The following is a 55,841-nucleotide window of genomic DNA, read 5'->3' on the forward strand; positions in this document are numbered from 1 at the left end:
AGCAAGCCCAGCCCCGCAACAGGGCGGTCAGAACCGCGCGCGGCGCACGCCGACCCATTTACTGTGCCCCCGGCGCACGGCGAAGCCGCGCTGAGTTGCTGTCGGGGATCTTGAAACTGTCGAGGTCAGCCGCTGCCGGCGCGCCAGGACTTCAGTCGAGGAATCCCGTGCCGGTCCAGGAAGCACTGGAAGGCGGTCGGCGGCCGAGGTGAGGGAACTTCCTCGGTCACTGGCCGGCCGCTGAGGCGTTCGATGTTCACGGCGATGGCCGTGAGCACGTGTTGCAGGTGGGTCTTCGGCTGCCCTCGGTAGCGGCGGTGGCGCATGCCGTGTCCGTGGGCGAACCCGTTGACGGTGCCCTCCACCCCGGAGCGGACCGCATACCGGGCCCGCCGGCCGGGCTTCTGCTGTTCGGTGCGGACGCGGACTTGCAGGTCGCGGAGCTCACGCGGAGAAAGCCCACGTTGCGGGCACCTTCGCGGGCGGTGGTGCACCGGGCGCGGACCGGGCAGGGCCGGCACTGGTCCTTGGCGAACTTCGCCACGATCAGCGGAGCCGCGGTGGGCGAGGAGGTCGGGCAGCCGGTCGAAGTCGATGTGGCAGTCGTCCCGGCCGAAGCCTTCGTTCCTGCGGTGCCGGCGGATGGGGTTGCCCGGCAGCGGCCCGCTGACGGTGACCCGGTGTTCGCGCTCGGCTCGTTCCAGGTGGACCAGGGAGGTGTGGCCGCCGTCGACGAGGTGCTCGGCGGGCAGCAGGCCGCGGCGCGCCAGGCGGGTGTGGATGTCGGGCAGGGCCTGGGCGTCGTTCGTGGTGGCCGGGGTGGTGGCCACGTCCGTGATCACGTTCGCGCCGTCAGTCGCGCAGGTCTCGGTGAGATGGACGACCGCATCGCAATAGGTAACCCGGGGTGGGGTCGGAACTGGTGGACGGGATCGAGTGCCGGATGGTGATCCGGTCGGCGCCGATGCGGACTTCCCTGACCACCGCGCGCAGGACGCGCTGGCGTTCGAGGACCGACGCGGTCCGGGCGTTCTCGCGCAGCCGGGCGAGGAACCCCTCCAGGTTGTCGGCGAGCCTCAGGTAGGCCTGCTGGTCGACGAGCTGGGCGGCCAGGGCCTCCAGCTGGCCCTGCAGGTTCTGTCGCTGCGCGCGCAGCGCGGGCATCCGCTCGCGCAGCTCGTCCCGCGTGATCAGGTCCTCCTGGTAGGCACCGATCAGGCGGTTGATGGCCGCGTCGACGGTGGCGACCTGCCGGTGCAGCCGCTCCTGGTGAGCTCGGACCGGGTCGGCGTCGCGCATCTGCGCAAGCCGGCGGTCCAGCTCGGCGCGCACCAGCGCCGGGTCGGCGAGCAGGGCGACCACGTGGTCCCAGACCAGTTGGTCCAGCTCGTCGGCGCGCAAGGGGCGGCTGGGGCAGATCCGGACGCCGCCGGGCAGTTCCCAGCCGTTGGTGTCCGAGCAGCGGTAGTAGTGGTACTTCTTCGGGCCGGGTCCCTGCGAGGTCCGGGTGTAGGCGTACCCGCACAGGTCGCACACCAGCAGTCCCTGCAGAAGCGCGGGCTCCTTGGTGCGGCGCGGGGAGAACTTCGCGTTCTGCGCCAGCCGCCGCTCCACCAGGGCGAAGACCTCCTCGCTGACCAGCGCGGGGACCGGGATCTCGATCCAGTCCTGCCGTGGCCGGGCAATCACCCCAGCCTGAGCCGGCACGGCGCGTCCGGCCCGCCGCGAGGTGCGGTTGGGGCGCGGCGGAGCGGGCGCGGTCTGCGTCTTGCCGAAGCAGGCCCGGCTCATGTAGGCGGGGTTGCGCAGCATGCGGCCCAGCGTGCCGGCGTCCCACCGCGTCCTGCCCTGCGGCGAGGGGACCTTCTCGGCCGACAGCTCCCGGGCCAGGGCCCGCATCGAGATCCCCCCGGCCGCGTACCGGTGGAAGATCCGCGCCACCACGCCGGCCTCGGCCTGGTCGACCGCGTAGGCGGCCGCTCCGTGCTCCGCCTGGGACAGGTACCGGTAGCCATAGGGCGCCCGGCCCAGCACGCTGGCCTGCCCGGCCCGGGCCCGGTGCAGCTTGCCGCGGCGGGTGCGCTCGGCGATCTGAGCCCGTTCGTACTCGGCGATCACGCCCTGGACCTGCACCAGCAGGGCCTGCTCCGGGGTGGCGGCCTCGGGGTTGCGGATGAAGACCACCTCGGTTCCATTCGCGGTGAACTCCTCGACCAGCAGCACCTGGTGAACGTAGGAGCGGGCCAGCCGGTCCGGGGCCAGGCACAGCACCCGGTCAACCAGCCGCTGGGCGCTCAGGTCCCGCAGCCGCTCCAGCGCCGGCCGCACCAGGGTCGAGCCCGACCATCCGTCGTCCGTGAAGACCCACTCCTCGGGGATCTCCCACCCCTGTCCGCGCGCGTGCTCGCGCAGGCAGGCGACCTGGCTGTCGATCGTCTCGTGCTGTTTTGGCCGCGCCGAGGACACGCGGGCGTACAGCGCTGCAGGAATCATGGCCATCACCTCGCTGGCCTGGGCGAATAGCGCGTCCCCGCACGGGGACCAGGATCTGGTAGGCCGCGGCGAGCTCCACCGCGCCCAGCCGATCAAAGACGAACTCGACCGCGACCTGTGGACGGTCCATCGGTGCCCCCAGCCGGTGGCGGACTCACCGCACCCGGCCCGATGCCGGCGGGACACCGTCGAGGCCACCACCCGCCCTGCGACCATAGCGCCGGGCAGGCCAGCCGTCTGCGACCCGCCGTGACCGGGTGCGCAGCCCGGCAGTCACGCCCACGACGATCTGGAACTCGAAGTTACCTTTTACGTTGTAGGCGTCTGGGCGACGTATCCCTTCCAGCGGGTGGTCTGTCCCCGGCGGTCATAGCGGGCCGTCAGGTCGCAGGGGGAGACGCCCACCACGGACGAGGGCGGCAGTCCGCCGTCGTCATCGGTCCTCCAGCGCAGATGGCCCGCCGCATCGCGGTAGCAGTTCTGCACCATGACCTGCCGCAGGGCCTGGGCCCGGGGGCCGAACGCGCGGCCTGCTCCGTGCCGGTAGAGGTGCTCCAGCAGCCGGACGGCGTCGCCGCCGGTGGTGTTGATCCTGGTCTTGGGCCGGGTGGGGTTCTTGCCCAGACGGACCGGACGGCCGTAGCGGCGTCCCCACTCCTCGTCGACCAGGCTGGCCAGCAGGTGCGAAGCGATGCGGGCCGCTTCTTCCAGCGCGGCACGGACGGCCTCGGTGACCAGTTCCAGCCGGGTCAGGTCGCGCACCGCGGCCAGGACGTGGGTGGAGTCGGTGCGCTGCGTGGTGCGTTCGCGCACGAGTCCGGCCTCCTTCAGGCGCGCGAGCGCCAGATCGAGAAGGCGGTCGGCGCGGTCATCCTGGGCGAGGCGCTCGCGGAAATCGGCCGGCACGCTGTGGTGGAAGCCGGGATTGTCCAGCTCCATGGCCAGGGCGTAGGTGAAATCGATGCGGCAGCGGACCGCTTCCGCCGCCTGCCGGTCCGACAGGTTCAGCAGGAACTGCAGGACGCAGACGGTGGCCGGCTGGGCGGGCGAGAGGCCGGGGCGTCCGTCGCGCGGGTACCAGCCCGCGAAGTCCTCGTCGTGCCACAGCCCGTCCAGCCGGTCTCTCACCCACATCGCCGTCGTACCGCCCGGATTGCTCGCCCGCGCGACCTGCGCAGTCAGAGCCGGGACTTGCTCGCCGGAACGGGAACGGAGGGACAACGGACACCTCGACAACCGCATCGATCATCGAAACAGCTCCGAGCATGCCCGTTGATCACGCTGGCGCACCGGGAAACTCCAAGATCCCCAACAGAGTCAAGCTCAGATGCTGGGCACCTGCGCCCCTGTGGTCGCCCTCTCGCTTGTCGTCGGGCTGCTGGTTGTTGCGTTTGTCCGAGAGCACGGAGCTACCTGTCGAGTTCGGAGTAGAGAGGTTGTGCCGCGGCGGCATTCGCCCACGGCAGACGAGAAAGATCCTCAAAAGACTGGAACCCCCTCCGGGGCTATGTCAACGTAAAACACCCTGGAAGCGCGCGGCCGATGAACGGCCCGGCGGGTAAAACAACGAGGAGTCTCTTCTGTCGACGCACACACTCCGTTCTGCTCGGTTTACCGCTCCTGTAATTTTGTGTTGGGTGCGCTCATTGTGTGGATTGCTCGTGTGTGAGTCGATTGGGCGCGGGTTCCTTGCGGAAATGCTGACTGGCAGCGTGAGGGGCGATTGAGCGAGTTGCTCGGGTAAGTCGCGGCGCAACATAGACCACGATCGCCGGTTAGCCAAACCGGTGATCGTGACGACCATTGAGGATGTTCGCGGCGGCTGTGCTTGGCGGTGGAGCCGTTCGAACAAGCTGCCCTCAAGCCGGCGCTCTTACAGATGCGTAATTGACGATGCGTGTCCGTCACTCATGACGGAGCGCTGCAAGTCGTGCGCTGCTGTACGGATGCCCGGCAACTCCGCAAGACCTGAGGAAACGTCAATGGCTCGTCCCCCTGCGCTCAAACTTGCCGAGGTCCTGGCGGAGATCCGTATGAGCCCATCGGCTTTCTATCGCTTGCGTGCTCGCGGTCAGGCACCCCGAATGATCAAGCTACCTAATGGCGAACTACGCTGTCGCCGCGCTGACCTAGATGCGTGGTGGGAGGCGTGTGAAAGGGATACGCCTGAATGGCGATGAGTTACAAGGTCCGGTTCTGGGACATCCGCGAGCGGCCCGATCGCCGCAAGGGATTCGAAGTCCGCTGGACGGTCAACGGCCGTGAGAAGTCAGAGTCGTTTCTCACCAAGGGGCTCGCAGAGAGCCGACGCGCCAAGCTGATGACCGCCGCCCGCGACGGTGAGCCCTTCGACACTCAGACCGGTCTGCCGGCTTCCGAAATCCGGGCTCTGAAGCAGCGGACCACTTGGTACGTTCTGGCCCGGGAGTACATCGAGCAACGGTGGGACCGAACACCCGGGAACACACGCCGTACGCTGGCAGACGCCTTGGCCACCATCGCCCCAGCCTTCGTTGCACCAGGGGCCCTCTACGGCGCACCCCGCGTGCTGCGGCGGGCGCTGTACTCGTGGGCCTTCAACAAGAACGCCTGGAAGGAAGATCCGTCAGAAGAGTGGCAGGCCGCACTGGACTGGCTGGAGCGCCACTCACTGCCTGTCAGCGAGTTGGAGGACCCCGACGTACTGCGGCGAGGGCTCGACGCGCTGTGTCGGAAGGTCGACGGAACGGCCGCTGCCGCGAAGACCGTGAAACGAAAGAAGGCCGCGGTCAACGAGGTGTTCAATGCAGCTGTCGAACGCGGATACTTCGCACAGAACCCGCTGAACGGTCTTCGCTGGACGGCGCCAGAAGTCGCTGACGAAGTGGACCCCGACTGCGTGCCGAACCCGGCTCAGGTCGTCCGGCTGCTCGCCGCAGTCAAGGCCCTACCCGGTCGTGGCCCTCACCTGTATGCGTTCTTCGGCTGCATGTATTACGCCGCCATGCGCCCAGCTGAAGTCATCCACCTGCAGAAATCCCAGTGCCGTCTGCCGACGAGCGGCTGGGGCCTTCTGAACCTGAAGGGCGGTGTCGTGACGGCAGGTAAGGGGTGGACGGATGACGGCGCTGTGCACGAGATCCACCCCCTGAAACGGCGGGCAGCCAAGGCCACACGGCCCGTGCCGATCCCCCCAGTGCTCGTCCGCATGTTGCGCGAACACATCCGGCGCTTTGGAGTTGCACCCGATGGGCGCCTGTTCCGCAACGCAGCGGGGAACTACATTGAGGCCTCGGCGTACGGCATCACTTGGGGGCGAGCGCGTGAGGCTGCTCTCACCCTTGACGAGCACGCCCTTGTGCTGGCGAAGCGCCCCTACGACCTGCGCCACGCCGGCATCTCGTTCTGGCTGGCCTCCGGCGTCGACCCCGCAGAGTGCGCACGCCGAGCCGGGCAGAGCATCCAGGTCCTCTTCCGCTACTACGCCAAGTTCCTGGCCGAAGCACGCAACCACGCCAACAGCTTGATCGAGGAGTCCATGCGGCGGTGGGAGGAGCCGACGGACGATGCGGAGGGTGCGTTGGAGGACACCCTGGCCCGGAAATGCCCCGGAACTGCTGGTCGAAGCCGGGACACCGGTGGGAGATATCGGGAGTAAGGCAGCATTTCGACCCGCTGCTCAGGTGTGCGCCGAGAAGGGCGCCTGACGGCATCCGCCCTGGTCAGGCGCCCTTTTTCTGTGTCTAGAAGAAGCCGAGCTTCTTCGGCGAGTACGACACCAGGAGGTTCTTCGTCTGCTGGTAGTGGTCCAACATCATCCTGTGGGTCTCGCGGCCGATTCCGGACTGCTTGTAGCCCCCGAAGGCGCTGTGCGCCGGGTACTGGTGGTAGCAGTTCGTCCAGACGCGGCCCGCCTGGATCGCGCGGCCGGCGCGGTAGGCGGTGTTCATGTCCCGGGTCCATACGCCGGCGCCGAGGCCGTACAGCGTGTCGTTGGCGATCTCGATGGCGTCGTCGAAGTCGTCGAAGGACGTCACCGAGACGACCGGGCCGAAGATCTCCTCCTGGAAGATCCGCATCCGGTTGTCGCCCTCGAAGATGGTCGGCTGGACGTAGTAGCCGCCCTTCAACTCGCCTTCGTGTTCGATGCGTTCGCCGCCGGTCAGGACCCGCGCGCCCTCCTGTCGGCCGATGTCCAGGTAGGAGAGGATCTTCTCCAACTGGTCGTTGGAGGCCTGGGCGCCGATCATCGTGTCGGTGTCCAGGGGGTGGCCGGGCGTGATGAGTTCGGTGCGGGCGACGGCGGCCTGGACGAACTCGGCGTAGTGGCCGCGCTGGATCAGCGCCCGGGACGGGCAGGTGCACACCTCGCCCTGGTTGAGCGCGAACATCGTGAAGCCCTCGAGCGCCTTGTCGCGGAAGTCGTCCTGCGCCGCCGAGACGTCGTCGAAGAAGATGTTCGGCGACTTGCCGCCGAGCTCCAGCGTGACCGGCTTGATGTTCTCCGAGGCGTACTGCATGATCAGCCGCCCCGTCGTCGTCTCGCCGGTGAACGCCACCTTCGCCACCCGCGGGCTGGAGGCGAGCGGCTTGCCCGCCTCCACGCCGAAGCCGTTGACGATGTTCACCACGCCGGGCGGCAGCAGGTCGGCGATCAGGCTCATCCAGTAGTGGATGGAAGTCGGGGTCTGCTCGGCCGGCTTGAGGACGACCGCGTTGCCCGCGGCCAGCGCGGGCGCCAGCTTCCAGGCCGCCATCAGGATCGGGAAGTTCCACGGGATGATCTGCGCGACCACGCCGAGTGGCTCGTGGAAGTGGTACGCCACCGTGTCGTCGTCGATCTCGCCGAGCGAACCCTCCTGCGCCCGGATCGCGCCCGCGAAGTAGCGGAAGTGGTCGATGGCCAGCGGGATGTCGGCGGCCAGCGTCTCGCGGACCGGCTTGCCGTTCTCCCAGCTCTCGGCGACCGCCAGGGGTTCGAGATACGCCTCCATACGGTCGGCGATCCTCAGCAGGATGCCGGCGCGTTCGCCCACCGACGTCCGGCCCCAGCCCGGGGCGGCCGCGTGCGCCGCGTCCAGCGCCCGCTCGACGTCCTCCGCGGTTCCGCGCGCCACCTCCGTGAACGGCTGTCCGTTCACCGGCGACGGGTTCTCGAAGTACTGCCCGCGGGCCGGTGGCACGTACTCGCCGCCGATGAAGTGGTCGTAGCGCGCCTGGTAGGAGACGATCGCGCCCTCGGTGCCGGGCGCCGCGTAACGGGTCATCCTGGTCTGCCTCCCTCAGCAGCGCTGCCCGCCGTTGGGCAGCTCTCCGCGCGAGGCTAGGGACGCGGACGTTGCAACGACGTTGCGCCGGAGCGGGTACGTTCGGCGCGCCGGACCGCCGAGCCGTCAGCGGGGTGCCGGGCGGGACCATCCGGGTGGCGCCGCCAGCTCCGCCTCGAGTGCGGCGAGCCGGGCCCGGGCCGTCGCACTCGGCCGTACGGCGACGAGGGCCCGCCACACCTCCAGGTCGTCCTCGCCCCACGGTGCGCGCGCCCAGTCGGCCAGCAGGTCGGGGTCGCGGCGGGCGATCAGCGCGCCGCGCAGCCCGTCGGTGATGCGCTGCCGCAGCCGCACCACCGCCGGGGCCTGCGAGGCGGGCAGCAGCGGGCCGGCGTAGGCGGACGCGGCCGCCGCTACCGTCCCCGTCTCCAGCCGCCGTTCCACCACCGCCACGTCCGACCCCACCGGAACGGCGAGCCGGTACGGGCGCGAGGCGAGCAGACCCGGACCGAGCACCCGGCGCAGCCGGGCCAGCTCGGCCCGCAGCGTCACCGGTGTGACCGACTCGTCCTCGTACAGCGCGCACAGCAGCTCGTCCCCGGTCAGGCCCTCCGGGTGACGGGCCAGCAGCACCATGATCTCGCTGTGTCGGCGGCTCAGCCGTATGCCGCGACCGCCCACCACAAGCCGCGCCTCGTCGCGGCCCAGCGCGACCAGCTCGGGAGCGCCGGTGGCGGCCCCGGGCGGGCTGAGCAGCGCCAGCTGGGACTCGGCGGCCCGTGCCACCGCCTGCACGAAGCCGAGGCTGTGCGGGTGCGCGAGCCCGTCCCCGCCGGTGATGTCCACGGCGCCGAGGACCTGCCCGGTGCGCGGATCGTGCACCGGGGCCGCCGCGCAGGTCCAGGGCTGGACGCGCCGGATGAAGTGTTCGGCCGCGAACACCTGCACCGGCCGGTCGACGGCGACCGCGGTGCCCGGCGCGTTCGTCCCGACGGCGGACTCCGCCCAGCGTGCGCCGGGCACGAAGTTCATCCGGTCGGCCTTCCGCCGCGTCGCCGGATGGCCCTCCACCCACAGCAGCCTGCCGTGCGCGTCGCACACCGCGAGCAGGTGCTCCCCGTCGGAGGCGAACGAGCCCAGCAGCTCCCGGAACAGCGGCATCACGGGAGCCAGCGGGTGCTCCGCCCGATAGGCGCCGAGGTCACCGTCCGCGATCTCCACACGCGCGGCGCTGTCCGGCCCGACACCGGCCCGCGCGGAACGCCGCCACGAGTCGGCCACCACCGGGCGCACCGGACACGGCACCGTGCCCACCTCGGTGAACGTCTCGTGCGCCCGGCGCAGCGCCCGAACGCGCTCGGCAGGATCTGTCCCCGGCTCCAGGGCCACCCACGGATCGGTCAACTCGGCCTCCCCGGACGACGATGCGGCTGGTGCCATCGTCACCCTCGGTGTGCGCCCGGACAACCTCTTCGACCGGGCTCGCCGTCAGGCGAAGTTGACCAGTCTGATGTAGCGCACCCAGTCCCAGTACGGCCCGGGATCGGTGTGGTCGGTGCCCGGCACCTCGTGGTGCCCGATGATGTGCGCGCCGTCCTTGGGGATGCCGTATCTGTCGCAGACCGCAGCGGTGAGTCTGGCCGACTGCTCGTACAGGGCGTTGGTGAAGTAGGCGGGCTTGTCCACCCAGCCCTCGTGCTCGATGCCGATGCTGCGGGTGTTGTAGTCCCAGTTCCCCGCGTGCCAGGCGATGTCCGACTCGTGTACGCACTGCGCGACGTGTCCGTCGGCGGACCGGACGACGTAGTGGGCGGACACCTTCTTCTGCGGGTTCTGGAAGATGGCCAGGGTGTCGGTGTACGTCTCCTGTGTGACGTGGATGATCACCCGGTCGAGCGTGTAGGTCGTAGGCCGGTTGGACGCCGTGTAGTTGGAGCCGCTCGCCGGCTGCCACTCGGCGGGAGGGTGGTCGACGGCCTGCGTGCGCGCGCCGGCCCGCGGGGTGGGGAGTAAGGCGTGGGGAACGGCGGCGAGGGCGGCACTCTTGAGCAGCCGTCGTCTGCTGGGGAGGGGGCGGGCCAGGTCCATGGCGGTGACCTTTCTGTGGGGGAGTCGGGCGGTTCTGTGGGGAGGGGCGCCGGGTGGTGAGGGAGGCTTGTGAGGGTGTCGGCGGGGCCTGCGGGGACGTTCGCCGGCGAGCGGCACGCACTCGGCGCCGTCGGCGTCTCGCACAGCCGTGCGTGCGGTTTTCGGTGAGTCTCACGCACGGGCAGCCGCTCCTCACGGAGCCGGCCACGCACGTGTCGTCGGCGTCGTACAGGTTGGCGGACGGGGCTCGACGGCCCTTTGTTCCGTCGCTTCCCGTGGCATGCGCGTCCCTCGTCCACCGGAAACACTTGCCGTCGACCGGTACGACGGCAGCGCCTCGCGTGAATCACGGTATGAGGCTTGCGGGTTGGGCAGAAGAGTGCGACGGGAATCGGTGGACGGCCGAGGCATTGTGGAAAACTCGGCCACTCGAACGGGTGAAACGGGCCTGGAATCAGACGCGTTCGGCCACCGCCGCGGGGTTGTCGAGGACGTCTCGCACCACCGCGTGCGCGGCACCCAGCAGGGGGCCCTCCGGACCCAGCCGGGAGACGGACACCGGGCAGGCCCGTCCCGCGCTCCGGCTCGCCAACTCGGCCTCCAGGGAGGGCAGGAGCCAGGGCGCGAGCCCGGACAGCGCGCCGCCCAGCACGACGCTGCCGGGGTCGAGCAGATTGACGGCACCGGTCAGCGCGACGCCCAGCGCCGTGCCGGCGTCGCGCAGGGCGCGCCGTACGTTCTCGTCGCCCGCGGCGGCGCGGGTGGCGAGCAGCCCGACCCGGTCCTCGCCCGGTTCCAGACCGGCTGCCCGCAGCACGGCTTCCTCTCCGGCGTACTGCTCCAGGCAGCCGCGTCCGCCGCACGGGCAGGCGGGCCCTTCCGGTGCGACGGGCACATGCCCCAACTCGCCCGCGAAGCCGCGCGTTCCGCGCAGCAGGCGTCCGTCGACGACCACCGCGGCACCGATGCCGATCTCCGCCGACACGTGCAGGAAGTCACGCGGCATGCCCTTGCCGAGCCAGAGTTCCGCGAGCCCGCCGAAGTTGGCCTCGTTGTCCACGGTCAGGGGGAGGTCGCCCGGCAGCAGGGCGCCGAGGTCGGTGTCGTGCCAGCCGAGGTTGGGCGCCCGCACGACCGTACGGCCGTCCCGTGAGACCAGGCCGGGCACGGCGACCGACAGTCCCGCCGCCCACAGGTCCTGCCGCTCCGCCTCGGCGACGACCTGACGTATCAGCGCGGTGAGGTCCTTCGTCACCGGTTCGGGGGAGCGGCCCCGGTTCGTTCCCTGGCGCACCGCCCGTGCCCGTACCTGCCCGCGCAGGTCGACCACGCAGGCCGCGAGGTGGTCGACACCGACCTCCGCACCGACTCCGGCGGGACCGCACCCGCTGACGGCGAGGGCCGAGCCGGGGCGGCCCACGCGGCCGGGTCGCTCGGGGCCCAGTTCCTGAAGCAGTCCGGTCCGGATGAGCTCGTCGACGAGGGTCGACACCGCGGCACGGGTCAGTCCGATGCGCGACGCGACCGCCGCCCGTGACAGCGGTCCCTCTGCGCTGACGGTGTGCATGACCCGGGCTAGGTTGCGGCGGCGCATGCCCTGCTGGGTGTTGTCGGGCAGCGCGCGCCCGGGACCGGCCGGGCGAGCCTGGTGCAGCGGTGCGGTCATGCCTTCGTCGTCCTGGGTCGGTGTCCGTCGATGCGGTGTGTGCGGTGGCCGCCGGCAGGCGTCCGTCAGTCGGTCCGGGCGCCCCGCTCCAGCAGCGAAGCCGCATCGGAGAGTACCCCGGAGATCCTGGTCAGGGTCGCCTCGTCCCGCTCCACCGGCTCCAGTACGGGTCCGTCGGCCGTCTTCCAGCGGCGGGCGACGGCGGCCGGGTCCTCGCCGGTCAGCAGCCCCGCCGCCTGAGCCGCTGCGCCCAGCGCGACCAGCTCCTTGGCCTCGGGGACCTGGACCGGCCGCCCCGACAGTCGCCGTACGGTCTGCTGCCAGGCCGTGCCTCGGGCGCCGCCGCCGATCAGCAGCAGCGGGGTGGTGCGGTCGGCGTCCTGGTCGAGGACCAGGTCCAGCGCGCCCAGCAGGGCGTGCACGGCGCCGTCGTAGGCGGCCTGCAACAGCTGCCCGGGAGTGGTGTCGTGGCGCAACCCGTGGAGCAGGCCGGAGGCGTTCGGCAGGTTCGGGGTGCGTTCGCCGTCGAGGTAGGGGAGCAGGGTGACGGTGGTGCCGGGTTCGACGGCCTCGCGGTCCAGGCCCAGCAGGGCGGCCACGCGGTCGACGGCGAGCGTGCAGTTGAGGGTGCAGGCCAGCGGCAGCCAGTCGCCGCGTGCGTCGGCGAAACCCGCCACCGTTCCGGACGGGTCGGCCGGGCGGTGCCGGGACACCGCGTACACCGTGCCGGAGGTGCCGAGACTCAGCACCGGTGTTCCGGGTCGCAGCCCGAGGCCCAGCGCGGCGGCGGCGTTGTCGCCGGTGCCGGGAGCGACCAGGGTGCCCTTGGAGAACGGCAGGTCGTGGCTGTCGCGCACGGTCCCCGCCACCTCTCCGGGCCGCACCACGCGGGGCAGCAGCGCCGGATCGAGCCCCACATGGGCGAGCACCTCCTCGTCGTAGGCCTCGGTCGTGGACGCCCACCAGCCCGTACCCGAGGCGTCTCCCCGGTCGGTCGTGCCCAGGCCGGTCAGGCGTTCGGTGAGGTAGTCGTGGGGCAGGCGCACCGCCGCCGCCGACCGGGCCGCCTCCGGCTCGTGCTCGGCCAGCCAGGCCCACTTCGTGACGGTGAAGGAGACGCCGGGCACGCTGCCGGTCCGCTCCGCCCAGGTCTTCGGACCACCCAGCTCCTCGACGAGACGGCGGGCCTGCGGGGCCGAGCGCACGTCGTTCCACAGCAGGGCCGGCCGCACCGGGTCGCCGTGGGCGTCCAGGGTGACCAGTCCGTGCTGCTGGCCGGCGATCGATACGGCGGCGGCCTCGTGCGCCGTCTCCCCGCACTGGTGCAGCGCCGCGCACAGGGCGTCCCACCACTGGCGCGGGTCGCTCTCGCGGCCGGCTCCGGAGGAGACGGAGTGCGGCGCCTGGCCGCTTGCCACCACCTGCCCGGTGGCCGCGTCGACGACGAGCACCTTGGTGGACTGCGTGGACGAGTCCACACCGACGACGAGCGGACCCTCGGCTGCTGACATCGCCCTCTCCTCTTTTCGGCCTGTGCCTTCCTGTGCCTTCCCAGGAAGGCACAGGCATACTAATTTGTAAATCGCCATGACGAAATAGTCGCAAGCGAGCAAGGAGCCGCGGCATGAGCTACCAGCCCACCCCCGAGGACAGGTTCACCTTCGGCCTGTGGACCGTCGGCTGGCAGGGACGGGACCCGTTCGGCGACGCCACCCGCCGCGCCCTCGACCCGGTCGAGACGGTGCAGCGCCTGGCCGAACTCGGCGCACACGGAGTGACCTTCCACGACGACGACCTGATCCCCTTCGGGTCCTCCGACACCGAGCGCGAGTCGCACATCAAGCGCTTCCGGCAGGCGCTCGACGCGACCGGCATGACCGTGCCGATGGCCACCACCAACCTCTTCACGCACCCCGTCTTCAAGGACGGCGCGTTCACCGCCAACGACCGCGACGTGCGCCGCTACGCGCTGCGCAAGACGATCCGCAACATCGACCTGGCGGCCGAGCTGGGCGCGAAGACGTACGTGGCCTGGGGTGGCCGCGAGGGTGCCGAGTCCGGCGCCGCCAAGGACGTGCGCGCCGCGCTCGACCGCATGAAGGAGGCCTTCGACCTCCTCGGCGAGTACGTCACCTCCCAGGGCTACGACCTCCGCTTCGCCATCGAGCCCAAGCCGAACGAGCCGCGCGGCGACATCCTGCTGCCCACCGTCGGCCACGCGCTCGCGTTCATCGAGCGCCTGGAGCGCCCGGAGCTGTACGGCGTGAATCCCGAGGTCGGCCACGAGCAGATGGCCGGGCTCAACTTCCCGCACGGCATCGCCCAGGCCCTGTGGGCGGGCAAGCTCTTCCACATCGACCTCAACGGCCAGTCCGGCATCAAGTACGACCAGGACCTGCGCTTCGGCGCCGGTGACCTGCGCGCCGCCTTCTGGCTCGTCGACCTGCTGGAGAGCGCCGGCTACGACGGCCCGCGCCACTTCGACTTCAAGCCGCCGCGGACCGAGGACCTGGACGGCGTGTGGGCGTCGGCCGCCGGCTGCATGCGCAACTACCTCATCCTCAAGGAGCGTTCGGCCGCCTTCCGCGCCGACTCGGAGGTCCGGGAGGCCCTGCGCGCCTCCCGGCTGGACCAGCTGGCGCAGCCCACGGCGGCGGACGGCCTGCAGACGCTGCTCGCGGACCGTTCGGCCTTCGAGGAGTTCGACGTGGAGGCGGCAGCCGCGCGCGGGATGGCCTTCGAGCGGCTCGACCAGCTGGCGATGGATCACCTGCTGGGGGCGCGCGGCTGACATCGCGGGCGTCCGATCCGGGGCACGCACGCGGGTGTGTGTCCCGGGCACGGGCACGCCATGCGCGCGTCCGTTCCGGGCGGCACCCACGGAAACCGCTGATGCCCGGTCCCCGTGCGGAATGCCGCGGAACCGTGCGGTCCATGCCATGGGTCCGTACCGACTTCCGCGCGCGAACCGCGCGTTGTCCGCTGCTCGGCGACGATGGGCGGTATGGCCATTCCGCCCGTACCGCCTCGTCCGCCCGAGCCGCCCAGGCGCAGGAATCCGCTCTTCGTCCTCCTCACCGTGCTCGTGGCCGCCGGTGCGGTCGCCGTAGTGCTGGTACTGGCCTTCTCGAAGAGCGGCTCGGAGGACGGGAGACCGCCCGCAGGCAGCAGCCCGAGCACGAGCCTCTCGCCCCGCCCCACCCTGAGCCTGCCCAGCTCCCTGCCGTCCGGCTTCCCCAGCTCACTGCCCTCGGGCTTCCCGAGCAGCCTGCCGAGCGGCATCCCGAGCGACCTGCGATCGTTGCTCCCCTCCCTGGACGGCGACGGGCTGCCGTGACGGCGGGCCAGGGCCGGCAGGGCAGCCGTACGCGGCTCACTCCTCCTGCCCCGGGTCCCGCTCCGTCGCGGCCAGCGCCGTCACCGGGTCCCGGCCGGCGCCGCCGGCCGGCACCCAGTGGCCCTGCTCCTTCCGGTAGGGCCACCAGCGGCCGTCCCGCCCGAGGCGGAGCTGGCGGTCCTCGCCGACGACGGTCCAGCGGTTGCCCTCGGCCCGCAGCGACGGCCGTTCGTCCTGCTCCCAGGCCGACTCGACAGCGGCACACGCGCGTGCGTGGGCCTCGCCGTCGGGCGTCCACTCCTCCTCGAGCGCGGACAGGCCGGCCGAACCTCCGAACCGCCAGGCGAGTACGGCCCGTGCCAGCTCCTGCCTGTCGCGCCCCGAACCCTCGGCGAGCCGGTCCAGCACGGCGCCGTCGGAGGCGCCCGCTGCCAGGCGTACGGCGTCCTGGGCGAGGGTCGGCTCCACGACCGGCGTGTGCTTCCCGGCCGGCGCGTGTTCCCCGGTCGCGGTCTGCAGCGTCTCGCCGAGCCGCAGGTGCGCCGCCACGGCGGTCTGTGCCGCCAGGAACTCCAGCGCGGCAGGATCGACCCCGGGCGCCGGCGGGGCCTCGGTGTCCAGGGACGGCGGCGAGCCCGGTGCCGCGGGCGGTTCGGGCAGGGGCGGCAGGGGAGGCAGTACGAACGCCGCCGCGTAGGCTTCCGCGGCGTCCACACCGTCCGGCGGGGGCGGCCCGTCGTCGTCCGCGCTGTCACGGGCCCGGAGCTCGGCGAACAGGGCTCGTTCGTCCCGGCCGCGCATCAGCAACAGGACGAACGGATCCTGGTCCAGCAGCTGCGCCATCATGTGGCAGAGCGCCGTGGTGTGCCCGCAGTGGTCCCAGGCGCCGCAGTCGCACTCCGGTTCCAGATCGCCGATCCCGGGCAGCAGTTCGATCCCCGCGGCCGCCACGTCCTCCACGAGGTGCGGCGGCAACTCGCGGTCGAGCAGCGCCGCCAGGTGCCCGGACCGTTCGACGGCCACGTTCAGGAACCGGGCCCACTCGCCGTCGGACAGTTCCTCCAGCAGGACGTCCGCGCGGTGCGCCGTACGGTCGCGCTCGTGCACCACGGCCGTGATCCGGCCCGGGCGCACCGACACCGCGCCCACCGCTCCCGCGCGGGCGAGCCTGCGGCCGGCCCTCACCTGCTCGGTGTCGAGAACCGTGTCCTCGAGCGCCTTCAGCCAGGCATGGCCCCACCACGTGCCGGCAAAACCACGCCCGCGCGCGGGCGGCAGCGCGGCGAACGTGCGCACCTGGTCGGTGCGGTGCTCCGTCATCGCCATCCTCCTCGCAGCTCCACCAGGTCGGCCAGCTCCTTGTCCGTCAATTCGGTGAGCGCGGCCTCGTCCGAACCCAGGACCGCGTCGGCCAGTTCCCGCTTTCGGTGCAACAGGTCGGCGATACGGTCTTCGATCGTGCCCTCGGTGATCAGCCGGTGCACCTGCACGGGCCTGTCCTGCCCGATCCGGTACGCCCGGTCGGTGGCCTGCGCCTCGACGGCGGGATTCCACCAGCGGTCGTAGTGCACGACGTGTTCCGCGCGCGTGAGGTTCAGCCCGGTGCCCGCGGCCTTCAACGACAGCAGGAACACCGGGACTTCGCCGGCCTGGAAGTGCAGGACCATGGCCTCCCGCTCGGCGACGGGTGTGCCGCCGTGCAGGAACTGCGACCGCACACCGCGTGCCGTCAGGTGCCGTTCGAGCAGGCGCGCCATCTGCACGTACTGGGTGAAGACCAGCACGCTCGCCCCCTCGGCGAGGATGGTGTCGAGCAGTTCGTCCAGCAGCTCCAGCTTCCCGGAGCGGCCGGCGATTCGCGGGCGGTCCTCCTTGAGGAACTGCGCCGGATGGTTGCAGATCTGCTTCAGGCCGGTCAGCAGCTTCACGATCAGGCCGCGCCGCGTCATGTCCTCGGCGCCGGAGATCTCCGCGAGCGTCTCGCGGACCAGGGCCTCGTACAGGCCCGTCTGTTCCGCGGTGAGCGACACCGCGCGGTCGGTCTCGGTCTTCGGCGGCAGTTCGGGGGCGATCCCCGGGTCCGACTTGCGGCGCCGCAGCAGGAACGGGCCGACGAGCCGGGCCAGTCGCTCGGCGGCTGCCGGATCCCGGCCGCTCTCGACGGCTTGCGCGTAGCCGGTGCGGAAGGTGCCGAGCCGGCCCAGCAGCCCGGGCGTCGCCCAGTCGAGGATCGCCCACAGCTCGGACAGGTTGTTCTCCACCGGGGTGCCGGTGAGCGCCACGCGTGCGCGTGCGCCGATGGAACGCAACTGCCGGGCCGTCGCGGAGTACGGGTTCTTCACGTGCTGGGCCTCGTCCGCCACGACCATGCCCCACGCCACCTCGGCCAGGCGCCGCGCGTCCAGGCGCATGGTGCCGTACGTGGTGAGGACGAACTCCCCGTCGGCCAGGCCCTCCAGGTCGCGCCGCGAGCCGTGGAAGCGCCGTACGGGCGTGCCGGGCGCGAACCTCTCGATCTCCCGCTGCCAGTTGCCCATCAGCGACGTCGGGCACACCACGAGGGTCGGTCCGGCGGCCGCCGGGTCGCCGCGGCGGTGCAGGTGCAGCGCGATCAGCGTGATCGTCTTGCCGAGGCCCATGTCGTCGGCCAGGCAGCAGCCCAATCCCAGCGACGTCATCCGGGCCAGCCAGTCGAGTCCGCGCAACTGGTAGTCGCGCAGGCGGGCGGCGAGCGCGGCCGGCTGTCCGACCGGCTCCTGTGCCTCCGGGGCGGCGAGCCGGTCCCGGAGGGTCGCCAGCCATCCTGCGGGCCGGACCTCGACCCGGTGGCCGTCGACCTCCGCGGAGCCGGTCAGGGTGGCGCCCAGCGCCTCCATGGGCGTGATCCTGCGGTCCTGCCGGGCACGAGCGCGGCGCAGCTCCTCGGGGTCCACCAGGATCCACTGGTCGCGCAGCCGCACGAGGGGCCGGTCGGCCTCCGCCAGGCGGTCCAGCTCCTCCCGGGTGAGCCGCTGGTCGCCCAGCGCGAACCACCAGTCGAAGGCGAGCAGGGCGTCGGCGGACAGGATTGTGCGGGAATCCGGCAGTGCGCCCCCGGAACCGCCGTCGCCGTCCTGGGGCCCGATCGTGGCTCCGGACAGCAGCCCACGAACCAGCCCTGTGGGCCAGTGCACGTCCACCCCGGTCTCGGCGAGGGCACGGGCGCCCTCGCCGAGGAGTTCGGTGACCTCCTCGGCGACGAGCTCGACGGCATGCGGTGCGGTCGCCGACAGCAGCGGCGTCAACGCGGGCCACGAACGGGCCGCGCGGCGCAGCGCGAGCAGGACGTCCGTCCGCACACGCGGGCCGAACACCTCGCCCGAGCGGCCCGGTTCGGCCCAGATCTCGGCGGCGTCGACGACCCGCGCGGGATCGTTGACGCTGTGCACCTGCAGCACCGCGCGGAACCGCGGTTCCGTCTCGTGCTGCCCGGCGGACTCGAGCCCGGGCACCTCGACGCGCAGCGAGATCCTCGAGCCCGCGTCGTGGACCGCGGCGACGTCGGCGGCCCAGGCCCGCTGCTCCGGGATGTGCCGTGCCTCCAGTGCCGCGTAGGCCGCACCTCCTGTGACGAGGGGTGCGGCGGGGGAGCGGGGCAAGGTGTCGGCCACCGCGTCGATGAAGGCCCGCAGCAGTCGCTCGGGGGCGGGCAGCCGCAGCGGCTCGGTGCCGCCGACCGGGACGGCGTGCGCCTCGGGCGGCATCGAGGCGGCCAGCGTGCGGATGTCCTCCGCGTCCTGGCCGTGCAGCGGAGCCGCGCGCCAGGCGTCGTGATCGCCGGCGGACAGCCCTGGCAACAGCAGACCCCGCGCCACGAGATGCAGGCCCAGTACGGCCGCCGCGCCCCAGAAGATGCCGGCGCGGTGGCCCCGCTCGGTGACACGCGCGTGCGTGAGGACCGGCAGGGCCGTACGCACGGGAAGTACGGCAGCCGTCACGGTCACCGCCTCCACGCCGCTGCCACGGGGGACGACGACCGTCATCTCCTCCACGGCTGCGGAGGCCGTGGCCGGGGGAGCGGAGCCGTCGGGGAGCCAGAAGGCGACCCGGCCGGCGCGGGCGGGGTCCGCCGGAACGAACACCGCACAGCAGCGGGCCAGTTCGGAGATCTCGGACGGTGTTGCCGCGGGAGCCCTCTGCACAGCGATGCCGATTCCTCAAATTTGACTACCTGGGTTGGGTCGCCGAGGCTACAGCACACAGGCGGACCACCGGGAACGATGTGACAGTGACGCGGGTCACCGCGCGGGCAAAGAGGTCCCGCCACTCCGTGGCCCGGAGCGACCAGTAGGTGGCGCGTCTCAGGGACGTCTCAGGGTCGCGGTCCGGAACCGCCGGGAGCGCGGGGCCGTTGTCATGGCAGAGAGCGGCAGTGGCCGCGAAGGAGGCGACAGATGTCGAAGAACGCGAAGATCGCCGCGGGAGGAGTGGCGGTCGGGCTCATCCTGCTGATCTGGCTGCCCTGGTGGGCCGCCCTCCTGATAGTCCTGGGAGTCCCGGCCGCCGCGTACCTCGCGCTGGACCCCTCCCAGCGGCGTCGGCTGCGCCGCGTCACCCGTAGGGAGCTCGGCCGCTGAAGCGCTACCGCCCCGGCGCGCCGTTGCCGCCCCGGGCGCAGGAGCCGATCACATCGCCGTTCGCGGGCCTGCCGACGGTCCGGTCCGCGGGCGGCCGGACACCGCGCTCCACCCACGCCACCAGCGCGTCGAACGCCGACCGGTAGCGGGGCAGGACCGGCCGCAGCCGGTCGGGACGGGTGCTGTACAGCCCGTCGACGTGCGTGCCGTCCTGGACGGCGCAGTACCGGTGCAGCCCGCCTCGTCCGCTCGCGTCGACCATGCGCGCGTACACGCCCGAGTCCGTCGTCCTGGGCAGCAGCGTCCAGATCGCCGTGCAGTGTGATCAGGGGTCTGCCGATCCGCCCGGTCGGCGCCACGCGGGCCACCGCCCGGTGGACGGAGGCGGGGCGCGAGGCGTGGTCGTAGACCGCGTCGGAGTCGCACGGCGCCAGGATCCGCTCCGGCGTGGTCCCGGCGGACGGCCCGGGACAGGCCGGGGCGTACCCGGGGTCGAACTCGGCGTCGGTGGGGACAGCACGGGCGGGTGAAGCCCAGGGGCTGCCCCATCGTGCGGGCCGATTCCCCCGTCATCCATGGGTTGGCACCACATGGAGCGATGCCTCGTCATGGGGAGGCAAGACATGCGTCAGGAGGGAAGTGCCGTAGGGGTACGGGAGATCAGAGGGGGCGCACCGCCAGCTTGTCGAGGGCCTCCAGCAGACCGGGCAGCTCCGGGCCCCGGCCGATCGGCAGCACTTCGCCGGGCTCGTCGTCGAGCAGCACGAAGGCGATGTCGTCGGTGCGGGCCACCATCGACCAGCCGGGACCGTCGGCCCGCAGGGTACGTGCGTCGCCTGTCGCGAAGGACGACCGTACACGGCCCAGCGGCGGCGGCGAGTCCACGTACGAGCGGACCTCCGTCAGGACGCGGCGGATGCCGCTGTGGCGCGGGGACGCCTCCCCACCGGTGCCGTCCAACGGCTCGCCGCCGTCCGCCGCGTCGGCCGGATCACCGTCCTTCGCGGTCCCGCCGGCCGGGTCCTGGAAGTCGGCGTCGTCGACCTGCTCGCGCCACACCGCCCACTGCAGTGCGATCTCGTCGGCGCCCAGCCGACGCTGGGCGGGCCCCCAGGTGCTGGTGTCCGGCGGGGACAGCACGGGCGCGTCCGAGAGCTCCGGATCCGGGTCGTGCGGCGCGGGCACGCCGGGAGCGGCCACGGCGACGGCGAGGGGCCAGCCCGGCAGCGCGGCGACGACCGTGCGCTCGTCGGGCGACAGGTCGTATTCCATGCCGCAGTCCCAGGACGCGATGGCCACGGCGACCAGCGACACGTCGTCGATGACCACCGTCCACCGCGCCCCGTCGCCGTCCTGACCGAGCACCAGGCCGTACCCGTCGGCGAGGGGTGCGAGACCGAGCGCCGCGCAGGCCTCCGGATAGTCGTCGCCCAGCACACTCGGGAACTGCGCCGGTGTCAGCAGTACCGCAGTGAGCACATAGAGCGCATCGTCCGCGGCGGCGATGGCGTCCTCGTCCGTCCCGGCCATCCCAGCCTCCCCATCGGTTCGTCCAACGGCGCGCACCCTAGTGCGAGTGGAAGGCGGTTGTCACGACTCCTGTGCGCTCCCGGACCTGCAGTTTTCCGCCTGGAGGTGGGCGAAACGGCCCTCGTCCGTCCGCCGCTTCAGGCCGCCGGAAGGCCCAGCAGCGCCCGGGCCACCGTTCCGGGCGGCTCGTTCCGCTCCCGCGCCAGGGCGATCACGGCCCGGCACGCCAGCTCGCTCACCCCGAACGAGAGCGCCTCCGGAGACACCCAGCCGGCGGCCTCGTCGATACGTTCCTGGTCGTCCTCGGCGCAGGCGGCCACATAGGCGGCAGCGGCCTCGAACAGGTTGGGCGTGCGGCCGCCCCGGCCGCGGCCCGCCTCCGCCCGCGCGGAGGTGACGATTCTGGCGACGGACTTGCGAAGCCTGCCGAACACGCGGACACCTTCCCCCTCCGTGGCTTCCGACGCTGACCGTTCGTCTGCTGCTACTCAACGTAGGATCGGAGCCGGCACAGCAGAAGGGGGGCGGCGTGGCGAAGCGCTTCGAGCGGCTGGAACAGATCCGCACCATGGACCCGGTGGCGGACGCGACCGAGATCTACCGGCTCACCTCCGCCTACGAGTTCCCCTGGGACTTCACCCGTTCCCTGGAGCTCGCCCTCTACCGCACGTACGCGGTCCCGAGCATCGGCCGACTGCTGGCCGAGACGGCGGAACTCACCGACCGCGCGCAGAAGCGCTACGACGACACCTCCCTGCTCCTCGACGCCGTGGTCGAGCACGGCTTCGCGAGTGAACAGGGCCGCACCGCGATCCGGCGCATCAACCGGATGCACCGCAGCTACGACATCAGCAACGACGACATGCGGTACGTACTGTGCACGTTCGTCGTCATGCCCAGGCGCTGGATCGACGCGTACGGCTGGCGCAAACTCTCCCGGCACGAGGTCGTCGCGTCCACCGTCCACTACCGCACGCTCGGCCGGCACATGGGTATAAGGGACATCCCCGAGTCGTACGAGGAGTTCGAGGCTCACCTCGATGCCCACGAGAAGGCCCACTTCGGCTGGGACGAGCAGGCCCGAAGGGTCTCCGACGCCACCCTCGACCTGATGACCTCCTGGTACCCGCGTCCGCTCGCGCCCCTGCTGCGCAACGCGACCCTCGCCCTGCTAGACGAACCGCTGCTGCGGGCCTTCCGCTATGCGCCCCCGAGCGCCCTCACCCGCGCCCTGGTGCGCCGCGCGGTACGCGCCCGGGGACGCGCCGTGCGCCTGCTGCCGCCGCGCCGCGCCCCGCACTTCGCGCGCCAGAACTGGGAGATCAAGAGCTACCCGGACGGCTACCGGCTGGCCGACCTCGGCACCCACCCGGTCCCCGGCGTACGGGGCTGCCCCGTGCGGCACATCGGCGGTTCGGCGGCCGGCCCCGGCCAGTGAGCCTGCCGAGGAGCGTGAGCAGGGCCGGCCGGGTCAGTCCTCGCGTACAGCCAGCGCCAGGAAGCGGGCTTCCTCGTCGACATAGGACGTCATGCACCACCCCGAACCGGCGAGCAGCGGCCGCAGGTTGGGCTCAGCCCGAAGGTCGTCCGGGGTGAGCTGCCGGCCCTGACGTGCCGCGAGCGCCTCCCGTCCGATCGGGTGGAACAGCGCCAGCGTGCCGCCGGGACGCACCACGCGCCGCAACTCCCGCAGGTTCTCCGCGGGATGCGGCAGGTGCGCGATGAGACCCGCGGCGAACACGACATCGAACGACCCCGGCCTGAGCGGCAGCGCACCGACGTCGGCGAGCAGCAGATGCCCGTCCCGGTCCCGCCCGGCCCGTACGGCGGCCCGCAGCATGGCCGGCGTCAGATCGGCGCCCACGACGACTCCCGAGCGGCCCACGGCCGCGCGCAGCGGCGGCAGGGCGCGCCCGGTGCCGCATCCCGCGTCGAGGACGCGGCCGCCCTCGCGCAGCCCGAGCTCGGCGACCGCGGCCGCGTAGACGGGGCCGTCGTCGGGGAACCTGCTGTCCCAGTCGGCGGCGCGCGCGGTGAAGAACTCCTGGACGTGTGCGTGGTCCTCGCTCATCGGAATCTCCTTGCGTGGAAACCCCGTCCTTCAGGACGGGGTGGGGGTACCGCCCGCTTGCGGGGGAGGAACACATCCTCGGACCGGAGCCGCGCAGCGGCGGAGTACGCTCCGCCGTCCCGGCAACGGACGTCGTTCACAGGGAACCTGATAGGGTGTGAGGCGTGACGCGGCAGGTCAAGCGGGCGTTCAAGTACCGCTTCTACCCCACGGACGAGCAGGCAGCGGAGCTGTCCCGCACGTTCGGCTGCGTCCGCCTGGTCTACAACAAGGCGCTTCAGGAGCGCACCCGCGCCTGGTACGGCGAGCAGCGCCGTCTCTCCTACGTACAGTCGTCTGCCGCGCTGACGCGGTGGAAGAAGACCGAGGAGCTCGCCTTCCTGGCCGAGGTGTCCTCCGTCCCGCTCCAGCAGGCGCTGCGCCACCTTCAGACGGCGTTCGCCAACTTCTTCGCCAAGCGCGCCAAGTACCCGCGTTTCAAGAGCCGGAAGAAGTCCCGTGCATCGGCCGAGTACACCCGCTCGGCTTTCAAGTGGCGCGACGGCCACCTGACGCTGGCGAAGATGGCCGAGCCGCTGGACATCCGCTGGTCGCGTCCGCTGCCCGAGGGCGCAGAGCCCACGACGGTGACGGTGTCCCGCGATGCTGCGGGGCGCTGGTTCGTGTCCCTGCTGTGTGAGGACACCATTACCCCGGCCCCCGCCACGGATGCGGCGGTCGGCCTGGACGCCGGGATCACGTCCCTGGTGACCCTGTCGACCGGCGAGAAGATCGCCAACCCGAAGCACGAGCGACGCGACCGCGCCCGCCTGGCCAGGGCCCAGCGGGAGCTGTCCCGCAAGGCCAAGGGCTCGAACAACCGGGAGAAGGCCCGCCGCCGCGTGGCCCGCATCCACGCGCGGATCACCGACCGGCGCCGGGACTTCCTGCACAAACTGTCGACTCGTCTCGTCCGTGAGAACCAAACGGTCGTGATCGAGGACCTCACCGTCCGCAACCTGCTGAAGAACGGCAGGCTCGCGCGCGCCATCTCCGACGCGTCGTGGACGAAACTGCGCTCCATGCTGGAGTACAAGTGCGCCTGGTACGGGCGCGAACTCGTCGTGATCGGCCGCTGGTTCCCCAGCTCGAAGCTGTGCGGTAACTGCGGAACAGTCCGCGAGAAGCTGCCGCTGCACGTCCGCGAGTGGGCGTGCGAGTGCGGCACCGTGCACGACCGCGACGTGAACGCGGCACGCAACATCCTGGCCGCCGGGCTGGCGGCATCCGCCTGTGGAGACGGTGTAAGACCTCAACGGGAGTCCTCCCGGACGGGGCGGTCGTCGGTGAAGCAGGAAGCCCAGCGGGCGACCGCTGGAATCCCCCGCCCTTAGGCGGGGGAGGAAGTCAAGTTCCGCATGATCCCTCACCGGTTCGGATGGATGTCGCTGCCGGACGCCGCTGCGCGCATGTTCGAGCGTGACGCGATCGTTCCGGTGCCCGTCCATGTCATATTCCGACACCTTTCGAAACGTGCCCCCTTCGTGCGCCCGTGCCCCCCTAGCGTCCCGGGGTCATGGGACACCTGGACCACGCCTCCTTCGGCTGGCTGACACCCCTGCTGTCGTACGCGATGGCCTGCATCGGCGCCGCTCTGGGGCTGCGCTGCACCGTGCGGGCCCTGGCCGCCACCGGACGATCGCGCCGCAACTGGCTCATCACCGCGGCCTCGGCGATCGGCACCGGCATCTGGACCATGCACTTCGTCGCCATGCTCGGCTTCGGCGTCAGCGGCACCGACATCCGCTACGACGTCCCCCTGACCATTCTCAGCCTGATCGTCGCCGTGGCCGTTGTCTGCGCGGGCGTCTTCGCCGTCGGCTACAGCCGCGACCGCGGACGCGCCCTGTTCCTCGGCGGGCTCACCACCGGTCTTGGCGTGGCGAGCATGCACTACCTCGGCATGGCGGCGGTGCGCCTGCACGGCGACGTCAGCTACGACCCGGTGCTCGTCGTCCTGTCCGTCGCGATCGCCGTCCTCGCCGCCACCGCGGCCCTGTGGGCCGGACTGAACATCAAGTCGCCGCTCGCGGTCGCCGTCGCCTCCCTCGTCATGGGGGCGGCGGTCAGCAGCATGCACTACACCGGGATGTTCGCGGTGAGCGTGCGCGTCACACCCTCCGACGCGGTCCTGCCCGGGGCCACGGCGATGCAGTTCATCTTCCCCCTCGCCGTCGGCCTCGGGTCCTACCTCTTCCTGACCTCGGCCTTCGTCGCCCTGTCCCCCTCGGCGGGGGAGCGCGAGGCCTCCGCCTCGGCCCAACGGCCGGCCGAGAGCGCCGCCCGTTAGCAGGCGGCGGGAGACATCCCGGACGGCACGCCCCAGACCCCCGAGCGAGGAGCCATGCGAACACCCCGCAGGACCCCGACCGACGCCCGGACGCCGGCCGCGCCGCCGGTGCGCGGCCGCCGCGCGCACGCCAGGCCGCCCGCCGACGAGGGATCGGACGATCCGTACGCCGCGGGACCGGACGACGTCCCCGCGCGCGGGGGACGCCGTCGACTGCGCCCCCGCACCGTACGGGCCAAGATCGTGTGCCTGCTCATGGTGCCGGTCGTCTCACTGCTCGCCCTGTGGGCGTACGCGACCGTCACCACCGCGCAGGACATCGCGCGGCTACGGCAGTCGCAGCGCGTGGACTCCGCGGTACGGGCCCCGGTCGCGGCCGCCGTCGCCGCGCTCCAGGACGAGCGGGTGGCCGCCGTGCGCTACGCGACCGACCCGGGGACGACGGGAAACGGCGACCTGAAGAACCTCGCCGCGCGCACCGACCGGGCCGTGGCGAAGCTGCGGCTCGGGAACCGCAACACCGTCGCCGACGGTGAGCAACTGCCCGCAGGAGTCGCGCAGCGCCTGCGCGCTTTCGTGGACGGAACCGAAGGCCTGCGGTCCCTGCGCGCCGCGCTGCTCGACCGGCGGGTCGGGTGGGACGAGGCCTACGGACAGTACACCAAGGTCATCTCCACGGCCTTCGGCGTGGGCGGCGCGCTCACCGGCGTCCAGGACGCCGACCTCGGCTCCGACACGCGCGTGCTGCTCGAGTTCTCCCGCGCGGGAGAGGCACTGGCCCAGGAACACGCGGTGCTCTCCAGCGCACGCCTGGCCGACGGCCTGGGCGGAGAGCGGCTCGCCTTGTTCACGGGCGCCGTCGACACGCGCCGGACCCTCACCGACGCCGCCGTCGCCGACCTGCGGGGCTCCGAGCACACCGCCTGGCAGCGTCTCGCCGCCGGCCGCGACTACACCGCTCTCGGCGCCGTCGAGGACAAGGTCCTCGCCGCCGGCCAGGGCCGCCGCGCGCTGGATGCGGCACCGGAAGCCACCTGGGAACCGGCACACGCGCGCGTACAGGACGGCATGCGCACCATCGAGGCGGACGCGGGGTGGGGCGCCGCGGACCGCGCCGACCCCTTCACCCGCGGCCTGCTCAGCCCCGCCGGTGCCGCCGTCCTCTTCGGCCTGGTCGCCGTCTCCGCCTCGCTCGTCATCTCGGTCCGCATCGGACGCGGCCTCGTCGTCGAACTGGTGAGTCTGCGCAACAGCGCCCTGGAGATCGCCCGCCGCAAACTCCCCGAGGCGATGCGCAGGCTGCGCGCCGGCGAGGAGATCGACGTCCGGGCCGAGGCCCCGCCGGGCTCGCCCACCGAGGACGAGACCGGACAGGTCGCCGAGGCCCTCGGCACGGTGCACCGCGCCGCCCTGCGGGCCGCCGTGGAGCGCGCCGAACTCGCCAGCGGCATCTCCGGCGTCTTCGTCAACCTGGCGCGCCGCAGCCAGGTCCTCGTCCACCGCCAACTCAGCCTCCTGGACAGCATGGAGCGGCGCTCGGACGACCCGAACGAGCTGAGCGACCTCTTCCGGCTCGACCACCTCACCACCCGTATGCGGCGCCACGCCGAGAGCCTGATCATCCTCTCCGGGGCCGCGCCGGGCCGGGCCTGGCGCATGCCGGTCTCCCTGACGAACGTGATCCGTGCGGCCGTCTCCGAGGTCGAGGACTACGCGCGCGTGGAAGTACGGCAACTCCCCGACGCCTCCGTCACCGGCGCGGCTGTCGCCGACCTCACCCACCTGCTCGCCGAACTCGTGGAGAACGCCGCCCAGTTCTCACCGCCCCACACGCGCGTGCGCATCACCGGAGAGCCCGTCGGCAACGGGTATGCGGTCGAGGTCGAGGACCGGGGCCTGGGCATGGGCAAGGAAACCCTTGCCGAGGCCAATCGGCGCATAGCCCAGTCGGAGGCGCTCGACCTGTTCGACAGCGACCGGCTCGGCCTGTTCGTGGTCAGCAGGCTCGCCGCCCGCCACGACATCAAGGTCCACCTGCGGACCTCGCCCTACGGCGGCACCACCGCGGTCGTCCTGCTGCCCACGGCCCTGCTGCACAGCGGCGCGGCGGAGACATCCCCCCGGGCGGCGGCCGAGCGGGAGCACCCGGCGGAACGTGAGTACGCGCACGTACCCGGTGCCGCCCGGCACCAGGACTCCGTGCCGACACGGGCCGGCCGGTCCGCGCCGGCCGCCCCGGGACAGGCCGTGCCCACGACCGACACCCCGCCCCCGGGAGTGACCACCTTGCGGCTGCACCGTCCCGCGCAGGACCCCGAGCCGGACCCCCCGGAATCCGACGACCTGCCGCGCCGCGTGCGGCAGGCGAGCCTCGCCCCTCAACTGCGCGGACAGCGCACCGAGGAAGCGGTACGCCCCGGGCCCCCGCGCGACGACGACCGGCGCACGCCCGAACTCGTACGGGACCGCATGGCCGCCTACCGCGATGGCTGGGCCCGCGGCGGCGGCAGGCAGCCCGGCCGCAGTGCCGCGCTCGAAGACGACGCCGGCAGCGACAGCGACGAAGGAGACCTCGCATGATCCAGGACCCGAGCATGAGGGCCGCCCAGCGGTCCGGCGAACTCGACTGGCTGCTGGACGACCTGGTGCTGCGCGTACGCGAGGTGCGGCACGTGGTCGTGCTGTCCAACGACGGACTGGCCGTGGGCGCGTCGACCGACCTCGAGCGCGAGGACGCGGAGCACCTGGCCGCCGTGGCCTCCGGCTTCCACAGCCTCGCCAAGGGCGCCGGCCGCCACTTCGGGGCCGGGGGTGTGCGTCAGACGATGGTGGAGATGGACGACGGCTTCCTCTTCGTGGCCGCCGCGGGCGACGGCTCCTGCCTCGCCGTCCTCACCGCCGTCACAGCCGACATCGGCCTGGTGGCCTACGAGATGGCACGGCTCGTCAAACGGGTCGGCGAGCACCTTTACACGCCGCCGCGCGCCACCGCGCAGCCACCCGCGGCGGGATGAGGCGAAAGGGCGGTCCGCACAGATGACCGACGACTTCATGGGCGCCCCGCACGAGCCGGGCAGCCAGTGGTACGACCACGAGGCCGGGCCGCTCGTCCGCCCGTACGCCATGACGGGCGGACGCACCAAGCCCGGCCCGACCGGCGTACGTTTCGACCTGATCGCCCTTGTCGCCCTCGACCCGGGCGCACCCGGCATGGACGACGACGCCCTCGGACCGGAACACCGGCTCCTGATCGAGCTGTGCCGGACGGAGACGCAGTCCGTCGCCGAACTCGCCGCGGGCGCCGACCTGCCCGTCGGCGTGGTCAGGGTGCTCCTCGGAGACCTTCTGGAACTCGGCCGCGTCACCGTCAGCCGCCCGGTGCCGCCCGCACAGCTTCCCGACGAGCGGATTCTGCGTGAGGTGATCGCGGGACTGCGGGCGCTGTAGAGAATGTGTCTCTGTTGTGCACCTGTTCCGGCACCTTGGGGGCGCGAGTCGGTCAGGACGGAGAAAATACGGTCCAATCCCCCGAACGACTGCCCACGTTGTCATGATGCTGACGGTTCCCCTCCCCGCGTCGACCGTTGCACCCCTCCTGAGAGAAGTGATCCATGGTCTCCGAGCACCTTGACGCCCAGGACGGCGAGACTGCCGCCCTGGCGCTGAAGATACTGGTCGCCGGCGGATTCGGCGTGGGCAAGACCACCCTGGTGGGCGCGGTCAGCGAGATCCGACCGCTGCGCACCGAGGAACTGCTGAGCCAGGCCGGTCAGTTGGTCGACGACACCGACGGTGTGGACCAGAAGGTCACCACAACCGTCGCTATGGACTTCGGGCGCATCACCATCCGGTCCGGGCTCTCCCTCTACCTCTTCGGCACGCCGGGCCAGGACCGCTTCTGGTTCCTGTGGGACGAGCTGTCGCAGGGCGCCCTCGGCGCCGTGGTCCTCGCCGACACCCGACGGCTGGAGGACTGCTTCCCGGCGGTGGACTACTTCGAGCACCGGCACATCCCGTTCGTGGTGGCCGTCAACTGCTTCCCGAGCGCCCGCACCTACGGCGCCGACGACGTCTCCCGCGCCCTCGACCTCGACCGGGGCACGCCCGTGGTCCTGTGCGACGCCCGCGAACGCGACTCCGGAAAGGAGGTGCTGATCCGGCTCGTCGAGTACGCCGGGCGGATGCACACCGCCCGGCTGCTCGACTCCGTGAGCTGAACGAAACGGTGCGCGCCCGGCCGGTTGGGAACGCGCGGAAGCCGACCGGCCTCAGTCCGCGAGATCCTTCACCGCCACGACCTTGTCGACCGTGAACCGGACCAGCAGTTCACCCGGGACGCCGTTGCGGGCGCCGAACTCCTCACCGCGCTCCTCGCCCATGTAGCGAGCACCGATGCGCGTGGCCCACTGCCGGACCTCGTCCAGGTCCTCCGACAGCCGGGCGCGGCCCTGTAGCACCACAAAGCTGAACGGCGGCCGGTCGTCGTCCACGCACAGGGCGACCCGGTCGTCACGGGCCAGATTGCGCCCCTTCACGGTCTCCTTCCCGGTGTTGAACACGATGTCGTTCCCCTCGAGCAGAAACCAGATCGGCGCGACATGCGGGCTCCCGTCGGCCCGTACGGTCGACAGCTTGCCGGTGCGGGTGCCGTACGAGACGAACGTCCGCCATTCGCCGTCGGTCATCTTCTGTGTCATGTCCCCATACTCCTTGCCGGGACAGCGGCAGTGGGGAAGGCTGGCGGGAGATCCTCCGGCCACGGGGGAAGACATCACACGGGGAGACCGCATCATGACGCAGAACCAGACACTGGGCTGGCTGCTCGACGACTTGACCCAACGGATGGAACACGTACGGCACGCCCTGGTCCTGTCCAGCGACGGGCTGGTGACGAGCGCGAGCACGGGACTGCGTCGCGAGGACGCCGAGCATCTCGCGGCCGTGTCGTCCGGGCTGCACAGCCTGGCCAAGGGCTCGGGCCGCCACTTCGGCGCGGGCGGGGTACGCCAGACGATGGTCGAGTTCGACGACGCGGTGCTGTTCGTCACGGCGGCCGGCACGGGCAGCTGCCTGTGCGTCCTCAGCGGTGCGGAGGCCGACATCGGTCAGATCGCCTACGAGATGACCCTGCTCGTCAACCGAGTCGGCGAGCACCTCGACGTGGACGCCCGCCAACCGGAGCGGACTTCCGCGACAGACCTCTGACCTGCGCGTTCATCATCCCCCGCAGAGTTGTCCACAGGCCCGCGTCGAGATTCGCGGCAACGGCTACGGTTTTCCCAGGCGAGCGCAGCCGGCGCGAGCCGCACTCCACGGGGGAGACGACCATGTCCGGCGACACCATCACGCATGTCATCACGCCCACCGCCGAAACGACCGACGCGAAGCGGCAGACGCCCTTCTCCCAGAGCCGGGCGGCCCGCGAACTGGGTCTCAAACGCAGCGAGTTCGACCTGGCCGTTCACCTCGGTCACGTCCGTACCCGGCCCGACGAAGGGGGAGGCGGCCGGCGCGTCGACCGCGCCGAGATCGAGCGGCTGCGCGCCCAGGAGGGTTTCCCGGAGGTGCTGCGCAGGCGGGTCGAAGCAGTGGGCACCAGGGACGGCGCGGCGCTCATGGAAGTGACCGCCACCCGGTTCACACGTCTGGCCCGCCTGGGCCTGGTGACTCCGGTCAAGTTCTACCTGAACCGCTACCGGGCCGTGGTCTGGTTGTATCTGGCCGACGAACTGCTGGAGTTCGCCGCCGACCCGAAGAGCGCGGTGCTGCTGAACCGGCCTTTGCCCGAGGTGCTTCGGTCCCAGCTGGACACCGGCCTGGACCTGCGCGCCCGCAACTGGCGTGGACGGCACCTGGGCTTCCTGCTGCGCCAGGCCGACGACCCGTGGGAGCGGGCGGGTGCCGTGGCATCGATGCTCGACCAGGTTCAGATCTCGGAGATCGTCAGGGCCCCCTACGAACGCGCGTATCTGAACCGCTTCCGGCCGCAGCCGCCCGCCCACGGCACGCCGGGCTCGCCCGCCGTCCGTCTCACCGAGCGGATCGCGACGGCGCAGGATGCGGACGAGATCGAATGGCTCCGGGCCGATCTGGCACGGGCGGTGGGGGAGGCACGCACCCACCGGCCCGCGCCCCGCCTGGTCTCGTGGCGCACCGACCGGCACCCGGCACAGCACGGGCATCCAGCAGAGCACCGACGTCCGACAAAGCACCGACGTCCAGGGCACCGGCACCTGGCACATCACCGGCATCCGCCCACGCCGGATCGGCCCGAGCGACCCCAGCGGTCCGAACCGGCGAAGCGGTGCGGGCGCTCACGCCGCCTGCTGGGCCGGTTCTTCCGCAGAGACGCCTGAGCCACCACTCGCCGGGCCCGGTCCGGCCGACGGGCCCACCACGGAGGGTGACTGCCTACACCTCGCGGAACAGGCCCTCCTGGACGACCGACACGAGCAGGCGCCCCTCCACGTCGTAGATGCGCCCGCGGGCCAGACCCCGGCCGCCCGTCGCGATCGGCGACTCCTGGTCGTACAGGAACCACTCGTCGGCCCGGAACGGCCGGTGGAACCACATGGCGTGGTCCAGCGAAGCCATGTCGAATCCCCGCGGCCCCCACAGCGGCTCGACCGGGATACGCACCGCGTCGAGCAGGGTCATGTCACTGGCGTAGGTCAGCGCGCAGGTGTGCACGAGCGGGTCGTCGCCGAGCGGCCCGACCGCGCGCATCCACACGGCGCTGCGCGGCTCGGCGCCCTTGACGTCCTCGGGGCTCCAGCGCAGCCGGTCCGCATAACGGATGTCGAACGGCTGGCGGTGCGCCATGCGCTCCAACTGCTCGGGCAGTGCCCCCAGATGCTCCCGGATCTCCTCCGAGACCGTCGGCAGGGACTCCGGGTCCGGAACCTCGCGGGCCGGCGGCAGCTGGTGTTCGAAACTCCCCTGTTCAGGTTTGTGGAAGGAGGCGGTCAGATTGAAGATCGTGCGGCCTTGCTGTACGGCGGTGACCCGGCGGGTGGTGAAGGACCGCCCGTCGCGCACCCGCTCCACCTGGTACACGATCGGCACCCCGGGCCGGCCGGGGCGCAGGAAGTACGCGTGCAGCGAGTGCACCGGGCGCTCGCCGTCCGTGGTGCGTCCGGCGGCGACCAGCGCCTGCCCGGCCACCTGGCCGCCGAAGACCCGCTGCAGGGACTCCTGCGGACTGCGGCCGCGGAAGATGTTGACCTCGATCCGTTCCAGGTCGAGCAGGTCGACGAGACTTTCGGAAGGGTTCGTCATGTCGGTCATGTACAAGGCTCTCCTGTGCTCACAGCTGACCGACGTCGGTCACACGGACGACAGCGCGGCCCTCGGCGTCGGAGGCGCCCAGGTCGACCTCCGCGCTGATGCCCCAGTCGTGGTCGCCGCTGGGGTCGTCGAAGATCTGCCGCACTCGCCACAGACCGTTCTGCGGCTCCTCCTCGATCAGCAGCAGCTTCGGGCCGCGGGCGTCGGGACCGGTGCCCAGGTCCTCGTACTCCTCCCAGTACTTGTCCATCGCCTCGCCCCACGCCTCGGCGTCCCACCCCGCCTCGGCGTCCATCTCGCCCAGCTCCTCCACCTGGTCCAGGGCGGCGAGCTCGACGCGGCGGAACATGGCGTTGCGGACCAGGACGCGGAAGGCGCGGGCGTTGGTGGTGACCGGCTTGACCTGGTCGGCCTTCTCCTGGGCCTCCTCGGCGGTCATCTCCTCGGGATTGGCCAGCTGCTCCCACTCGTCCAGCAGGCTGGAGTCGACCTGGCGCACCATCTCGCCCAGCCAGGCGATCAGGTCCTGCAGGTCCTCGGACTTCAGGTCGTCCGGGACCGTGTGCTCCAGCGCTTTGTACGCACTGGCCAGGTAGCGCAGCACGATGCCCTCGGTGCGGGCGAGCTCGTAGAAGGAGACCAACTCCGTGAAGGACAGCGCCCGTTCGTACATGTCGCGGATCACGGACTTCGGCGACAGTGGGTGGTCGCCGACCCAGGGGTGGCTCTTGCGGTAGGTGTTGTAGGCATGGAAGAGCAGCTCTTCCAGGGGCTTGGGGTGGGTGATGTCCTGGAGGCGCTCCATGCGCTCCTCGTACTCGACACCGTCCGCCTTCATCGCGGCCACGGCCTCGCCCCGCGCCTTGTTCTGCTGGGCGACGAGGATCTGCCGCGGGTCGTCCAGCGTGGACTCCACGACGGAGACCATGTCCAGCGCGTAGGACGGCGACTCGGGGTCCAGCAGCTCGAACGCGGCCAGCGCGAAGGTGGACAGTGGCTGGTTGAGCGCGAAGTCCTGCTGAAGGTCGACCGTGAGGCGCACGATACGGCCCTCGGCGTCCGGCTGGTCGAGCTTCTCGACGATGCCGCCGTCCAGCAGCGAGCGGTAGATGGCGATGGCCCGCCGGATGTGCCGCAACTGCTGCTTGCGCGGCTCGTGGTTGTCCTCCAGCAGGTGCCGCATCGCCTCGAAGGCGTTGCCGGGACGGGCGATCACCGACAGCAGCATCGTGTGCGTCACCCGGAAGCGGGAGGTCAGCGGCTCCGGCTCGGAGGCGATGAGCTTGTCGAAGGTGTTGTCCGTCCAGCCGACGAACCCCTCCGGTGCCTTCTTGCGGACGACCTTCCGGCGCTTCTTGGGGTCGTCGCCCGCCTTGGCGAGCGCCTTCTCGTTCTCGATGACGTGTTCAGGGGCCTGCGCGACGACGAAGCCCTCCGTGTCGAAGCCGGCACGTCCGGCACGTCCGGCGATCTGGTGGAACTCACGGGCGCGCAGCGTGCGCACGCGGCTGCCGTCGTATTTGGTCAGCGCCGTGAACAGCACTGTACGGATCGGCACGTTGACGCCCACGCCGAGCGTGTCCGTGCCGCAGATCACCTTCAGCAGACCGGCCTGCGCCAGCTTCTCCACCAGGCGCCGGTACTTGGGCAGCATGCCGGCGTGGTGCACGCCGATGCCGTGCCGGACGTAGCGGGAGAGGTTCCGGCCGAACCTGGTGGTGAAGCGGAAGTTGCCGATCAGCTCGGCGATCTGCTCCTTCTCCTCGCGCGAGCACATGTTGATGCTCATCAGCGCCTGCGCCCGCTCCACGGCCTGGGCCTGGGTGAAGTGCACGATGTACACAGGGGCCTGGCGGGCCTGGAGGAGATCGGTGAGCGTCTCGGTGAGCGGCGTGCGCCGGTACTCGTAGGACAGCGGCACCGGGCGGGTGGCCGAGCGGACCACCGCGGTGGGGCGGCCGGTGCGACGGGTCAGGTCCTTCTCGAAGAAGGAGACGTCGCCGAGCGTGGCCGACATCAGCACGAACTGCGCCTGCGGCAACTCCAGCAGCGGGATCTGCCAGGCCCAGCCGCGGTCGGGCTCCGCGTAGAAGTGGAACTCGTCCATGACGACCTGGCCGACATCGGCGTCCTTGCCGTCGCGCAGCGCGATCGAGGCCAGCACCTCGGCCGTGCAGCAGATGACGGGCGCGTCGGCGTTCACGGAGGCGTCGCCGGTGAGCATGCCGACGTTCTCGGTGCCGAACAGCTTGCAGAGTTCGAAGAACTTCTCCGACACCAGCGCTTTGATCGGTGCCGTGTAGAAGGTGACCTCGTCCCGGGCCAGCGCGGCGAGGTGCGCGCCGGCGGCGATCATGCTCTTGCCGGAGCCGGTGGGTGTGGAGACGATCACGTTCGCTCCGGAGACCACCTCGATCAGCGCCTCCTCCTGGTGGGGGTAGAGCGCGAGACCCTGATCCTGGGCCCAGGATTCGAAGGCTTCGTACAGGGCGTCGGGGTCGGCGGTCGGCGGGAGCTGATCGATGAGGGTCACCCACCCATCTTGCCTGGCCCTCCCGCCGAGGTGGGAATCGGCTGCCGATCCGAAGATCACGACCGCTACGCTGTGTCGCCGACAGGACATCGGCGCACCGGGACAACCGGACAGCGCAGCAACGGGAATGGGGCGGGCAACGGCCATGATGGGACCAGCACACTCACTGTCGGGCGCCGCGGCCTGGCTGGGCGTGGGAGCCGCGGCCGCCGCGGCCGGACGCCCCATGCCCTGGCCGGTCCTGCTGGTCGGTGCGCTGATCTGCGCCGGGGCCGCCCTCGCCCCGGATCTGGACCACAAGGCCGCGACCATCTCGCGCGCCTTCGGACCGATCTCGCACTGGCTGTGCGAGATCGTCGAGAAGCTCTCCCACGCCGTCTACAAGGCGACGCGCATGCAGGGCGACCCGCGCCGCTCCGGCGGGCACCGGACGCTGACGCACACCTGGCTGTGGGCGGTGCTGATCGGGGCGGGTACCTCCGTCCTGGCGATCACCGGCGGCCGCTGGGCGGTGCTGGCGATTCTCTTCGTGCACATGGTGCTGGCCATCGAGGGCCTGTTGTGGCGGGCTGCCCGCGGCTCCAGCAGCGACATCCTGGTGTGGCTGCTGGCCGCGACCAGCGCCTGGATCCTCGCGGACGTCCTCGACCAGCCGGGCAACGGCTCGAACTGGCTGTTCACCGCCGCGGGCCAGGAGTACCTGTGGCTCGGCCTGCCGATCGTGCTGGGCGCGCTGGTGCACGACATCGGGGACGCGCTGACCGTCTCCGGCTGCCCGATCCTGTGGCCGATACCGGTGGGCCGCAGGCGCTGGTACCCCGTCGGCCCGCCGAAGGCGATGCGGTTCCGGGCGGGCAGCTGGGTCGAGCTCAAGGTGCTGATGCCGGCGTTCATGCTGCTCGGCGGGGTGGGCTGCGCGGCCGCACTGAACTTCATCTGAGGGGCCGCTCGGAACTTCGTCCGAGGGGCCGCTCGGCCTCACGCGGCTCCGTCGCCGCCCGTGTCCTGTCCGCCGCCGTAGCGCCGCTCGAACCGGGCGACGCGGCCCTCGGAGTCCACCGTGCGGGCCTTGCCGGTGTAGAACGGGTGGCTCTCCGAGGAGATCTCCACGTCCACGACCGGGTAGGTCTCGCCGTCGTCCCACTCGATGGTCTGCTCGCTGGTGGCGGTGGACCGGGTGAGGAAGGCGTAGCCGGCGGAGCGGTCGCGGAAGACGACGGGGTGGTAGTCGGGGTGCTTGTCCTGCTGCATGGGAACTCCTCGTGCGGCGGGGGAGAGAGCGGCCGGGGAGAGGGCGACGGCGTGCCGGCGGCTGGGTCAGCTGTACAGGGTGTCCTCGTCGACGACGTGCATCGCGGCCTCCTCGGCGGAGGCGGCCGCGCCGTCGATGCCCACGTCGGTGGCGATCAACGCGCTCTCCTCGTCCTCGTGCGTTCCCTCGTCGGGGGCGACGAGACGGCCGGAGCGGGCGGCGCCGACCTCGTTGTCCAGGAGTTCCCCGTCGGTGCCCTCGCAGTCGCCCATGCCGTCGCTGTCCGGGTCGGCCGGGCCGGGAAGCTCTTCGGCGAGACGCTGCTCCAGGGTCTCGCCCTGCCGGCGCTCGGCCGCGGTCACGCCGGTGTGCTCCACCGCCCATGGCCGCTCCGGAGGAGACCAGCCACGGTCCAGGGGGTCGTCGACACCGTCGTACACCAGCGTGTCCTCCGAGTCGAGCACTCCCGTGTCTTCCTTGATCTCGGAGTCTTCATCGGGCTGGTAGACGTCGTCTCCCCATCCGTCGGCGCTGTCCACGGGTACCTCCAGGGGGTGGGAACGGGCCCGTTCTCACCGCGGCCGGCGGGCGGCCGCCGGTGCGCGGGGCACAGCTGTCACCCGGCGCGAACCGGACGGTTGCCGGGCGCTCCCCGAGCCGTTGCCGCTTTCCAGCCTTCCACCCCTGTTCGGCACTGCGCAACGGCACGACACCAGCCCCCGGCCTACAGGCCGTGGCCCGTACCCCCGTCCCTGAGGACCGCATACGTGTACGGCGGCGGCCGTGACGTGGAGTGCTGTCGCTCCGGATGCAGGCCGGCGCCCGCAGGCCTCTGGACCGCCCCGGTCACCGCCGGCGCGGCTGATGGCGGCGGGAATGTGGAGGCCTGCGGTTCCGGGTGCCGGTTCGTGCCCGGACCGGGCAGTCGGCCGGCCCGCCGGTCGTCGTCCGTGCCGGCGGGCCTGTGGGCCGCCGCGGTCACTGGGCCGGTCACAGTCGGCGTGGCCGCCGGCGGCCGGGGTGCGGAGTGCTGTCACTGCGGATGTCGGCCCGAGCCCCCGGTCACCGGGCCCGCCACCGGCGACGGCTCGGGCGCCGAGACCAGCCGTTGCGGGCATCGGTCCGTGCTCCGGCCGGGCAGCCGGCGGGACCGGATCCCGGCCCGTCGGCCTCTCCGGCGGGCCGCCCTCGTCTGCTCACCCGTGCCAGGACCGCCACAGCGCCGCGTATGCGCCGTCCGCGGCGACCAGGTCGTCGTGGGTACCCAGCTCGCTGATGCGGCCGTTCTCGACCACGGCGATGATGTCCGCGTCGTGGGCCGTGTGGAGCCGGTGGGCGATGGCGACGACCGTGCGGCCGTCCAGGACGCGGGCCAGGGACCGCTCCAGGTGCCGGGCTGCTCGCGGGTCGAGGAGCGAGGTCGCCTCGTCCAGGACCAGTGTGTGCGGGTCGGCCAGGACCAGGCGGGCCAGGGCGATCTGCTGGGCCTGGGCCGGGGTGAGGGCGAGGCCGCCCGAGCCGACCTCGGTGTCCAGGCCGTCCTCCAGGGCGCGCGCCCATCCGTCGGCGTCGACCGCGCCGAGCGCCGCCCACAGTTCGGCGTCGACGGCGCCGGCGCGGGCGAGCAGCAGGTTGTCGCGCAGGGAGCCCACGAAGACGTGGTGCTCCTGGTTGACCAGGGCGACGTGGGAGCGGACGCGTTCGGCGGGCATCCGGGAGAGCTCGGCACCGCCGAGGGCGACCCGGCCCTCCCGCGGCGCGTAGATCCCGGCGAGCAGCCGGCCCAGCGTGGACTTGCCGGCGCCCGAGGGGCCGACCAGTGCCAGCCGGGTGCCCGGGGCGACCTTCAAGGACACCTCGCGCAGCACGTCGACGCCCTCCCGATAGCCGAAGTGCACCCGGTCCGCGTGCACGTCCCGGCCGGCGGGGGTCAGGGAGGCGTCCCCGGCGTCCGGTTCGACGTCGCGGACGCCGACGAGCCGGGCCAGCGACACCTGCGCCACCTGCAACTCGTCGTACCAGCGCAGGATCAGCCCCACCGGGTCGACGAGCATCTGCGCGATGAGCGCGCCCGTGGTCAGCTGTCCGACCCCGATCCAGCCCCGCAGGACGAACACCCCGCCGGCCATCAGCACGGAGGCGAGCACGGTCACATGGGTGACGTTGATGACCGGGAAGAGCACCGACCGCAGCCAGAGCGTGTAGCGCTCCCACGCCGTCCACTGCCTGATCCGGAGTTCCGACAGAGCGACGCGGCGCTCGCCCAGGCGGTGCGCCTCCACGGTGCGCCCGGCGTCGACGGTCTCGGTGAGCGCGGCGGCCACGGCGGCGTAGCCCGCGGCCTCCGAGCGGTAGGCGGACGGCGCCCGCCGGAAGTACCAGCGGCAGCCGATCACCAGCAGCGGCAGGGCCAGCAGCACGGCAGCGGCGAGCGGCGGCGCGGTGAGGACCAGACCGCCGAGCAGCAGCGCCGCCCACACCACCCCGATCGCCAGCTGCGGCACGGCCTCGCGCATCGCGTTGGCGAGCCGGTCGATGTCGGTGGTGATGCGGGAGAGCAGGTCGCCGGTGCCCGCCCGCTCCAGCACGCCCGGCGGCAGTCCGACCGACCGGACGAGGAAGTCCTCGCGCAGGTCGGCCAGCATCCGCTCGCCCAGCATCGCTCCGCGCAGCCGCACTTCCCGTACGAACACGGCCTGGACGAGCAGCGCCAGCACGAACAGCCCCGCGGTCAGGGGCAGATGCAGTTCCCGGGTACCGTGCGACACCCGCTCGACCAGGCCACCCAGCAGCCATGGGCCGGCCATGGAGGCGAGCACGGCCACCGTGTTGACGGTGACGAGCAGCAGGAAGGCGCCGCGGTGCCGGCGCAGCAGCTCGGTCACGTAGGCGCGGACGGTCGCGGCGGAGCCGACGGGCAGAGTGCCGGCCGTCGTCGGGGCCGCCGGGTCGTACGCCGGGGGCGCCACGCCGATCATGCGGTCTCCTCCATCTCTTCCATGGCGCCACGCAGGACCGCCTCGTCGTCCAGCGGATCGGCCGGTGCGGCCCTCGGCCTGCCATCGGCCTGGATCATGTCGTGCACGGCGCGCTCCTCGTCCGTCTCCCGGGTCACCACCGCGCGGTACCGGGGTTCGGTGTGCACCAGGTCGCGGTGCTCACCGACCGCGGCGACCGTGCCCTCGTGGACCAGCACCACCCGGTCGGCACGGTCCAGCAGCAGCGGCGAGGAGGTGAACACCACCGTGGTGCGACCGGTCCGCAGGTTCGGCAGGCCCTGCGCGATCCGCGCCTCGGTGTGCGAGTCGACGGCGGAGGTCGGCTCGTCCAGGACCAGCACCTCCGGGTCGGTGATCAGGGACCGGGCGAGGGCAAGACGCTGGCGCTGGCCGCCGGAGAGGGACCGGCCGCGCTCGGTGATACGGACGTCCATCGGATCCCCGGCGGCCGGCGACGCCTGCGCAAGCGCCTCCAGGACGTCGCCGCACTGGGCGGCGGCGAGCGCCTCCTCGGCGGAGACGTTCCCCGAGGCGGGCACGTCGAGCAGTTCGCCCAGCGAACCGGAGAGCAGCACCGGGTCCTTGTCCTGGACCAGGACGGCCGTGCGGGCGGAGTCGAGCGGCAGTTCGTCGAGCGGTACGTCGCCCAGCAGCACCGACGTACCCGGCTCGGTGGGGTGGCCGCCGAGCCGTTCGGCCAGTCGGCCCGCCGCGTCCGGGTCGCCGCAGACCACGGCGGTCAGGCGTCCGGCGGGCGCGCGCAGCCCGGTCGCCGGGTCGTACAGGTCGCCCGACGGCGTGTCGGCCGCCCGTGTTCCGGTTCCGTCGGTGGTCCGCTCCAGGGACAGCACCCGTGCGGCCCGCCCGGCCGACGGGCGGGAGAAGGAGTACGCCATGGCGATCTCCTCGAAGTGCCGCAAGGGATAGGTGAGGACCATGACGGAGCTGTAGACGGTGACGAGTTCGCCCACGGTGATCCGGCCGGTGCGGGCCAGGTGGACGCCGTACCAGACGACCGCGATCAGCAGCAGGCCCGGCAGCAGTACCTGGATCGCGGAGATCAGGGACCACATGCGGGCGCTGCGGACGGCCGCGTGCCGTACTTCCTGGGAGGCGCGGCGGTAGCGGTCGAGGAACAGCTCCTCGCCGCCGATGCCGCGCAGCACCCGCAGTCCGGCGACGGTGTCCGAGGCCAGTTCGGTGGCGCGGCCCGCCTTCTCGCGCTGCACGTCGGCGCGCCTGGTCGCGCGCGGAAGCAGCGGCAGCACCGCGAGCGCCAGCGCGGGCAGGCCCACGGCGACGACCACGCCGAGCGCCGGTTGGTAGACGAGCAGGGCGGCACAGACCAGCACCACGGTGACCGCGGCCGCGGTGAACCGGGACACGGCCTCCACGAACCAGCCGATCTTCTCGACGTCTCCGGTGGAGACGGCGACCACCTCACCCGCGGCCACCCGCCGGGTCAGCGCGGAGCCCAGCGCGGCGGCCTTGCGGGCGAGCAGTTGCTGGACGCGGGCGGCCGCGGTGATCCAGTTGGTGACCGCGGCGCGGTGCAGGAAGGTGTCGCCGAGCGCGTTGCCGGCGCAGGCCAGTGCCAGCAGCCCGCCGGTCAGGGCGAGCCGGGAGCCCGAGCGGTCGACGACCGCCTGGACGGCGAGGCCGACGCAGAACGGCAGAGCGGCGACCGAGGCGAAGTGCAGCAGTCCCCAGGCCAGCGCTCTTATCTGCCCGCCCAGTTGGTTCCGTCCCAGCCACCACAGGAGTCGGGGACCCGAGCGTGCGTCCGGCACACCCGGGTCGGGATACGGGAGGTCTTGAATCTGCATGGGGTTCCAGTGGCTCGTGTCAGGGGCGGAGCAGTTGCCGCCGGGCGGCGGACAAGCCGTGACAGAGTCGCGTCGCCTAGTAGTCGAAAGCAAGCGGTTTTCCTTGCGGGAAACGGGATTGGCCGCTTCGCGACCTCGGCCCGGGAGGCGCCCGGGCCCACCGCGTACCCGGCCGCGCGCCGTGGAGCGCGGGCCACCGAGCGAGGCGTCGAATGCTCCAACGGAAAGGGGATAAGGCTATTTGGACCAATTCAGGTAGATCGCCCCGCGTGTCGTGGCGACGATGGGGACATGCAGAGTGGCGGCGTAAAACATGCGATGGTCGCTGCGGCGACCTGCGGTTTCTTTCTGGCGGCAGTGGCCGCGTGCGGCGGGACCCGGGCGGAGGTCCACCATCGCGAGGTCCCCAGACCCGGCGGCCCGTCGGGGACCGCACGGCCCAGTCCTTCCGTGGCCCCGTCTCGGATTCCGGGCATCGGAGAACGGCTGTGGCAGCGGATCCCCCTGGGTGCACGGCAAGTTGTGGTGGTCTACGGCGACCACAAGGACTCCCCGGACTCGACACTGGTGCTGTACCAGAAACGCGGCACCATATGGCAGCGGTCGGGCAGTTGGCCGTCGCACAACGGCAAACGGGGCTGGACCACGAACCATCGAGAAGGCGACGAGCGCAGCCCCGTCGGGGTGTTCACGCTCTCCGACGCCGGCGGCTTCCTCGAGGACCCGGGTACCCGGTTCCCCTACACCCAGGACGAGGACGCCTTCATCTCCCCCTACTACTGGGACGAGGCGCACCGGTACGACTTCGACTACGTCATCGCCATCGACTACAACCGCCTGCGCGGCACCCGTCCGGACGAACCGACCCGCCCCCGGGGTCAGTCCAAGGGCGGCGGGATCTGGCTCCATCTGGACCACGGCGACGGCACGTTGGGCTGCATCAGCGTCCCGGAGTCCGCGATGGAATACCTGCTGCGCACGCTCGACCCGAAGGAAAAGCCCGTCATCGTGATGGGCGACCAGGCCAACCTGCGGCTGTAGTGGCCGTATTGAATCGACCGTAGGGCGGTGGGGAGAACGGCGGTGACGCACTCTCGTCGCACCCGGCTGCCGACTCGCCCACTTCTCAGCGGCGTTCGCGTTCCAACCGCGTGCGTTTCAGCAGCGCCCCTGCGCGGGCACCGTGCCCACCAGTGTGTCCAGCAGTTCGCCGAGTGCCTTGCGCTGTTCGTCCGCCAGGGGCGCCAGGATCTCCTCCGCGGCGGTCCGGCGAGCGCCGCGCAACTCGCGCAGCGCCCCGCGCCCTTCGTCGGTGAGCTCGATCCGGATGACCCGGCGGTTGGCCGGGTCGGGGACCCGGCGCACCTTGCCGCTCGCTTCCAGCCCGTCCACGAGCGTGGTCACCGCGCGCGGCACGACCTCCAGGAATTCGGCGAGGTCCGCCATGCGGGGCGGCTCGCCGAAGTGCGCCAGGGTGCGCAGCAGCCGGGACTGGGCCGGCGTGATGCCCAGGGCGTGCTGTTCCAGGTGACGCTTCTGGATGCGGTGCACCCGGCGGGTGAGCCGCAGCAGTTGCTCGGCGAGGAGGCCGTCGGAGTCGGGGGAACTCATGCGGGCACCATATCAGGATCTTGTTCATTGTGAGTATAGGTAACAATGAGCTAGGATCCGTGAGTCATCGTCGGCCGCGCCCGTCGGCCGGCGCCCGCCCACCCCGTAGGAGCCCATGCACCCCGACCGCCAACCCGCCTGGACCCCGCCAGCCGACGCGAAGGACCAACCCCGGCAGGTCCGCCGCATCCTGAGGCTCTTCCGTCCCTACCGGGGCCGCCTCGCGATCGTCGGCCTGCTGGTCGGCGCCTCCTCGCTGGTCTCCGTCGCCACGCCCTTCCTGTTGAAGGAAACCCTGGACGTCGCGATCCCGCAGGGCCGCACCGGTCTGCTGAGCCTGCTCGCGCTCGGCATGATCCTCAGCGCCGTTCTCACGAGCGTCTTCGGTGTGCTGCAGACGCTGATCTCCACGACCGTCGGCCAGCGGGTCATGCACGACCTGCGCACCGCCGTCTACGGCCGGCTGCAGCGCATGTCCCTCGCCTTCTTCACCCGCACCCGCACCGGCGAGGTGCAGTCCCGCATCGCCAACGACATCGGCGGCATGCAGGCCACCGTCACCTCCACCGCCACCTCCCTGGTGTCCAACCTCACCAGTGTGGTCGCCACGATCGTCGCGATGGTCGCCCTGGACTGGCGGCTGACGATCGTCTCCCTGCTCCTGCTCCCGGTGTTCGTGTGGATCAGTCGTCGCGTCGGCAACGAGCGCAAGAAGATCACCACCCAACGTCAGAAGCAGATGGCCGCGATGGCCGCCACGGTCACCGAGTCGCTGTCCGTCAGCGGCATCCTGCTCGGCCGTACGATGGGCCGCTCCGACTCGCTGACCGCGTCCTTCGCTGAGGAGTCCGAACGCCTGGTCGGCCTCGAGGTGAGGTCGAACATGGCCGGACGCTGGCGCATGGCCGTCATCACCATCGTCATGGCCGCCATGCCGGCCGTCATCTACTGGACCGCGGGCATCGCCCTCCAACTCGGCGGCCCGGAGGTGTCCATCGGCACGCTCGTCGCCTTCGTCTCGCTCCAGCAGGGCCTGTTCCGGCCGACCGTCAGCCTGCTGTCCACCGGCGTGCAGATCCAGACATCGCTCGCGCTCTTCCAGCGCATCTTCGAGTACCTGGACCTGCCCATCGACATCACCGAACGCGAGCGGCCGGTCCACCTCGGACGGGTCAAGGGCGAGGTCCGCTTCGAGAGCGTCGCCTTCCGCTACGACGACAACGGCGGCCCGATCCTCGACGGCATCGACGTCACCGTCCCCGCGGGCTCCAGCCTCGCGATCGTCGGCCCGACCGGCGCCGGCAAGTCCACCCTCGGCTACCTGGTGCCCCGGCTCTACGACGTGACGGGCGGCCGCGTCACCCTCGACGGGGTCGATGTGCGCGACCTCGACTTCGACACCCTCGCCCGCGCCGTCGGCGTCGTCTCCCAGGAGACGTACCTCTTCCACGCCTCGGTCGCCGACAACCTGCGCTTCGCCAAACCGGACGCCACCGACGAGGAGCTGCGGGCGGCGGCGGAGGCGGCGCAGATACACGACCACATCGCGGCCCTGCCCGACGGCTACGAAACGGTCGTCGGCGAGCGCGGCCACCGCTTCTCCGGCGGCGAGAAGCAGCGCCTGGCCATCGCCCGCACCATCCTGCGCGACCCGCCGGTCCTCATCCTCGACGAGGCGACCAGCGCCCTGGACACCCGTACGGAGGCCGCCGTGCAGGAGGCCATCGACGCCCTGTCCGCCAACCGGACCACCCTGACCATCGCGCACCGGCTGTCCACCGTCCGCGGCGCCGACCAGATCGTGGTCCTCGACCGCGGGCGGGTGGCCGAACGGGGCACCCACCAGGAGCTGCTGGACCTCGACGGACGCTACGCCGCACTGGTCCGCCGGGACGCGCAATTGGAGCCGACGAGCTGAGCCGACGAGCTGAGCCGACGAGCTGAGCCGACGAGCCGTCCGGGCAGGCCGGACCGACAGGCTGAAGATATGCCAGGTTTGTGCCGGTGTGCGGGTTACCGTGCCCGCATGCAGACGAACACTCCGTCACGGAGCACGATCCGACTGACACGCCGGGGCCGACTGGCCCTGATCGCGTCCGGGGCCGTCCTGGCCGGCACCGCCGTGGCGGTGCCGCTGCTGACCCTGGACAGCGACAGCCGCAGCGGCGGACCGACACGTCCCCGCGCCCTGGTGATCCCCGAGGGCTGGCGGGCCGGCCAGGTCTACGCCGCCATCGACAAGGTCCTCGCCCTGCCCGCCGGCACCACGAGGCAGTCGCTCGCCAGGGCCCATCTCAAGCTCCCGGCCGCCGCCGAGGGGAACCCGGAGGGCTACCTCTTCCCGGCGACGTATCCCGTCGACGACAAGGCCACCCCGCAGTCCCTGCTGTCCGCCATGGTCGACGCCGCGGACAAGAAGTTCAACGGGGCTCCGATCGCCGCCGGGGCGCAGCGCAACTCCATGAACATGTACCAGGCGGTCACCATCGCCAGCATCGTCCAGGCCGAGGCCGCCACGAAGGCCGACATGGCGAAGGTGGCGCGAGTCGTCTTCAACCGGCTGGAGCGCGGTATGCCGCTGCAGATGGGCTCCACTCTCAACTACGCCCTCAACCGCGGCGCGGCCCGCATGAGCGCGAACGACATCGGGGTGGACAGCCCGTACAACTCCTACCAGCGCATGGGACTGCCGCCGACGCCCATCGACAACCCGGGCGAGGATGCCATGCGTGCCGTGATCAACCCCGCGCCGGGCGACTGGCTGTACTTCGTCACGGTCAAGCCGGGCGACATGCGCTTCACCGCCGACTACGCCGAATACCAGCGCAATCTCGCTGAACTCAGCGCGAACCAGAAGAGCCCCGGCCCGCAGCCGGCGAAGTGAGCCGTGCCGGGCCGCGGCGCCTCACGCCGCGACGGCCGGCTCCTCCGCCGGCTCCTCGTCGGCCAGCAGGCGCCTGATGTCCCTGACGGCCGCGCGCCCGGCCCGGTTGGCGCCCACGGTACTCGCCGACGGGCCGTAGCCGACCAGATGGACCCGGGGATCGGCGACCGCCCGCGTGCCGTCGACACGGACGCCGCCGCCCGGCTCGCGCAGCCTGAGCGGCGTCAGATGGTCGAGCGCGGCCCTGAACCCGGTCGCCCACAGGATGACATCGGCCGCCACGTGCCGGCCGTCCGCCCACCGCACACCGTCCGGCGTGATCCGGTCGAACATCGGCCGCCGGTCCAGGACCCCGTCCTTCAGCCCCTGCCGGATGGCGTCGTTCAGCGGCAGGCCCGTCACCGAGACGACACTCCTGGGCGGCAGCCCCTGCCGCACCCGCTCCTCGACGAGCGCGACCGCGGCACGGCCCGCGTTCTCGTCGAACGGCCCCTCGCGGAAGACCGGCGGGCGCCTGGTCACCCAGGTGGTGGCGGCCGCGTACGGGGCGATCTCCAGCAGGTGCTGGGTGCCGGAGGCGCCGCCGCCCACCACGACCACCCGCTGCCCGGCGAACTCCTCGGGACCGGCGTACTGCGCGGTGTGCAACTGCCGCCCGCGGAAGCTCTCCTGCCCCGGGTACCGCGGCCAGAACGGCCGCTCCCAGGTGCCGGTCGCGTTGATCAGCGCCCGTGTCGCCCACGTACCGTCGGAGGTCTCGACGAGCAGCCGCCCGCCGGGCCCGTCCGTGACCGCCCGTACGTCCACCGGCCGTCGCACCCGCAGATCGAAGGCGCGTTCGTAGTCGGCGAAGTACCCGGCGATGACCTCCGACGAGGGCCGCGCGGGATCGGCGCCGGTCAGCTCCATCCCCGGCAGCGCGTGCATCCCGTGCACCTTGCCGTACGTCAGCGTCGGCCACCGGAACTGCCAGGCTCCGCCCGGACCGGGGGAGCGGTCGAGCACGACGAAGTCGCGGTCCGGTTCGAACCCGGTGCGCCGCAGGTGATGGGCGGCGGACAGCCCCGCCTGGCCTGCGCCCACGACGACCACGTCGACTTCGCGTGTCTTGTTCATGCCCGTATCAACCGTGCCACGGGCGCGGATCTTCCTGGTCTCCCCCGGGGATCGACGAGGATGGGAGGCATGTCACAAGCCTTCACCACCCGAGTCCTGAACGTGGCCTCCGGTTCCCGGGAGACGGTCGTCGACCTCACCCGCGACTGCGAGACCTTCCTCAAGGAGACCGCGGGCGGCCGCGACGGCCTGCTGAACCTGTTCGTGCCGCACGCGACCGCGGGCATCGCGATCATCGAAACCGGCTCCGGCAGCGACGACGACCTCCTCGCCGCCCTGCACACCCTGCTGCCCGCCGACGACCGCTGGCAGCACCGCCACGGCAGCCCCGGCCACGGCCGTGACCACGTCCTGCCCGCCCTCGTGCCGCCCCACGCGACCATCCCGGTCCTCGGCGGCCGCCTGGAGCTGGGCACCTGGCAGTCGGTGTGCCTGGTCGACACCAACAAGGACAACCCCAACCGCCAGGTCCGACTGACCTTCCTGGCCTGACCGGGCCCTTCTTCTCGGCGACCCGGGACCGACGGCCCTCGTCCTGCGGTCCGGGCCGTCGGAGGATGGGGGTACGTGCCACGGCTGTGCCGGCCGTACCGGGCGGAAGGACGGGATGGCTGATGTATCGCAACGACGGGTTCCGTGAGCTCGACCGGCAGGAGTGTCTGCGGCTGCTGGGCAAGGTGCCGGTGGGGCGTGTCGTCCATACGCGGCACGCGCTGCCCGCGGTGCTTCCGGTGAACTTCGCCCTGGACGACGGCGGTGCGGTGCTGCTGCGTACCTCGGCCGACTCCGAGCTGGTCCGTTCGGTCGACGGTGCGGTGGTGGCCTTCGAGGCGGACGAGGTGGACGTGGTGGCCCGGTCGGGGTGGAGTGTGGTCGTCACCGGTCCCGCCTCGGTGGTGACCGATCCGGCCGAGCGGCGGCGGCTGGCCGTGAGCGGTCCGCGTTCCTGGGTGCCCTGGCCCCGGGAGGTCTTCGTCCGTATCGAGCCGGAACTGGTCACGGGCCGCGAACTGGTCGGCGGGCGCAGCATGTACGGCCTCGACCCACTCCCCTGACCGGCGGCCGGGGCGCGGTGGCCGGGCCCCGCACGGGCCGAACGTCCCCCGGAGGGGCCGAACCGCCCTCGCGGGGGTCCTTGGGGGGTGCGACGGTGGTGGTGGGACCTCTTGCCGCGCGACGTGGCAACCCGGCGAAAGGCGGTGGGGACGATGGAACTGCCTCTGGTCGTGGGCGTCGACGGATCGGGTTCGAGCCTGACGGCGGTGGAATGGGCGGTGGACGAGGCCGCCCTGCACGGTCTGCCTTTGCGGCTGGTGTACGCCTCCCTCTGGGAGCGCTACGAGAGCGCCGCCCTGTCGGGGAGCATGGAGCGCTCCTCGGAGCAGGTGATGACCGAACACATCGTCGCCTCCGCGGCGGAGCGGGCCCAGAAGCACAACGCCGACGTGAAGGTGTCCACCGACATCCTTCCCGAGGACGCGGTCTCCGCCCTGCTGGGCGAGGGCAGTACCGCCTCCGCCCTGGTCGTCGGCCCACGCGGGCGGGGCGGGCTGAAGGGGCTGCTGCTCGGCTCGGTCTCCCTGGCCGTGGCGGCCCACGCCCACTGCCCGGTGGTCGTGGTCCGCGGTGACAAGGCGGGCCTGGCCGGCACGCACGAGCGGATCCTGCTCGGCGCCGGCGAGTCCGACACCGCCGGCGAGGCCGTACGGTTCGCCTTCCGCGAGGCCGAGGCACGCCGCTGCGTCCTCGACGTCGTACGGGCCTGGCGCAGCCCCGCGTTCCGGACGCCCTCCGACGACCCGGCCCGCGGGCACGAGGAGCGGGCCCTCGGACTGCTGGAGGAGCTGCTGCGGGAGGCGAGGGCCGAGCACCCGGACGTACGGCTGCGCCCCGTGACGGTCGAAGGGCCGGCGCACAGGGTGCTCGTGGACCGTTCGGCCGCCGCCGACCTGGTGATCATCGGGGCGCGGCGCAGGACGGGCCGCTTCGGCCTCCAGCTCGGCCGGACCGGCCACACACTGCTGCACCACGCGCGGTGCCCGGTGGCCGTCGTGCCGCAGCGGGCGTGACACCGCGGTGGGGGCGGTGACGGCGGGGACCTGGGCCTACGAGGGGTACGACCCCGCGCAGGAGCGCCTGCGGGAGGCGCTGTGCACACTGGGCAACGGCCGCTTCGCCACCCGCGGTGCCCTGCCGGAGTGCGACGCGGACGACGTGCACTGTCCGGGCACGTACGTGGCAGGGTGCTACAACCGGCTCGTCTCCCGCGTCGCCGGCCGCCGGGTCGAGAACGAGGACATGGTCAACGTCCCCAACTGGCTGCCGCTGCGCTTCCGCCTCGCGGACGGCCCCTGGCTGACCCCGGACACCGCGACCGTCCTCGACCACCACCAGGTCCTCCACCTGGACTCGGGCCTGCTGGAGCGCCGTACCCGGTACGGGCTCGGCGGCGGGCGGTCGCTGATCGTGCGCCAGCAGCGGATCGTGCACATGGCCGACGCGTATCTGGCGGTGCTGCGCACCGAGTTCACCGCCGACGGCTTCGCGGCGGACCTCGAGGTCGAGGCGGCCGTCGACGGTGGCGTCACCAACGCCGGCGTGGCACGCTACCGGGACCTGGAGGGCCGGCACCTCACCCATGTGCACTCCGGCACCGCCGCCCCCGGCACGGTGTGGCTGCGCTGCCGTACCCGGACCTCCGACATCCGGATCGGCATGGCCACCCGCCTGACCTGCGAGGGCGGGATCACCTCCCGGCACGAGCACCCGCGGGCGGTCCAGCAGGTGCGGCTGCGGCTGGAGCCGGGCCGTACCGTCACCGTCGACAAGACCGCCGCGCTGCACACCTCCCGCGACCCCGCCATCAGCGACCCGCTGTGGGCCGCCGTCGACCGGGTGGGCGCGGCGCCCGGCTTCGACCACCTGCTGGCGAGCCACCGGGCGGCCTGGGGCCGGCTGTGGCGCCGGGCCGACATCGACGTCCCCGGGGAGCCGGGGCACATCCTGCGTCTGCACCTGTTCCACGTGCTGCAGACCCTCTCGCCGCACACCGCCGACCTGGACGTCGGGGTGCCCGCCCGCGGGCTGCACGGCGAGGCCTACCGGGGGCATGTCTTCTGGGACGAGCTGTTCGTCCTGCCGTATCTGAACCTGCACTTTCCGGAGGTCTCCCGCGCTCTGCTGCACTACCGTCACCGGCGCCTGGAGCGAGCCTGCTCGGCGGCGCGCGCGGCCGGCCGGCGCGGCGCGATGTATCCGTGGCAGAGCGGCAGCGACGGCCGCGAGGAGTCCCAGCGGCTGCACCTCAACCCCCGCTCCGGACGCTGGCTGCCGGACCACTCCCACCTCCAGCGGCACGTCGGCTCGGCCATCGCCTACAACGTGTGGCAGTACTGCCAGGCGAGCGGCGACGCCGAGTTCCTGCACACCAAGGGCGCCGAGCTGCTGCTGCAGATCGCCCGCTTCTGGGCGGACTCGGCCACCTGGGACGAGGACCTGGGGCGGCACCGCATCCTGGGCGTGATGGGCCCCGACGAGTACCACGACGCCTACCCGGACGCCGACCGGCCCGGCCTCGACGACAACACCTACACCAATGTCACGGCCGCCTGGGTGCTCACCCGGGCCCTGGAGGCCGTGCGCACCCTGCCCGAGCCGCGCCGCCGCGAACTCGCAGAGCGCACCGGCCTGGACGGGGGCGAGCTCGAGCGGTGGGAGGACGTCTCCCGCACGCTGCACGTGCCCTTCCACGACGGCGTCATCAGCCAGTTCGAGGGATACAGCGGCCTCGCCGAACTCGACTGGGCCGGCTACCGGAAGCGGTACGGCGACATCCGCCGCCTGGACCGGATCCTGGAGGCCGAGGGCGACAGCGTCAACCGCTACAAGGCCTCCAAGCAGGCCGACGTACTCATGCTCGGCTACCTCTTCTCGCCGTCCGAACTCGCCTCGCTCTTCGGCCGGTTGGGTTACCACCTCGACGACGGCCTCTGGCGGCGCACCGTCGACCACTACCTGGACCGCACCAGCCACGGCTCCACCCTCAGCGGTCTGGTGCACGGCTGGGTCCTGGCCCGTGCCCGCCGCGCCGAGGCGTGGACCTTCGTCCAGGAGGCCCTCCGGAGCGACATCGCCGACCTGCAGGGCGGCACCACCGGCGAGGGCGTCCACCTCGGAGCCATGGCCGGCACCCTAGACCTCGTCCAGCGCGGACTGCCCGGCCTGGAGACCCGCGAGAACGCCCTGTGGCTCGACCCCGCACCGCTGCCGGAGCTGTCCTCCTACGGCTTCGCCCTCCGCTACCAGGGCCACTGGGGCGTACGGCTGCGCCTGGAGCACGGCCGCGTGGAGATCGCCGTGCCGCCCTCCGACCGCTCACCGATCGACGTACGCCTGCCCGACCGCGCCGTCTGCGTCCAGCCGGGGGAGACCTGCCGGCTGCTCCTGCCCGAGTGAGCGGACCGGAGAGATCCGCGGAGCCCCGTCCCCAGGGCTCGAGGAATACCCCTGGGGGTACTCGTGTTAGTCTCGGCTGTATACCCCGGGGGGTAATTTTCTCCGTGAAGGGAGCATCCCGTGTTCTTCGTCGAGACCATCGAGCTGGCAGGGCTCGGCAACCGCGGCTACCTGGCCGGCGGCGAGCGCACGGCCGTGGCGGTCGACCCGCCGAGGGACGTCGACCAGGTGCTGGCGGCGGCGGCCCGGCGCGGGGTGCGGATCGCGTACGTCGTCGAGACGCACATCCACAACGACTACGTCTCCGGCGGCCTGGAACTCGCCCGGCTCACCGGAGCCTCCTACCTGGTTCCCGAGGGAGCCCGCGTCCGCTTCGCGCACACGCCCGTGCGGGACGGCGACACCGTGACCGTCGACGCCGGCGCCCGGCTGACCCTGCGCGCGATGGCGACCCCGGGACACACTCCGCACCACACCTCCTACGTCCTTCAGGAGGCCCGGGCGGCGGTCGCCGTGTTCACCGGCGGTTCGCTGCTGATCGGCACCGTCGGCCGCCCCGACCTGGTCGAACCGCGCCTGACCGAACACCTGGCCCGCGCCCAGTACGCCTCCGCGCACCGGCTCGCCGCCGAACTCCCCGACGCCACCGAGGTGCTGCCCACCCACGGCTTCGGCAGCTTCTGCTCCTCGAGCCAGGCGGAGGGCGACAGCACCACCATCGGCCGGGAGCGGACGGCGAACGACGCCCTCACCCAGGACGTCGACACCTTCGTCGCCGACCTGCTCGCGAACCTGGACGACATCCCCGCGTACTACGCCCACATGGCACCGGTCAACGCCGCCGGACCCGCGACGGTCGACCTGACCCCGCCCGCCGTGGCCGATCCCGACGAGATCGCCGCCCGGCTGGCCGCGGGGGAGTGGGTCGTCGACCTGCGCAACCGGGTCGCCTTCGCCGAGGGACATGTCGCGGGCTCGTTCAACTTCGAGGCCGAGGGCAAGCTCGCCACCTACCTGGCCTGGCTGGTGCCCTGGGGCAGGCCGGTGACGCTGCTGGCCGAGTCGCCCGCACAACTGGCCGACGCGCAGCGCGAATTGGTGCGGGTCGGCATCGACCGCCCGGCCGCCGCGGCCACCGGCGGACCGGCCGTCTGGATCCGCCCGGACGAGGCGCCCGCCTCCTTCCCACGAGCCACGTTCGCCGATCTCGCGGAACGGCGCCCGGGCGAGGGTGTCGTCGTCCTGGACGTCCGGCGCGACTCCGAACGGGCCGGCGGCCATGTCGAGGGCTCGGTGCACATCCCCGTGCACCTGCTGCACCGGCGGCTCGACGAGGTCCCCGACGGGCAGGTGTGGGTGCACTGCGCGGGCGGCATGCGGGCCGCCGTTGCCGCCTCCCTGCTGGATGCGGCGGGCCGTGACGTCGTCGCGGTGGACGACGCGTTCGAGGCCGCCGAGAAGGCCGGACTCACCGTGCGGACCGCATGAGGAAGGACCGCCTGAGGAAGGAAAGGGAAGAGAGGCGAGCACAGTGCGGATGAGTCTCTTCCGCCGCGGGCCCGGGCGGGTCACCGCGCGCGAGGCCGCCGAACGCACCGGCCACTACCCGGCCGGCGGCGCGGGCGGTGCCGTACTGCTGGACGTGCGCGAGCCGCAGGAGTGGCGCGCGGGGCACGCCCCCGGCGCGCTGCACATACCCCTGTCCGCGCTCGCCGCGGGCGCGCCACTGCCGCAGGAGGCACAGGGGCGGTCGCTGATCGTCGTCTGCCGCTCCGGCAACCGCTCCCGGCGGGCCGCCGAGCTACTGGCGGCCCGGGGCGCCGACGCCGTCGACGTGGCCGGCGGGATGCGGGACTGGCTGCGGGCCGGACTGCCGGTGGTGGACGACCGCGGCGAGGACGGCACGATCGCGTGAGTACCCTGCTCCTCGCCCTGGCCGCCGGGGCCGTCACCGGCCTGGCGCTGGGCGCGCTCGGGGGCGGCGGCAGCGTTCTGGCCGTCCCCGCCCTGATCTACCTGCTCGGTCTCACCCCGGTCGCGGCCACCACCGCGAGCCTGGTCGTCGTCGCGGTCACCTCGGCCACCGCCCTGGTCGCGCACGCCCGCGACGGCCAGGTGCGGTGGCGTACGGGACTGCTGTTCGCGGCCGCCGGAATCGGCCCGGCGATGCTGGGCGGCGCGGTCGCCGGACGGCTGCCCGCCGCCGTACTGACCGCGGCCTTCGCGCTGGTGGCGGCCCTCGCCGCCGCCCGGATGCTGCGGACCCGCCGGGCGCCGGCCACGGAACGCCCGGTACGGCCCGGCCGTGCCGCGGCGGCCGGCGCCGGGCTCGGCGCGGTCACCGGTGTGCTGGGCGTCGGCGGCGGCTTCCTCGCCGTACCGGCCCTGGTGGGCGTGCTGGGCCTGCGCATGCGCGCGGCGGTGGGCACCAGTCTCCTGGTCATCACCGTCAACTCGCTGGCCGCGCTGGCGATGCGGGCGGGCACGGCCCCCGGGCCGGACTGGGCGGTCATCGCGCCGTTCGCGGGGACCGCGGTCCTCGGCGCCTGGGACGGCAGGCGACTGGCCGCGAAGGTGTCCGGGGCGGCGCTGCAGCGGGTCTTCGCCGTGGCGCTGCTGGCGGTGGCGGCGTTCATGCTGACCGACGTGGTGGTGTGATGCGCGCCGACCGACGCGGTGGGCGTCACGCCAGCGACAGGAACAGCTTCTCCATGCGGGCCCGCATCCGGGCGGCGTCCTCGCCGTTCGTCCGGCCGGACTCGATGTCGGCCACGCACTTCTGCAGGCCGGTGGCGATGATGGCGAAGCCGGCGCGGTCAAGGGCGCGGGAGGCGGCGGCGAGCTGCGTGACGACCTCCTCGCAGTCCCGCCCCTCCTCGATCATCCGGATCACACCGGAGATCTGGCCCTGCGCACGGCGCAGCCGGTTCAGGACGGCCTTGAGGTCGGCGCCCTCGAGCTCCAAGTCCACGATCACTCCTTGCGAAATACCCCTGGGGGTACTGTACGTCCCGATTCGGGACCGCGTCGACCGCCCCACTGTCCGGAAAGGATCCGAACTGCCATGACCATTCCTCCCACGCCCGTGTCCCTCGCCGCCGAGCAGGCACACTCCCGGCTCGGCGAGCTGACCGTCATCGACGTGCGCACGCCCGGCGAGTACGCCTCGGGGCACCTCCCCGGCGCCCTCAACATCCCGCTGGACCGCATCCGGCAGGCACTCCCGGAGATCCGGCACGCCGCGGCGCGCGGCGACGTCCTCGTCGTGTGCGCCTCCGGCGCCCGCTCGCAGAAGGCCTGCGCGCTGCTGGCGGAGCAGGGCGTGTCCACCGCCACCCTGACCGGCGGCACCGGGGCATGGGCCGCCGCGGGCCACGAACTGCACCGGCCCGCGGCCTGCGAGACGCGGGCCTCCTGGAGCATGGAACGCCAAGTCCGCTTCACCGCGGGTGCGTTGGTGCTGCTCGGCCTGGTCCTTGGCCTGCTCGTGCACCCGGCCTTCCAGATCCTGTCCGCGGGCGTCGCGGGCGGGCTGGTCTTCTCCGCCCTCACCGACACCTGCGGCATGGCCGTCCTGCTCGCCAAACTGCCCCACAACCGGCCGCGCCCGACTCGGCTCGACGCGACGCTCGAGGCCCTGCGAAGCCGGTGAGGGCCGCCGAACGGCCGGTCGGCTCCCGGACTCGCGCCCGGGCCGGGGCCCCGGCCGTCGTACGTCGTGAGGTACCTGGAGGGTCAGCCGACGGACGTCGTGGCGGGGCGGGCGACGAGCGCGATCGCCCCCAGGTGGGCCCGGTGGCGGCGGAAGGTCCGGCGCATGCGCAGTGTCCGGCGCAGGGCCGCCGGGTCCCGCAGGGCCCGGCCGGCGATGCGCAGGGTCCGTGCGAGTCCCTCGTCGGCGACGAGCCGCCGGGGTTCGAGCAGCGCCATCGGTGCGATCCGCCGGGCGGTGACGGTGAAGCCCTCGGTGGCCAGCAGTTCGCTCCAGCCGTACGGGGTGAGGGGGCGGGCGCCGACGTGGAGGGCGTCGGCGAGGTCCGCGCCGACGCGCTCGGCGAGCGCCGGGTCGAGGCCGTCGGGCAGCAGGCACAGTTCGTGCAGTGCGTACCGGCCGGAGGAGTCGGCCAGGAGTCGGCTTGCCTCCGCCACGATGCGGCGCTTGGCAGGCTCGGGCCGCATGGACAGCATCGCCTCGCCGTAGACGACGGTGGCCGTGCCGTCCGGCAGTCCGGTGTGCGCCGCGTCCGCCCGCACCGCGCGTACGCCGGTCCTCCCGGGCGCGGTGAGGGCGCTGAGCGCCGCCACCGCCGCGGGGTCGCGGTCGACCGCGATGTAGCCGGCCGGGCCGCGGGCGAGTGTCATCCGGGCGGTGGCCCCGAGGCCGCCCGCCAACTCCACCACCCGGTCGTCCGGGCCGATGCGCAGGGCGTCCAGCACCCAGCCGGTCAGCGCCGTGCCGCCGGGGCGCAGGACCCGCTTGCCGAGGCGGGCCAGCAGCCAGT

The 55,841-nt window shown here is 72.2% G+C and carries 50 protein-coding genes and 1 pseudogene (1 of these 51 cut by a window edge); 26 read left to right on the forward strand and 25 right to left on the reverse strand.

The window, feature by feature from the left end; translation table 11 throughout:
* Positions 1 to 125: 125 nt before the first annotated feature.
* The 3 genes from ACX25U_RS32640 to ACX25U_RS32650 all read right to left on the reverse strand — a co-directional run bounded on the left by ACX25U_RS32640 (position 126) and on the right by ACX25U_RS32650 (position 3,621).
* Positions 126 to 842, reverse strand: coding sequence for a transposase (locus tag ACX25U_RS32640; protein WP_454385360.1), 717 nt, complete (start codon positions 840 to 842; stop codon positions 126 to 128).
* Between the two features lie 10 nt (positions 843 to 852).
* Complete coding sequence (locus ACX25U_RS32645) at positions 853 to 2,493, reverse strand: recombinase family protein (protein ID WP_454385362.1); 1,641 nt, start codon at positions 2,491 to 2,493, stop codon at positions 853 to 855.
* Positions 2,494 to 2,802: 309 nt separating this feature from the next.
* Positions 2,803 to 3,621: a transposase gene (locus ACX25U_RS32650; protein ID WP_454385364.1), complete on the reverse strand. Its 819-nt coding sequence runs from the start codon at positions 3,619 to 3,621 to the stop codon at positions 2,803 to 2,805.
* Between the two features lie 854 nt (positions 3,622 to 4,475).
* Here ACX25U_RS32650 and ACX25U_RS32655 point away from each other — a divergent pair.
* Positions 4,476 to 4,673 carry a helix-turn-helix transcriptional regulator gene (locus tag ACX25U_RS32655; RefSeq protein ID WP_242488543.1) on the forward strand — a complete coding sequence of 66 codons (198 nt, stop codon included), beginning with the start codon at positions 4,476 to 4,478 and terminating at the stop codon, positions 4,671 to 4,673.
* Complete coding sequence (locus ACX25U_RS32660) at positions 4,664 to 6,130, forward strand: tyrosine-type recombinase/integrase (protein ID WP_454385366.1); 1,467 nt, start codon at positions 4,664 to 4,666, stop codon at positions 6,128 to 6,130. Before ACX25U_RS32655 ends, ACX25U_RS32660 begins: the two co-directional genes overlap by 10 nt.
* An 85-nt stretch (positions 6,131 to 6,215) precedes the next feature.
* Here the strand turns inward: ACX25U_RS32660 and exaC are convergent, their stop codons facing one another.
* From exaC to xylB, 5 genes are all read right to left on the reverse strand, one after another.
* Positions 6,216 to 7,739: an acetaldehyde dehydrogenase ExaC gene (gene exaC, locus ACX25U_RS32665; protein WP_454385368.1), complete on the reverse strand. Its 1,524-nt coding sequence runs from the start codon at positions 7,737 to 7,739 to the stop codon at positions 6,216 to 6,218.
* A 126-nt stretch (positions 7,740 to 7,865) separates the two neighbouring features.
* Positions 7,866 to 9,179: a GAF domain-containing protein gene (locus ACX25U_RS32670; RefSeq protein ID WP_454385370.1), complete on the reverse strand. Its 1,314-nt coding sequence runs from the start codon at positions 9,177 to 9,179 to the stop codon at positions 7,866 to 7,868.
* A 48-nt stretch (positions 9,180 to 9,227) separates the two neighbouring features.
* The gene (locus tag ACX25U_RS32675; protein ID WP_454385372.1) at positions 9,228 to 9,827 is read right to left on the reverse strand and encodes an N-acetylmuramoyl-L-alanine amidase; all 600 of its coding nucleotides are present in this window, start codon (positions 9,825 to 9,827) and stop codon (positions 9,228 to 9,230) included.
* Positions 9,828 to 10,281: 454 nt separating this feature from the next.
* Entirely contained in the window at positions 10,282 to 11,493 is a 1,212-nt protein-coding gene (locus ACX25U_RS32680; RefSeq protein WP_454385373.1) for an ROK family protein, read from the reverse strand.
* A gap of 65 nt (positions 11,494 to 11,558) precedes the next feature.
* Positions 11,559 to 13,004: a xylulokinase gene (gene xylB, locus ACX25U_RS32685; RefSeq protein ID WP_454385375.1), complete on the reverse strand. Its 1,446-nt coding sequence runs from the start codon at positions 13,002 to 13,004 to the stop codon at positions 11,559 to 11,561.
* Positions 13,005 to 13,117: 113 nt separating this feature from the next.
* Here xylB and xylA point away from each other — a divergent pair, with 113 nt between their 5' ends.
* The gene (xylA, locus tag ACX25U_RS32690) at positions 13,118 to 14,284 is read left to right on the forward strand and encodes a xylose isomerase (RefSeq protein WP_454385377.1); all 1,167 of its coding nucleotides are present in this window, start codon (positions 13,118 to 13,120) and stop codon (positions 14,282 to 14,284) included.
* 213 nt (positions 14,285 to 14,497) lie between these two features.
* Positions 14,498 to 14,830, forward strand: a complete 333-nt coding sequence (locus ACX25U_RS32695) for a hypothetical protein (RefSeq protein ID WP_454385379.1) — start codon at positions 14,498 to 14,500, stop codon at positions 14,828 to 14,830.
* A gap of 36 nt (positions 14,831 to 14,866) precedes the next feature.
* Here ACX25U_RS32695 and ACX25U_RS32700 read toward each other — a convergent pair whose 3' ends face one another.
* On the reverse strand, positions 14,867 to 16,150 hold the full coding sequence (locus ACX25U_RS32700) for an SWIM zinc finger family protein (protein ID WP_454385381.1): 1,284 nt from the start codon (positions 16,148 to 16,150) through the stop codon (positions 14,867 to 14,869).
* On the reverse strand, positions 16,147 to 19,011 hold the full coding sequence (locus ACX25U_RS32705; RefSeq protein ID WP_454385383.1) for a DEAD/DEAH box helicase: 2,865 nt from the start codon (positions 19,009 to 19,011) through the stop codon (positions 16,147 to 16,149). Before ACX25U_RS32705 ends, ACX25U_RS32700 begins: the two co-directional genes overlap by 4 nt.
* A 252-nt stretch (positions 19,012 to 19,263) precedes the next feature.
* Here ACX25U_RS32705 and ACX25U_RS32710 point away from each other — a divergent pair, with 252 nt between their 5' ends.
* Positions 19,264 to 19,446 carry a hypothetical protein gene (locus tag ACX25U_RS32710; protein ID WP_454385385.1) on the forward strand — a complete coding sequence of 61 codons (183 nt, stop codon included), beginning with the start codon at positions 19,264 to 19,266 and terminating at the stop codon, positions 19,444 to 19,446.
* Positions 19,447 to 19,450: 4 nt separating this feature from the next.
* Here the strand turns inward: ACX25U_RS32710 and ACX25U_RS32715 are convergent.
* The 3 genes and pseudogenes from ACX25U_RS32715 to ACX25U_RS32725 all read right to left on the reverse strand — a co-directional run.
* Positions 19,451 to 19,949, reverse strand: a pseudogene (locus ACX25U_RS32715) (tannase/feruloyl esterase family alpha/beta hydrolase); the annotation flags it as partial.
* A gap of 157 nt (positions 19,950 to 20,106) precedes the next feature.
* Positions 20,107 to 20,976, reverse strand: coding sequence for a hypothetical protein (locus tag ACX25U_RS32720; protein ID WP_454385386.1), 870 nt, complete (start codon positions 20,974 to 20,976; stop codon positions 20,107 to 20,109).
* Between the two features lie 137 nt (positions 20,977 to 21,113).
* Positions 21,114 to 21,410 carry a hypothetical protein gene (locus ACX25U_RS32725; RefSeq protein ID WP_454385388.1) on the reverse strand — a complete coding sequence of 99 codons (297 nt, stop codon included), beginning with the start codon at positions 21,408 to 21,410 and terminating at the stop codon, positions 21,114 to 21,116.
* A gap of 134 nt (positions 21,411 to 21,544) precedes the next feature.
* Between ACX25U_RS32725 and ACX25U_RS32730 the strand changes: the two genes are divergently transcribed.
* Positions 21,545 to 22,414: an oxygenase MpaB family protein gene (locus tag ACX25U_RS32730; protein WP_454394618.1), complete on the forward strand. Its 870-nt coding sequence runs from the start codon at positions 21,545 to 21,547 to the stop codon at positions 22,412 to 22,414.
* A gap of 33 nt (positions 22,415 to 22,447) precedes the next feature.
* Here the strand turns inward: ACX25U_RS32730 and ACX25U_RS32735 are convergent, their stop codons facing one another.
* On the reverse strand, positions 22,448 to 23,047 hold the full coding sequence (locus ACX25U_RS32735) for a methyltransferase domain-containing protein (protein ID WP_454385390.1): 600 nt from the start codon (positions 23,045 to 23,047) through the stop codon (positions 22,448 to 22,450).
* Positions 23,048 to 23,211: 164 nt separating this feature from the next.
* On the opposite strand from ACX25U_RS32735, the gene ACX25U_RS32740 reads away from it, so the two are divergent.
* The 6 genes from ACX25U_RS32740 (at position 23,212) to ACX25U_RS32765 (ending at position 29,593) form a co-directional block, all read left to right on the forward strand.
* Positions 23,212 to 24,420, forward strand: a complete 1,209-nt coding sequence (locus tag ACX25U_RS32740) for an RNA-guided endonuclease InsQ/TnpB family protein (protein WP_454385392.1) — start codon at positions 23,212 to 23,214, stop codon at positions 24,418 to 24,420.
* Between the two features lie 182 nt (positions 24,421 to 24,602).
* Positions 24,603 to 25,376: an MHYT domain-containing protein gene (locus tag ACX25U_RS32745; RefSeq protein WP_454385393.1), complete on the forward strand. Its 774-nt coding sequence runs from the start codon at positions 24,603 to 24,605 to the stop codon at positions 25,374 to 25,376.
* 54 nt (positions 25,377 to 25,430) lie between these two features.
* Entirely contained in the window at positions 25,431 to 27,956 is a 2,526-nt protein-coding gene (locus tag ACX25U_RS32750; RefSeq protein ID WP_454385395.1) for a sensor histidine kinase, read from the forward strand.
* Positions 27,953 to 28,390 carry a roadblock/LC7 domain-containing protein gene (locus ACX25U_RS32755; RefSeq protein ID WP_454385397.1) on the forward strand — a complete coding sequence of 146 codons (438 nt, stop codon included), beginning with the start codon at positions 27,953 to 27,955 and terminating at the stop codon, positions 28,388 to 28,390. The genes ACX25U_RS32750 and ACX25U_RS32755 overlap by 4 nt, the downstream gene beginning before the upstream one ends.
* A gap of 22 nt (positions 28,391 to 28,412) precedes the next feature.
* Positions 28,413 to 28,823: a DUF742 domain-containing protein gene (locus ACX25U_RS32760; protein WP_454385398.1), complete on the forward strand. Its 411-nt coding sequence runs from the start codon at positions 28,413 to 28,415 to the stop codon at positions 28,821 to 28,823.
* Between the two features lie 164 nt (positions 28,824 to 28,987).
* Positions 28,988 to 29,593, forward strand: a complete 606-nt coding sequence (locus ACX25U_RS32765) for a GTP-binding protein (RefSeq protein ID WP_454385399.1) — start codon at positions 28,988 to 28,990, stop codon at positions 29,591 to 29,593.
* A gap of 51 nt (positions 29,594 to 29,644) precedes the next feature.
* On the opposite strand, the gene ACX25U_RS32770 is transcribed toward ACX25U_RS32765, so the two are convergent.
* Positions 29,645 to 30,073 carry a PPOX class F420-dependent oxidoreductase gene (locus tag ACX25U_RS32770; RefSeq protein WP_454385400.1) on the reverse strand — a complete coding sequence of 143 codons (429 nt, stop codon included), beginning with the start codon at positions 30,071 to 30,073 and terminating at the stop codon, positions 29,645 to 29,647.
* A gap of 94 nt (positions 30,074 to 30,167) precedes the next feature.
* Here ACX25U_RS32770 and ACX25U_RS32775 point away from each other — a divergent pair, with 94 nt between their 5' ends.
* Positions 30,168 to 30,581, forward strand: coding sequence for a roadblock/LC7 domain-containing protein (locus ACX25U_RS32775; protein WP_454385402.1), 414 nt, complete (start codon positions 30,168 to 30,170; stop codon positions 30,579 to 30,581).
* 122 nt (positions 30,582 to 30,703) lie between these two features.
* Entirely contained in the window at positions 30,704 to 31,732 is a 1,029-nt protein-coding gene (locus tag ACX25U_RS32780; protein ID WP_454385404.1) for a DUF6397 family protein, read from the forward strand.
* Positions 31,733 to 31,787: 55 nt separating this feature from the next.
* Here ACX25U_RS32780 and ACX25U_RS32785 read toward each other — a convergent pair whose 3' ends face one another.
* Entirely contained in the window at positions 31,788 to 32,654 is an 867-nt protein-coding gene (locus ACX25U_RS32785; RefSeq protein WP_454394620.1) for an acyl-CoA thioesterase, read from the reverse strand.
* 28 nt (positions 32,655 to 32,682) lie between these two features.
* A complete protein-coding gene (locus ACX25U_RS32790; RefSeq protein ID WP_454385406.1) occupies positions 32,683 to 35,196 on the reverse strand; it encodes a DEAD/DEAH box helicase in 2,514 nt (837 codons plus the stop codon).
* Between the two features lie 145 nt (positions 35,197 to 35,341).
* Here ACX25U_RS32790 and ACX25U_RS32795 point away from each other — a divergent pair, with 145 nt between their 5' ends.
* Positions 35,342 to 36,136, forward strand: coding sequence for a metal-dependent hydrolase (locus ACX25U_RS32795; RefSeq protein ID WP_454385408.1), 795 nt, complete (start codon positions 35,342 to 35,344; stop codon positions 36,134 to 36,136).
* 38 nt (positions 36,137 to 36,174) lie between these two features.
* Here ACX25U_RS32795 and ACX25U_RS32800 read toward each other — a convergent pair whose 3' ends face one another.
* The 4 genes from ACX25U_RS32800 to ACX25U_RS32815 form a co-directional block, all read right to left on the reverse strand.
* Positions 36,175 to 36,447, reverse strand: coding sequence for a type B 50S ribosomal protein L31 (locus tag ACX25U_RS32800; protein ID WP_388353105.1), 273 nt, complete (start codon positions 36,445 to 36,447; stop codon positions 36,175 to 36,177).
* A 66-nt stretch (positions 36,448 to 36,513) separates the two neighbouring features.
* Positions 36,514 to 36,987 carry a DUF5709 domain-containing protein gene (locus ACX25U_RS32805; RefSeq protein WP_454385410.1) on the reverse strand — a complete coding sequence of 158 codons (474 nt, stop codon included), beginning with the start codon at positions 36,985 to 36,987 and terminating at the stop codon, positions 36,514 to 36,516.
* A gap of 657 nt (positions 36,988 to 37,644) precedes the next feature.
* Positions 37,645 to 39,426 (reverse strand): ABC transporter ATP-binding protein, encoded by a 1,782-nt coding sequence (locus ACX25U_RS32810; protein WP_454385411.1) that lies wholly within the window; start codon positions 39,424 to 39,426, stop codon positions 37,645 to 37,647.
* On the reverse strand, positions 39,423 to 41,273 hold the full coding sequence (locus ACX25U_RS32815; RefSeq protein WP_454385413.1) for an ABC transporter transmembrane domain-containing protein: 1,851 nt from the start codon (positions 41,271 to 41,273) through the stop codon (positions 39,423 to 39,425). Before ACX25U_RS32815 ends, ACX25U_RS32810 begins: the two co-directional genes overlap by 4 nt.
* Positions 41,274 to 41,795: 522 nt before the next feature.
* Between ACX25U_RS32815 and ACX25U_RS32820 the strand changes: the two genes are divergently transcribed.
* Positions 41,796 to 42,314 carry a L,D-transpeptidase family protein gene (locus ACX25U_RS32820; RefSeq protein WP_454385415.1) on the forward strand — a complete coding sequence of 173 codons (519 nt, stop codon included), beginning with the start codon at positions 41,796 to 41,798 and terminating at the stop codon, positions 42,312 to 42,314.
* A 117-nt stretch (positions 42,315 to 42,431) separates the two neighbouring features.
* On the opposite strand, the gene ACX25U_RS32825 is transcribed toward ACX25U_RS32820, so the two are convergent.
* Positions 42,432 to 42,884 carry a MarR family winged helix-turn-helix transcriptional regulator gene (locus ACX25U_RS32825; protein ID WP_454385417.1) on the reverse strand — a complete coding sequence of 151 codons (453 nt, stop codon included), beginning with the start codon at positions 42,882 to 42,884 and terminating at the stop codon, positions 42,432 to 42,434.
* Positions 42,885 to 42,999: 115 nt separating this feature from the next.
* Between ACX25U_RS32825 and ACX25U_RS32830 the strand changes: the two genes are divergently transcribed.
* Complete coding sequence (locus ACX25U_RS32830) at positions 43,000 to 44,802, forward strand: ABC transporter ATP-binding protein (RefSeq protein WP_454385418.1); 1,803 nt, start codon at positions 43,000 to 43,002, stop codon at positions 44,800 to 44,802.
* Positions 44,803 to 44,910: 108 nt separating this feature from the next.
* Positions 44,911 to 45,768 carry an endolytic transglycosylase MltG gene (gene mltG / locus ACX25U_RS32835; protein WP_454385420.1) on the forward strand — a complete coding sequence of 286 codons (858 nt, stop codon included), beginning with the start codon at positions 44,911 to 44,913 and terminating at the stop codon, positions 45,766 to 45,768.
* Positions 45,769 to 45,789: 21 nt separating this feature from the next.
* On the opposite strand, the gene ACX25U_RS32840 is transcribed toward mltG, so the two are convergent.
* On the reverse strand, positions 45,790 to 46,884 hold the full coding sequence (locus ACX25U_RS32840) for an NAD(P)-binding domain-containing protein (RefSeq protein ID WP_454385422.1): 1,095 nt from the start codon (positions 46,882 to 46,884) through the stop codon (positions 45,790 to 45,792).
* A 69-nt stretch (positions 46,885 to 46,953) separates the two neighbouring features.
* Between ACX25U_RS32840 and ACX25U_RS32845 the strand changes: the two genes are divergently transcribed.
* The 7 genes from ACX25U_RS32845 (at position 46,954) to ACX25U_RS32875 (ending at position 53,997) form a co-directional block, all read left to right on the forward strand.
* On the forward strand, positions 46,954 to 47,376 hold the full coding sequence (locus ACX25U_RS32845; RefSeq protein WP_454385424.1) for a secondary thiamine-phosphate synthase enzyme YjbQ: 423 nt from the start codon (positions 46,954 to 46,956) through the stop codon (positions 47,374 to 47,376).
* Positions 47,377 to 47,498: 122 nt separating this feature from the next.
* The gene (locus ACX25U_RS32850) at positions 47,499 to 47,939 is read left to right on the forward strand and encodes a pyridoxamine 5'-phosphate oxidase family protein (RefSeq protein WP_454385426.1); all 441 of its coding nucleotides are present in this window, start codon (positions 47,499 to 47,501) and stop codon (positions 47,937 to 47,939) included.
* 153 nt (positions 47,940 to 48,092) lie between these two features.
* On the forward strand, positions 48,093 to 48,953 hold the full coding sequence (locus ACX25U_RS32855) for a universal stress protein (RefSeq protein ID WP_454385428.1): 861 nt from the start codon (positions 48,093 to 48,095) through the stop codon (positions 48,951 to 48,953).
* A gap of 16 nt (positions 48,954 to 48,969) precedes the next feature.
* Positions 48,970 to 51,339, forward strand: a complete 2,370-nt coding sequence (locus ACX25U_RS32860; protein WP_454385430.1) for a glycoside hydrolase family 65 protein — start codon at positions 48,970 to 48,972, stop codon at positions 51,337 to 51,339.
* A gap of 120 nt (positions 51,340 to 51,459) precedes the next feature.
* Positions 51,460 to 52,827, forward strand: a complete 1,368-nt coding sequence (locus tag ACX25U_RS32865) for an MBL fold metallo-hydrolase (RefSeq protein WP_454385431.1) — start codon at positions 51,460 to 51,462, stop codon at positions 52,825 to 52,827.
* A 49-nt stretch (positions 52,828 to 52,876) separates the two neighbouring features.
* Positions 52,877 to 53,254 (forward strand): rhodanese-like domain-containing protein, encoded by a 378-nt coding sequence (locus tag ACX25U_RS32870; protein WP_454385433.1) that lies wholly within the window; start codon positions 52,877 to 52,879, stop codon positions 53,252 to 53,254.
* The gene (locus ACX25U_RS32875) at positions 53,251 to 53,997 is read left to right on the forward strand and encodes a sulfite exporter TauE/SafE family protein (RefSeq protein WP_454385434.1); all 747 of its coding nucleotides are present in this window, start codon (positions 53,251 to 53,253) and stop codon (positions 53,995 to 53,997) included. Before ACX25U_RS32870 ends, ACX25U_RS32875 begins: the two co-directional genes overlap by 4 nt.
* A gap of 25 nt (positions 53,998 to 54,022) precedes the next feature.
* On the opposite strand, the gene ACX25U_RS32880 is transcribed toward ACX25U_RS32875, so the two are convergent.
* Positions 54,023 to 54,310: a metal-sensitive transcriptional regulator gene (locus ACX25U_RS32880; RefSeq protein ID WP_067389265.1), complete on the reverse strand. Its 288-nt coding sequence runs from the start codon at positions 54,308 to 54,310 to the stop codon at positions 54,023 to 54,025.
* Positions 54,311 to 54,403: 93 nt separating this feature from the next.
* Here ACX25U_RS32880 and ACX25U_RS32885 point away from each other — a divergent pair, with 93 nt between their 5' ends.
* On the forward strand, positions 54,404 to 54,991 hold the full coding sequence (locus ACX25U_RS32885; protein ID WP_454385437.1) for a rhodanese-like domain-containing protein: 588 nt from the start codon (positions 54,404 to 54,406) through the stop codon (positions 54,989 to 54,991).
* Between the two features lie 83 nt (positions 54,992 to 55,074).
* On the opposite strand, the gene ACX25U_RS32890 is transcribed toward ACX25U_RS32885, so the two are convergent.
* A protein-coding gene (locus ACX25U_RS32890) for a class I SAM-dependent methyltransferase (protein WP_454385438.1) crosses the window boundary here: on the reverse strand, positions 55,075 to 55,841 show its 3' portion. The gene runs 85 nt beyond the window's last position; the window shows 767 of its 852 coding nt (coding positions 86-852); its start codon lies beyond the right edge, outside the window; the stop codon is at positions 55,075 to 55,077.

The organism is Streptomyces sp. JNUCC 63 (genome assembly GCF_054366325.1).

What these genes read in the sequence shown, in the direction of transcription:
- ACX25U_RS32810 (WP_454385411.1), bottom strand. Translation starts at nt 39,426, where the DNA reads ATGATCGGCGTGGCGCCCCCGGCGTACGACCCGGCGGCCCCGACGACG.
- ACX25U_RS32800 (WP_388353105.1), bottom strand. Translation starts at nt 36,447, where the DNA reads ATGCAGCAGGACAAGCACCCCGACTACCACCCCGTCGTCTTCCGCGAC.
- ACX25U_RS32695 (WP_454385379.1), top strand. Translation starts at nt 14,498, where the DNA reads ATGGCCATTCCGCCCGTACCGCCTCGTCCGCCCGAGCCGCCCAGGCGC.
- exaC (WP_454385368.1), bottom strand. Translation starts at nt 7,739, where the DNA reads ATGACCCGTTACGCGGCGCCCGGCACCGAGGGCGCGATCGTCTCCTAC.
- ACX25U_RS32730 (WP_454394618.1), top strand. Translation starts at nt 21,545, where the DNA reads ATGGACCCGGTGGCGGACGCGACCGAGATCTACCGGCTCACCTCCGCC.
- ACX25U_RS32840 (WP_454385422.1), bottom strand. Translation starts at nt 46,884, where the DNA reads ATGAACAAGACACGCGAAGTCGACGTGGTCGTCGTGGGCGCAGGCCAG.
- ACX25U_RS32760 (WP_454385398.1), top strand. Translation starts at nt 28,413, where the DNA reads ATGACCGACGACTTCATGGGCGCCCCGCACGAGCCGGGCAGCCAGTGG.
- ACX25U_RS32700 (WP_454385381.1), bottom strand. Translation starts at nt 16,150, where the DNA reads ATGACGGAGCACCGCACCGACCAGGTGCGCACGTTCGCCGCGCTGCCG.
- ACX25U_RS32720 (WP_454385386.1), bottom strand. Translation starts at nt 20,976, where the DNA reads ATGGCCGGGACGGACGAGGACGCCATCGCCGCCGCGGACGATGCGCTC.
- ACX25U_RS32655 (WP_242488543.1), top strand. Translation starts at nt 4,476, where the DNA reads ATGGCTCGTCCCCCTGCGCTCAAACTTGCCGAGGTCCTGGCGGAGATC.
- ACX25U_RS32855 (WP_454385428.1), top strand. Translation starts at nt 48,093, where the DNA reads ATGGAACTGCCTCTGGTCGTGGGCGTCGACGGATCGGGTTCGAGCCTG.
- xylB (WP_454385375.1), bottom strand. Translation starts at nt 13,004, where the DNA reads ATGTCAGCAGCCGAGGGTCCGCTCGTCGTCGGTGTGGACTCGTCCACG.
- ACX25U_RS32735 (WP_454385390.1), bottom strand. Translation starts at nt 23,047, where the DNA reads ATGAGCGAGGACCACGCACACGTCCAGGAGTTCTTCACCGCGCGCGCC.
- ACX25U_RS32745 (WP_454385393.1), top strand. Translation starts at nt 24,603, where the DNA reads ATGGGACACCTGGACCACGCCTCCTTCGGCTGGCTGACACCCCTGCTG.
- ACX25U_RS32830 (WP_454385418.1), top strand. Translation starts at nt 43,000, where the DNA reads ATGCACCCCGACCGCCAACCCGCCTGGACCCCGCCAGCCGACGCGAAG.
- mltG (WP_454385420.1), top strand. Translation starts at nt 44,911, where the DNA reads ATGCAGACGAACACTCCGTCACGGAGCACGATCCGACTGACACGCCGG.
- ACX25U_RS32710 (WP_454385385.1), top strand. Translation starts at nt 19,264, where the DNA reads ATGTCGAAGAACGCGAAGATCGCCGCGGGAGGAGTGGCGGTCGGGCTC.
- ACX25U_RS32780 (WP_454385404.1), top strand. Translation starts at nt 30,704, where the DNA reads ATGTCCGGCGACACCATCACGCATGTCATCACGCCCACCGCCGAAACG.
- ACX25U_RS32750 (WP_454385395.1), top strand. Translation starts at nt 25,431, where the DNA reads ATGCGAACACCCCGCAGGACCCCGACCGACGCCCGGACGCCGGCCGCG.
- ACX25U_RS32670 (WP_454385370.1), bottom strand. Translation starts at nt 9,179, where the DNA reads ATGGCACCAGCCGCATCGTCGTCCGGGGAGGCCGAGTTGACCGATCCG.
- ACX25U_RS32870 (WP_454385433.1), top strand. Translation starts at nt 52,877, where the DNA reads ATGAGTCTCTTCCGCCGCGGGCCCGGGCGGGTCACCGCGCGCGAGGCC.
- ACX25U_RS32850 (WP_454385426.1), top strand. Translation starts at nt 47,499, where the DNA reads ATGTATCGCAACGACGGGTTCCGTGAGCTCGACCGGCAGGAGTGTCTG.
- xylA (WP_454385377.1), top strand. Translation starts at nt 13,118, where the DNA reads ATGAGCTACCAGCCCACCCCCGAGGACAGGTTCACCTTCGGCCTGTGG.
- ACX25U_RS32765 (WP_454385399.1), top strand. Translation starts at nt 28,988, where the DNA reads ATGGTCTCCGAGCACCTTGACGCCCAGGACGGCGAGACTGCCGCCCTG.
- ACX25U_RS32785 (WP_454394620.1), bottom strand. Translation starts at nt 32,654, where the DNA reads ATGACGAACCCTTCCGAAAGTCTCGTCGACCTGCTCGACCTGGAACGG.
- ACX25U_RS32770 (WP_454385400.1), bottom strand. Translation starts at nt 30,073, where the DNA reads ATGACACAGAAGATGACCGACGGCGAATGGCGGACGTTCGTCTCGTAC.
- ACX25U_RS32885 (WP_454385437.1), top strand. Translation starts at nt 54,404, where the DNA reads ATGACCATTCCTCCCACGCCCGTGTCCCTCGCCGCCGAGCAGGCACAC.
- ACX25U_RS32815 (WP_454385413.1), bottom strand. Translation starts at nt 41,273, where the DNA reads ATGCAGATTCAAGACCTCCCGTATCCCGACCCGGGTGTGCCGGACGCA.
- ACX25U_RS32845 (WP_454385424.1), top strand. Translation starts at nt 46,954, where the DNA reads ATGTCACAAGCCTTCACCACCCGAGTCCTGAACGTGGCCTCCGGTTCC.
- ACX25U_RS32660 (WP_454385366.1), top strand. Translation starts at nt 4,664, where the DNA reads ATGGCGATGAGTTACAAGGTCCGGTTCTGGGACATCCGCGAGCGGCCC.
- ACX25U_RS32755 (WP_454385397.1), top strand. Translation starts at nt 27,953, where the DNA reads ATGATCCAGGACCCGAGCATGAGGGCCGCCCAGCGGTCCGGCGAACTC.
- ACX25U_RS32795 (WP_454385408.1), top strand. Translation starts at nt 35,342, where the DNA reads ATGATGGGACCAGCACACTCACTGTCGGGCGCCGCGGCCTGGCTGGGC.
- ACX25U_RS32680 (WP_454385373.1), bottom strand. Translation starts at nt 11,493, where the DNA reads ATGACCGCACCGCTGCACCAGGCTCGCCCGGCCGGTCCCGGGCGCGCG.
- ACX25U_RS32645 (WP_454385362.1), bottom strand. Translation starts at nt 2,493, where the DNA reads ATGATTCCTGCAGCGCTGTACGCCCGCGTGTCCTCGGCGCGGCCAAAA.
- ACX25U_RS32825 (WP_454385417.1), bottom strand. Translation starts at nt 42,884, where the DNA reads ATGAGTTCCCCCGACTCCGACGGCCTCCTCGCCGAGCAACTGCTGCGG.
- ACX25U_RS32775 (WP_454385402.1), top strand. Translation starts at nt 30,168, where the DNA reads ATGACGCAGAACCAGACACTGGGCTGGCTGCTCGACGACTTGACCCAA.
- ACX25U_RS32675 (WP_454385372.1), bottom strand. Translation starts at nt 9,827, where the DNA reads ATGGACCTGGCCCGCCCCCTCCCCAGCAGACGACGGCTGCTCAAGAGT.